49 protein-coding genes, 1 tRNA gene and 6 pseudogenes (1 of these 56 cut by a window edge) are annotated in these 57,163 nt (G+C 65.3%); 30 read left to right on the top strand and 26 right to left on the bottom strand.

Annotated elements, in window-relative coordinates; genetic code table 11:
* Positions 1-123 precede the first annotated feature (123 nt).
* Both ALC15_RS31100 and ALC15_RS31105 read right to left on the bottom strand, forming a co-directional pair.
* Positions 124-1,197 carry a tartrate dehydrogenase gene (locus ALC15_RS31100; RefSeq protein WP_050630592.1) on the bottom strand — a complete coding sequence of 358 codons (1,074 nt, stop codon included), beginning with the start codon at positions 1,195-1,197 and terminating at the stop codon, positions 124-126.
* An 18-nt stretch (positions 1,198-1,215) separates the two neighbouring features.
* Positions 1,216-2,529, bottom strand: coding sequence for an MFS transporter (locus ALC15_RS31105; RefSeq protein ID WP_050630593.1), 1,314 nt, complete (start codon positions 2,527-2,529; stop codon positions 1,216-1,218).
* A gap of 166 nt (positions 2,530-2,695) precedes the next feature.
* Between ALC15_RS31105 and ALC15_RS31110 the strand changes: the two genes are divergently transcribed.
* The gene (locus ALC15_RS31110) at positions 2,696-3,613 is read left to right on the top strand and encodes a LysR family transcriptional regulator (protein WP_050630594.1); all 918 of its coding nucleotides are present in this window, start codon (positions 2,696-2,698) and stop codon (positions 3,611-3,613) included.
* Positions 3,614-3,629: 16 nt separating this feature from the next.
* Positions 3,630-3,869 (top strand): hypothetical protein, encoded by a 240-nt coding sequence (locus ALC15_RS31115; protein ID WP_128089633.1) that lies wholly within the window; start codon positions 3,630-3,632, stop codon positions 3,867-3,869.
* Between the two features lie 16 nt (positions 3,870-3,885).
* On the opposite strand, the gene ALC15_RS31120 is transcribed toward ALC15_RS31115, so the two are convergent.
* On the bottom strand, positions 3,886-5,283 hold the full coding sequence (locus tag ALC15_RS31120) for an MFS transporter (RefSeq protein WP_050630596.1): 1,398 nt from the start codon (positions 5,281-5,283) through the stop codon (positions 3,886-3,888).
* A gap of 232 nt (positions 5,284-5,515) precedes the next feature.
* Here ALC15_RS31120 and ALC15_RS43600 point away from each other — a divergent pair, with 232 nt between their 5' ends.
* From ALC15_RS43600 to ALC15_RS31165, 10 genes and pseudogenes are all read left to right on the top strand, one after another.
* Entirely contained in the window at positions 5,516-5,824 is a 309-nt protein-coding gene (locus ALC15_RS43600; protein ID WP_128089634.1) for a hypothetical protein, read from the top strand.
* 316 nt (positions 5,825-6,140) lie between these two features.
* A complete protein-coding gene (locus ALC15_RS31125; RefSeq protein ID WP_050630597.1) occupies positions 6,141-6,335 on the top strand; it encodes a hypothetical protein in 195 nt (64 codons plus the stop codon).
* 5 nt (positions 6,336-6,340) lie between these two features.
* A complete protein-coding gene (locus tag ALC15_RS31130; RefSeq protein WP_050630598.1) occupies positions 6,341-7,096 on the top strand; it encodes a metal ABC transporter ATP-binding protein in 756 nt (251 codons plus the stop codon).
* A gap of 5 nt (positions 7,097-7,101) precedes the next feature.
* A complete protein-coding gene (locus tag ALC15_RS31135; RefSeq protein ID WP_050630599.1) occupies positions 7,102-7,971 on the top strand; it encodes a metal ABC transporter permease in 870 nt (289 codons plus the stop codon).
* 2 nt (positions 7,972-7,973) lie between these two features.
* A complete protein-coding gene (locus ALC15_RS31140; protein WP_050630662.1) occupies positions 7,974-8,846 on the top strand; it encodes a metal ABC transporter substrate-binding protein in 873 nt (290 codons plus the stop codon).
* A gap of 54 nt (positions 8,847-8,900) precedes the next feature.
* Positions 8,901-9,960, top strand: a pseudogene (locus ALC15_RS31145) (CobW family GTP-binding protein).
* Positions 9,960-10,979, top strand: a complete 1,020-nt coding sequence (locus ALC15_RS31150; RefSeq protein WP_050630600.1) for a WD40 repeat domain-containing protein — start codon at positions 9,960-9,962, stop codon at positions 10,977-10,979. The pseudogene ALC15_RS31145 and the gene ALC15_RS31150 overlap by 1 nt, the downstream one beginning before the upstream one ends.
* Positions 10,980-11,030: 51 nt before the next feature.
* Complete coding sequence (locus ALC15_RS31155) at positions 11,031-11,747, top strand: MgtC/SapB family protein (protein WP_050630601.1); 717 nt, start codon at positions 11,031-11,033, stop codon at positions 11,745-11,747.
* Between the two features lie 82 nt (positions 11,748-11,829).
* Positions 11,830-12,162 (top strand): hypothetical protein, encoded by a 333-nt coding sequence (locus tag ALC15_RS31160; RefSeq protein ID WP_050630602.1) that lies wholly within the window; start codon positions 11,830-11,832, stop codon positions 12,160-12,162.
* 118 nt (positions 12,163-12,280) lie between these two features.
* Positions 12,281-13,021 (top strand): acetoacetate decarboxylase, encoded by a 741-nt coding sequence (locus tag ALC15_RS31165; RefSeq protein ID WP_050630603.1) that lies wholly within the window; start codon positions 12,281-12,283, stop codon positions 13,019-13,021.
* Positions 13,022-13,064: 43 nt separating this feature from the next.
* On the opposite strand, the gene ALC15_RS31170 is transcribed toward ALC15_RS31165, so the two are convergent.
* The 8 genes from ALC15_RS31170 to ALC15_RS31195 all read right to left on the bottom strand — a co-directional run bounded on the left by ALC15_RS31170 (position 13,065) and on the right by ALC15_RS31195 (position 19,751).
* On the bottom strand, positions 13,065-14,252 hold the full coding sequence (locus tag ALC15_RS31170; protein WP_200914708.1) for a lyase family protein: 1,188 nt from the start codon (positions 14,250-14,252) through the stop codon (positions 13,065-13,067).
* Positions 14,135-14,671 carry a hypothetical protein gene (locus ALC15_RS45200; RefSeq protein WP_200914709.1) on the bottom strand — a complete coding sequence of 179 codons (537 nt, stop codon included), beginning with the start codon at positions 14,669-14,671 and terminating at the stop codon, positions 14,135-14,137. The genes ALC15_RS31170 and ALC15_RS45200 overlap by 118 nt, the downstream gene beginning before the upstream one ends.
* A 102-nt stretch (positions 14,672-14,773) precedes the next feature.
* Complete coding sequence (locus ALC15_RS31175; RefSeq protein ID WP_094194225.1) at positions 14,774-16,216, bottom strand: homospermidine synthase; 1,443 nt, start codon at positions 16,214-16,216, stop codon at positions 14,774-14,776.
* A 40-nt stretch (positions 16,217-16,256) separates the two neighbouring features.
* Complete coding sequence (locus ALC15_RS31180; RefSeq protein WP_050630605.1) at positions 16,257-16,646, bottom strand: RidA family protein; 390 nt, start codon at positions 16,644-16,646, stop codon at positions 16,257-16,259.
* 105 nt (positions 16,647-16,751) lie between these two features.
* Positions 16,752-16,919: a hypothetical protein gene (locus tag ALC15_RS44950; RefSeq protein WP_167350183.1), complete on the bottom strand. Its 168-nt coding sequence runs from the start codon at positions 16,917-16,919 to the stop codon at positions 16,752-16,754.
* Positions 16,920-16,929: 10 nt separating this feature from the next.
* Positions 16,930-17,547, bottom strand: coding sequence for a GNAT family N-acetyltransferase (locus ALC15_RS31185; protein WP_050630606.1), 618 nt, complete (start codon positions 17,545-17,547; stop codon positions 16,930-16,932).
* 128 nt (positions 17,548-17,675) lie between these two features.
* On the bottom strand, positions 17,676-18,818 hold the full coding sequence (locus ALC15_RS31190; RefSeq protein WP_050630607.1) for a type III PLP-dependent enzyme: 1,143 nt from the start codon (positions 18,816-18,818) through the stop codon (positions 17,676-17,678).
* Between the two features lie 672 nt (positions 18,819-19,490).
* Complete coding sequence (locus ALC15_RS31195; RefSeq protein WP_430649209.1) at positions 19,491-19,751, bottom strand: hypothetical protein; 261 nt, start codon at positions 19,749-19,751, stop codon at positions 19,491-19,493.
* 130 nt (positions 19,752-19,881) lie between these two features.
* Between ALC15_RS31195 and ALC15_RS31200 the strand changes: the two genes are divergently transcribed.
* From ALC15_RS31200 to ALC15_RS31210, 3 genes are read left to right on the top strand one after another with little or no spacing between them, the layout of a single operon-like run.
* Positions 19,882-21,957, top strand: coding sequence for a M3 family metallopeptidase (locus tag ALC15_RS31200; protein ID WP_050630608.1), 2,076 nt, complete (start codon positions 19,882-19,884; stop codon positions 21,955-21,957).
* Positions 21,958-21,983: 26 nt separating this feature from the next.
* Positions 21,984-22,610, top strand: a complete 627-nt coding sequence (locus ALC15_RS31205; RefSeq protein WP_050630664.1) for a DUF1007 family protein — start codon at positions 21,984-21,986, stop codon at positions 22,608-22,610.
* Positions 22,607-23,728 (top strand): nickel/cobalt transporter, encoded by a 1,122-nt coding sequence (locus ALC15_RS31210; RefSeq protein WP_200914710.1) that lies wholly within the window; start codon positions 22,607-22,609, stop codon positions 23,726-23,728. Before ALC15_RS31205 ends, ALC15_RS31210 begins: the two co-directional genes overlap by 4 nt.
* 80 nt (positions 23,729-23,808) lie before the next feature.
* Here ALC15_RS31210 and ALC15_RS31215 read toward each other — a convergent pair whose 3' ends face one another.
* The gene (locus ALC15_RS31215; RefSeq protein WP_050630610.1) at positions 23,809-24,207 is read right to left on the bottom strand and encodes an MAPEG family protein; all 399 of its coding nucleotides are present in this window, start codon (positions 24,205-24,207) and stop codon (positions 23,809-23,811) included.
* Between the two features lie 116 nt (positions 24,208-24,323).
* Between ALC15_RS31215 and hemH the strand changes: the two genes are divergently transcribed.
* The 3 genes and pseudogenes from hemH (at position 24,324) to ALC15_RS31230 (ending at position 27,156) form a co-directional block, all read left to right on the top strand.
* Positions 24,324-25,361 carry a ferrochelatase gene (gene hemH / locus ALC15_RS31220; protein WP_050630611.1) on the top strand — a complete coding sequence of 346 codons (1,038 nt, stop codon included), beginning with the start codon at positions 24,324-24,326 and terminating at the stop codon, positions 25,359-25,361.
* Positions 25,362-25,531: 170 nt separating this feature from the next.
* Positions 25,532-26,535, top strand: a pseudogene (locus tag ALC15_RS31225) (SPFH domain-containing protein).
* Between the two features lie 174 nt (positions 26,536-26,709).
* Entirely contained in the window at positions 26,710-27,156 is a 447-nt protein-coding gene (locus ALC15_RS31230) for an NfeD family protein (RefSeq protein ID WP_050630612.1), read from the top strand.
* Here the strand turns inward: ALC15_RS31230 and ALC15_RS31235 are convergent.
* On the bottom strand, positions 27,153-27,488 hold the full coding sequence (locus ALC15_RS31235; protein ID WP_050630613.1) for a winged helix-turn-helix transcriptional regulator: 336 nt from the start codon (positions 27,486-27,488) through the stop codon (positions 27,153-27,155). The two genes, ALC15_RS31230 and ALC15_RS31235, sit on opposite strands and share 4 nt — an antisense overlap.
* Before the next feature lie 87 nt (positions 27,489-27,575).
* On the opposite strand from ALC15_RS31235, the gene ALC15_RS31240 reads away from it, so the two are divergent.
* Entirely contained in the window at positions 27,576-28,115 is a 540-nt protein-coding gene (locus tag ALC15_RS31240; protein WP_050630614.1) for a carboxymuconolactone decarboxylase family protein, read from the top strand.
* Between the two features lie 119 nt (positions 28,116-28,234).
* On the opposite strand, the gene ALC15_RS31245 is transcribed toward ALC15_RS31240, so the two are convergent.
* Complete coding sequence (locus ALC15_RS31245) at positions 28,235-29,245, bottom strand: KpsF/GutQ family sugar-phosphate isomerase (protein WP_050630615.1); 1,011 nt, start codon at positions 29,243-29,245, stop codon at positions 28,235-28,237.
* Positions 29,246-29,506: 261 nt separating this feature from the next.
* Between ALC15_RS31245 and ALC15_RS31250 the strand changes: the two genes are divergently transcribed.
* Complete coding sequence (locus tag ALC15_RS31250; protein ID WP_094194227.1) at positions 29,507-31,183, top strand: outer membrane beta-barrel protein; 1,677 nt, start codon at positions 29,507-29,509, stop codon at positions 31,181-31,183.
* A 175-nt stretch (positions 31,184-31,358) separates the two neighbouring features.
* On the opposite strand, the gene ALC15_RS31255 is transcribed toward ALC15_RS31250, so the two are convergent.
* Both ALC15_RS31255 and gltB read right to left on the bottom strand, forming a co-directional pair.
* On the bottom strand, positions 31,359-32,816 hold the full coding sequence (locus ALC15_RS31255; RefSeq protein WP_050630617.1) for a glutamate synthase subunit beta: 1,458 nt from the start codon (positions 32,814-32,816) through the stop codon (positions 31,359-31,361).
* A gap of 134 nt (positions 32,817-32,950) precedes the next feature.
* Positions 32,951-37,686, bottom strand: a pseudogene (gene gltB / locus ALC15_RS31260) (glutamate synthase large subunit).
* A 488-nt stretch (positions 37,687-38,174) separates the two neighbouring features.
* Between gltB and ALC15_RS31265 the strand changes: the two are divergent.
* Positions 38,175-38,969, top strand: a complete 795-nt coding sequence (locus ALC15_RS31265; protein WP_050630618.1) for a hypothetical protein — start codon at positions 38,175-38,177, stop codon at positions 38,967-38,969.
* Between the two features lie 83 nt (positions 38,970-39,052).
* Here the strand turns inward: ALC15_RS31265 and ALC15_RS31270 are convergent, their stop codons facing one another.
* Positions 39,053-39,526 (bottom strand): Hsp20 family protein, encoded by a 474-nt coding sequence (locus tag ALC15_RS31270; RefSeq protein ID WP_050630619.1) that lies wholly within the window; start codon positions 39,524-39,526, stop codon positions 39,053-39,055.
* Positions 39,527-39,745: 219 nt separating this feature from the next.
* Here ALC15_RS31270 and ALC15_RS31275 point away from each other — a divergent pair, with 219 nt between their 5' ends.
* Positions 39,746-40,693: an alpha/beta hydrolase gene (locus tag ALC15_RS31275; RefSeq protein WP_050630620.1), complete on the top strand. Its 948-nt coding sequence runs from the start codon at positions 39,746-39,748 to the stop codon at positions 40,691-40,693.
* A gap of 27 nt (positions 40,694-40,720) precedes the next feature.
* Here ALC15_RS31275 and ALC15_RS31280 read toward each other — a convergent pair whose 3' ends face one another.
* Positions 40,721-41,380 carry a hypothetical protein gene (locus tag ALC15_RS31280; protein ID WP_050630621.1) on the bottom strand — a complete coding sequence of 220 codons (660 nt, stop codon included), beginning with the start codon at positions 41,378-41,380 and terminating at the stop codon, positions 40,721-40,723.
* A gap of 60 nt (positions 41,381-41,440) precedes the next feature.
* A pseudogene (locus ALC15_RS31285) lies at positions 41,441-43,239 on the bottom strand (adenylate/guanylate cyclase domain-containing protein).
* Positions 43,240-43,476: 237 nt separating this feature from the next.
* Here ALC15_RS31285 and ALC15_RS31290 point away from each other — a divergent pair.
* Positions 43,477-44,110: pseudogene (locus ALC15_RS31290) on the top strand (LysE family translocator).
* A gap of 68 nt (positions 44,111-44,178) precedes the next feature.
* Here the strand turns inward: ALC15_RS31290 and ALC15_RS31295 are convergent.
* Entirely contained in the window at positions 44,179-44,931 is a 753-nt protein-coding gene (locus tag ALC15_RS31295; RefSeq protein ID WP_050630622.1) for a sulfite exporter TauE/SafE family protein, read from the bottom strand.
* A 91-nt stretch (positions 44,932-45,022) separates the two neighbouring features.
* Here ALC15_RS31295 and ALC15_RS31300 point away from each other — a divergent pair, with 91 nt between their 5' ends.
* Together ALC15_RS31300 and ALC15_RS31305 are read left to right on the top strand one after the other, a co-directional pair.
* Positions 45,023-45,916, top strand: a complete 894-nt coding sequence (locus ALC15_RS31300; protein WP_050630623.1) for a LysR family transcriptional regulator — start codon at positions 45,023-45,025, stop codon at positions 45,914-45,916.
* 19 nt (positions 45,917-45,935) lie between these two features.
* A complete protein-coding gene (locus ALC15_RS31305; protein ID WP_050630624.1) occupies positions 45,936-46,583 on the top strand; it encodes a glutathione S-transferase family protein in 648 nt (215 codons plus the stop codon).
* Positions 46,584-46,585: 2 nt separating this feature from the next.
* On the opposite strand, the gene ALC15_RS31310 is transcribed toward ALC15_RS31305, so the two are convergent.
* The 3 genes from ALC15_RS31310 to ALC15_RS31320 all read right to left on the bottom strand — a co-directional run bounded on the left by ALC15_RS31310 (position 46,586) and on the right by ALC15_RS31320 (position 49,879).
* Entirely contained in the window at positions 46,586-47,554 is a 969-nt protein-coding gene (locus ALC15_RS31310; RefSeq protein ID WP_050630665.1) for a Bug family tripartite tricarboxylate transporter substrate binding protein, read from the bottom strand.
* Positions 47,555-47,641: 87 nt separating this feature from the next.
* Positions 47,642-48,421 (bottom strand): histidinol-phosphatase, encoded by a 780-nt coding sequence (gene hisN / locus ALC15_RS31315; RefSeq protein ID WP_050630625.1) that lies wholly within the window; start codon positions 48,419-48,421, stop codon positions 47,642-47,644.
* 570 nt (positions 48,422-48,991) lie between these two features.
* Complete coding sequence (locus tag ALC15_RS31320) at positions 48,992-49,879, bottom strand: N-formylglutamate amidohydrolase (protein ID WP_050630666.1); 888 nt, start codon at positions 49,877-49,879, stop codon at positions 48,992-48,994.
* A gap of 305 nt (positions 49,880-50,184) precedes the next feature.
* On the opposite strand from ALC15_RS31320, the gene cpdR reads away from it, so the two are divergent.
* Together cpdR and ALC15_RS31330 are read left to right on the top strand one after the other, a co-directional pair.
* On the top strand, positions 50,185-50,544 hold the full coding sequence (gene cpdR / locus ALC15_RS31325; protein ID WP_016843340.1) for a cell cycle two-component system response regulator CpdR: 360 nt from the start codon (positions 50,185-50,187) through the stop codon (positions 50,542-50,544).
* A 79-nt stretch (positions 50,545-50,623) separates the two neighbouring features.
* Positions 50,624-50,698: transfer RNA gene (locus tag ALC15_RS31330), tRNA-Val, on the top strand.
* 374 nt (positions 50,699-51,072) lie between these two features.
* On the opposite strand, the gene ALC15_RS31335 is transcribed toward ALC15_RS31330, so the two are convergent.
* Complete coding sequence (locus ALC15_RS31335; RefSeq protein WP_050630626.1) at positions 51,073-52,350, bottom strand: hypothetical protein; 1,278 nt, start codon at positions 52,348-52,350, stop codon at positions 51,073-51,075.
* A complete protein-coding gene (locus ALC15_RS31340) occupies positions 52,347-53,921 on the bottom strand; it encodes a putative bifunctional diguanylate cyclase/phosphodiesterase (protein ID WP_094194222.1) in 1,575 nt (524 codons plus the stop codon). Before ALC15_RS31340 ends, ALC15_RS31335 begins: the two co-directional genes overlap by 4 nt.
* Before the next feature lie 1,023 nt (positions 53,922-54,944).
* Here ALC15_RS31340 and ALC15_RS31345 point away from each other — a divergent pair.
* Positions 54,945-55,997: a helix-turn-helix domain-containing protein gene (locus tag ALC15_RS31345; protein WP_050630628.1), complete on the top strand. Its 1,053-nt coding sequence runs from the start codon at positions 54,945-54,947 to the stop codon at positions 55,995-55,997.
* A 462-nt stretch (positions 55,998-56,459) separates the two neighbouring features.
* On the opposite strand, the gene ALC15_RS47995 is transcribed toward ALC15_RS31345, so the two are convergent.
* Positions 56,460-56,870: a hypothetical protein gene (locus tag ALC15_RS47995; protein ID WP_050630629.1), complete on the bottom strand. Its 411-nt coding sequence runs from the start codon at positions 56,868-56,870 to the stop codon at positions 56,460-56,462.
* Here ALC15_RS47995 and ALC15_RS48000 point away from each other — a divergent pair.
* Together ALC15_RS48000 and ALC15_RS31355 are read left to right on the top strand one after the other, a co-directional pair.
* Positions 56,785-57,066: pseudogene (locus ALC15_RS48000) on the top strand (hypothetical protein); the annotation flags it as partial. The gene ALC15_RS47995 and the pseudogene ALC15_RS48000 sit on opposite strands and share 86 nt — an antisense overlap.
* Positions 57,067-57,156: 90 nt before the next feature.
* Positions 57,157-57,163, top strand: the 5' portion of a protein-coding gene (locus ALC15_RS31355) for a beta strand repeat-containing protein (protein WP_430649210.1). Its footprint extends 3,629 nt past the window's final position; the window shows 7 of its 3,636 coding nt (coding positions 1-7); it begins with the start codon at positions 57,157-57,159; the stop codon falls past the right edge of the window.

Here is a 57,163-nt window from a genome sequence, read left to right on the forward strand (position 1 = left end):
GGTGGGGTGCTCTCTCCGCGAGTCACGCCGTGGAGAGCGCCCCACCCGCCGCGCTCTGACGAGCGCGTCGGCCTCCCCCGCAAGCGGGAGAGGCGGAGTTCGCGGTTAGTTAGGCGCGACCCCTCACACGTTCGACCCATGGATCGCGTCGATCACCGCATCCGTCACTTCCTTGGTCGTCGCCTTGCCGCCGACGTCGGGCGTCAGCACGCCGGCCGCGCAGACCTTCTCGACTGCGGTCATCAGGCGCGCCGCGGCGTCCTTCTCGCCGAGATGCTCCAGCATCTGCGCGCCGGTCCAGAAGGTCGCGACCGGATTGGCGATGCCCTTGCCGGTGATGTCGAAGGCCGAGCCGTGGATCGGCTCGAACATCGAGGGGAAGCGGCGCTGCGGGTCGATGTTGCCGGTCGGTGCCACGCCGAGGCTGCCGGCGAGGGCGCCGGCGAGATCCGACAGGATATCGGCGTGCAGATTGGTCGCGACGATGGTGTCGAGGCTCTTCGGATGGAGTGTCATCCGCACCGTCATGGCATCGACCAGCATCTTGTCCCAGGTGACGTCGGGGAAGTCCTGCGCCACTTCGGCCGCGATTTCGTCCCACATCACCATGCCGTGGCGCTGCGCGTTCGACTTGGTCACCACGGTGAGGAATTTGCGCGGCCGCGACTGCGCGAGCTGGAATGCATAGCGCATGATCCGCGTCACGCCGACCCGGGTGAAGACCGCGACTTCGGTGCCGACCTCTTCCGGCAGGCCCTTGTGGGCGCGGCCGCCCATCCCGGCATATTCGCCCTCCGAGTTCTCGCGCACGATCACCCAGTCGAGATCGCCGACGCCGACATTGCGCAGCGGCGAGGCGACGCCAGGCAGGATCTTGGTCGGCCGCACATTGGCGTACTGGTCAAAGCCCTGGCAGATCGGCAGGCGAAGGCCCCACAGCGTGATGTGGTCGGGCACGTCGGGCGCGCCGACCGCGCCGAAATAGATTGCGTCAAATTTCCTGAGCTCGGCGAGGCCATCGGCCGGCATCATCACGCCGTGCTTCTTGTAATAGTCCGAACCCCAGTCGAAGGTCTTGACGTTGAAGCTGATGTCGCCGGAGCGCTTGGCCAGCGCCTCCAGCACGCGGACGCCCGCCGAGATCACTTCGGGGCCGATGCCGTCGGCTGGAATGGCGGCGATGGAATGGGTACGCATGGGTTGTCTCCGGATGGGTTAGCGGGTTCGCAGGGGATCGGGTTGCGGTTCGGCCGCGGCCGGCGCGCCTTGCGCGCGCGACAGCAGCAAGGTGAGCACGGCAGAGAGCACCAGCAGGCCGGCGACGAAATAGAGGCCGCCGTCAAAGCTGCCGGTGCGTTCCTTGATCCAGCCGATCATCGCCGGGCCAACGAAGCCGCCGAGATTGCCGATCGAATTGATGGTGGCGATGCCGGCCGCGGCGGCCGAGCCCGACAGGAACATGGTCGGCATGCTCCACAGCGGCGGCTTCGAGGAGGAAATGCCGATATTGACCAGCGTAAGCGCGGCTATCACGGCAACGAGCCCGGTCCACAATCCGGCAAGCGCCAATCCCGCCGCGGCCATCAGGCAGGCCAGCACCACGTGCCAGGTGCGCTCGCCGGTGCGGTCGGAATGCCGCGCCCACAGCACCATCGCGACCACGGCGATGGTTGCCGGCACCGCGTTGAGGAAGCCGACCTGGATCGACGACAGGCCGAACGCCTTGATGATCTGCGGCGCCCACACACCGAGCGTGTAGAGCCCGGCCGAAGTGCCGAAATAGACCAGCGCCAGCGCCAGCACGCGCGGATCGGCAAGCCCGCGCCAGATGCTGTGGCTCGCGGTCGCGGCCTTGCCGTCAGTCTCGGCCTTCATGGTCTTGACCAGCCAGGCGCGCTCGTCGTCGGCCAGCCATTTCGCCTGCTCCGGCCGGTCGGTGAGGAAGCCCAGCACCACGAAGCCGAGCAGCACGGCGGGCACGGCCTCAAGCACGAACAGCCATTGCCAGCCCTTGAAGCCGAGCATTCCGTCCATCTCCAGTAGCGCGCCGGAGACAGGCGAGCCGAGCACGGTCGAGAGCGGCGCCGCAGCCATGAACAGCGCGGTGACGGCCGCGCGCTGCCGCGCCGGGAACCAGTAGGAGAGGTAGAGGATGATCCCGGGGAAGAAGCCGGCTTCGGCGGCGCCGAGCAGGAAGCGCAGCACGTAGAAGCTGGTCGCGCCCTGCACCAGCGCCATCGCCGCCGACACGATACCCCAGGTGATCATCACCCGCGCGATCCAGATCCGCGCGCCGACCTTGTGCAGGATAATGTTGGAGGGCACCTCGAACAGGAAGTAGCCCCAGAAGAAGATACCGGCGCCGAAGCCATAGACCGTCGGCGACAGCCCGATGTCCTTGTTCATGGTCAGCGAAGCGAAGCCGATATTGACGCGGTCGATGAAGGCCACGAAGTACAGCAGCATGATGAACGGCACGATGCGCAGTGAGATCTTGCGCAACACGCGCGTGCCAAGCTGGCTTTCCATGGGCTTCCCCGGAGTTCGTCTTGTTGTTGGGACGGCGCGTGTCGCCGCACCACCGGGAAGCCTAGAAGGCCGCGCCCTTCCGGTTCAATCCGTGTGGGTTTATACAAAAAAATGATATAATCGCCGCAGCCGTCAAGCGGCGGATGAGAACGCACAGGAACACCTCTTGGAACTGCACCAGCTTCGCTGCTTCGTGGCGGCTGCCGAGGAACTGCATTTCGGCCGCGCCGCGCAACGTCTGCAGATGATGCCGTCGGCGCTGGGCCGTCACATCAAGCTGCTGGAAGAGGATCTCGGGGTGCGGTTGTTCGCACGGACCACGCGTGCGGTGTCGCTGACCGAGGACGGTGCAACGTTGCTGCGCGAGGCACGCGCACTGCTCGGCCGCGCCGAGGCGATCGAGGATGGCTTTCGCCGCCGGCTGCGCAAGCCGCAGGCGCGGCGCTTCCGGATCGGCGCGATCGACAGCGCCGCGGCCGGCCTGCTGCCGCCGCTGCTGCGCGACGTCCGTGCCATCCATCCCGACGTTGCCGTGCAACTGCTCGAGGAGAAGACGATCCGGCTGCTGCCGAAGCTATTGTCCGGTGCGCTCGATCTCGCGTTCGTGCGCCCGCCGGAGCGGCCCGACCGCCGCATCGAGTTTTTTCCTCTGCTGCAGGAGACCGCCGTGGTGGCGCTATCGCACACGCATGCGCTGGCGCGGCGCAAGCAAATCGTGTTGCCCGATATCGCCGATCAGCCCCTGATCGTGCCGGAGCGCCGCTCGCGGCCGCACAGCCACGATCTCACGACAAAGCTGTTCGACGAGGCCGGGCTGACGCCGCGCATCCAGGAGATCGCCGACGAGAAGCAGACCATCGTCAACATGGTCGCGGCAAGGCTCGGGGTCGCCATCGTGCCGCGCTGGACCGCGCGGATGGCGATCCCGGGCGTGCGTTTCGTTCCCCTGAGACTCAAGCGCGGAAGCGCCGCCGGCCGCCTGCCGCTCGCCGCCGCCTGGCTGAAAGGCTCCCGCGATCCGGTCCGCGACCAGGTGATCGCGGTGCTGGATGCAAGGTTGAAGAGTTACGCGCGAGACGCCTGAAGTGGAACCGAACCTGGTGACGTCTCGCCTGCACAAAGACTCGCAGGGCCTGCTCGGATACCTGCGAACGGACGAGACCGCCATGGATGCCTGGACGAAATCCCTGCTTGGCGCGACGGTGGTCGCGATCGTCGGCTATTTCGCCATCGTCTATGGCGGCTGTGCGCTGGATCCAGGATGCCATCTGCGCACCTGCTACGGGCATCGCGCTTGCGGTGTGATCTATGACAAGACCAATGCCGCGTCGGCGCATTGACGCGGCGGTTGGTCCCCTAACGCTCCCGGCGTTCTGACGCCCCGGTTTCCGGTGCAGGATAGAGGGCAGCCGCTGCGATCGCGCCGGCGACCGCGCCAATGGCCGCGAGGACGAATGGAGCCGCAAACGCCGATGCCACCTCCGTTGTCACGAGCATCGCCCCCAGCGCGGCGATGCTGATGGCAAAACCGGCCTGGCGGACGATCATTGTCATCGCGGAGGTCATGCCGGCCTGCGCCGGCGGCGCGAGCGCCAGCGCGACGCTCCCCAGTTGCGGGTTCGCCAGCGCCGCCCCAACGCCGATCGTCAGCATGCCGGCGACCGTTGCGATGCCGCGCATCGCTGTTTCGGCGGACAACGCCGCGATCACCAGCAACACATCTCCGGAAGCGATGATGCCGAAGGCGGCCATGAAGAAACGCCGCCAGCCCCATTGGGTGACGAAGCGGCCACCCAGCAGCGGGACCAGCAGCATCGGCAATGTCGCCGCGAGCAAGGCCATGCCGGCCACTTCCATGCTGACATGCAGGCCCGTGCTCAGGAACAGCGGCAGATAGACCAACACCGCCCAGTAGCCGAACTGAATCGAAGTCAAGGACGCGCCGACCCCGATCATCGGCGCGGCCGCGAACACGCGCGGGTCGAGCACCGGATTGCGGCTGCGCCACTGCTGCCGGACGAATGCGAATGCTGCCGCTGCGCTCGCGATCAGGCCGGCCGCCCTGACGGTCGGCGGCGCGTCGTGCCTCAACAGCGCGTCGATCGCGAGACCCAGCGACAGTGTCAGCAGCGCGATACCCCAGGGATCGAGCGGGCGTCCGCCGGGCTCGCGCGTCTCCGTGACGACCCGAGGCACAGCGAAGGCCAGCGTCAGGCAAAAAGGGATGTTGGCATAGAAGATCCAGCGCCAGCCGAACCAGGCGGCAAGCAATCCACCCAGCGTAGGGCCCAGAGCCATGGCAACGCCCGAGATCGTCCCAATGGTGGCGAAGGCTTGCGCCCGCCGATGCTGGTGCGGGAATGCGCCGGCGACCAGCGCGAGCGCGCCTGTACCCAGGAAGGCGGCACCCACGCCTTGCAGCGCACGTGCCGTGAGCAGCAACGGACCGCTCGTCGCCGCGCCGCAGCCGATCGAGGCCAGCAGAAACACGATGTTGCCGCCAAGCATCGCGCGGCGGCGGCCGAAGCGATCCGCAAGCGCGCCTGATGCCAGCAGCGCGCCGGTGAAGGCAAGGCTGTAGGCGTCGATGACCCAGGCGGAGCCGGCGACGGCAAATCCGAGATCGCCGGCAATGCCCGGCATGGCGACCACGACCGCGGTCACATCGAACAGGATCAGGAATGCGCCAAGGCCGAGAACGAAGGTGGTCAGGTTCGATCGCTCGCGGGCGACCTCGGTCGAGCGATCGTGCATGTCACGCTGCCTCCCAATCCCTGCCCGGGGTTGCACCCGCACGAGGTCTGCGTACGCCCGTCCTGCTGCCAGCATGGTGTCAGCAGGGCCGGCTGCCTGAACCTGTTTGCGATCGGGGCGCACCAACTTGCAAAGCGAGTGTCATATTGGCCTGCTAGTTGCGCCTTGCCCTTGCGCATCCTGCGCCGGAAGTCGCCCGACGCTTCGCAGGCATTTTTTGACCGGAGGGATCATGCTCCGCATCGTCACGTGTCTGACGCTTTTGATTTCCCTTCATGCGGCCGCGGCCCAAGACAGGGCGCCGGGCGCCCCACCGCAACCCTATCTTGGCGGCTCCACAACGCCGCCGACTGATTTGCCGTCCGGGATCGGCAGTTATTGCATCTACGATAACCTCATCTACTCGATTGGCTCGCCCATCTGCGTCGGCAAGACGAGCTACGTCTGTGCTCCTGCGACAAACGAAGCGGAGCTCAATCAGCGGGCGTATTGGTCAGCAAGACCAGCTGACCCAAAACTGACCGCGCCGGTGTGCCAGTAGCACGCGAAGCTGCATCCTCATCCTCACGTGTCATCGCCCGGCTCGGCCGGCGATCCAGTACGCGGCGGCCGAAAGCCAGGACCCATTACCCGCATTGTTGCTCGGCGGCTGGGGCCGCTGTCCCGCTCATCACCGACGGCGGTGGTTATGGGTCCTGGCTTTCGCCAGGACGACGTTGGAGAGCTGTATATGGCCCACCGGCGGTTCCTCCGGGTGGATCCGGTGCCGGCGCAGCTCAAATCTCCCCGGTTTTGCGGATCGGCCATGAGTTCCCTGTCGGTAGACTCGCGTTATGTTATAATATAACAGTCTGTCCATGGCGCATACGCACACCCACGACCACCACCATCACGGCCACGCCCATCCCCATGGGCACAGCCATGGCCCGGCCGCGCATCCGGCCCAGACCGCGCACTGGTCGATCCTGCGGATGCCCGTGCCGGCCCGGCTGCTCGCCGCCCTCGCGGTCTCTGCCGGCCTGTGGGCCGTGGTCTGGCTGGCGATGAGGTGAAACCCGTGGCTGCTCTTGTCACCTTCCGCGACGTCACCCTCGGCTATGACCGCCACCCGGCGGTGCACCATCTCAACGGCACCGTCGAGGCGGGCGCGCTGCTGGCCGTGATCGGACCGAACGGCGCCGGCAAGTCGACGCTGCTGCGCGGCATTGCCGGCGTGCTCAAGCCGCTGTCGGGGGTGATCGATCTCGACGGGCTCGAGCACCGCGACATTGCCTATCTGCCGCAATCCGCCGACATCGACCGGACGTTTCCGATCTCGGTGTTCGATTTTGTCGGCACCGGGCTGTGGCGCTCGACCGGCTTCTTGGGCGGTATCGGCAAGGCCGCGCGCGGCAAGATTTTGGCGGCGCTCGCCGCGGTCGGCCTCAACGGCTTCGAGAACCGGCCGATCGGCACGCTGTCCGGCGGCCAGATGCAGCGCATGCTGTTCGCGCGCGTGCTGCTGCAGGACGCCCGCCTGATCGTGCTCGACGAACCGTTCAACGCCATCGATGCCAAGACCACCGCCGATCTGCTTGATCTGGTGAAGCGCTGGAACGGCGAGGGCCGCACCGTGCTGGCGGCGCTGCACGACCTCGACATGGTGCGCAACAACTTCCCGGAAACGCTGCTCCTGGCGCGCGGCCCGGTGGAATGGGGCCCGACCGCGCAGACGTTGACGGCTGACAATCTGACGGTCGCGATGCGGATGTGCGAGGCCTTCGACGACAGTGCCGCGGCCTGCGCCGCCGACCCGCGCTCGAGGGCTGCCTGACGCCGATGCTGACAGACGCGCTGATCACGCCCTTTACCGAATTCGAGTTCATGCGCCGCGCGCTGGCGGCCGTGATCGCGCTGTCGCTCGGCGGCGCACCGATCGGCGTATTCCTGATGCTGCGGCGGATGAGCCTGGTCGGCGACGCCATGGCGCATGCGATCCTGCCGGGCGCCGCGATCGGCTTCCTGATCTCAGGGCTCAATCTGTTCGCGATGACGACCGGCGGCCTGATCGCGGGCTTCACCGTCGCGCTGCTCGCGGGCCTCGTCGCCCGCACCACCGAGCTGAAGGAAGACGCCTCGCTCGCGACCTTCTATCTGGTCTCGCTCGCGCTCGGCGTCACCATCGTCTCGATCAAGGGCACCAATATCGACCTGCTGCACGTGCTGTTCGGTAATATTCTGGCGATGGACGACCAGACGCTGCTGGTGATCGCGTTCAATGCCACGCTCACGCTGCTGGTGCTCGCGGTGATCTATCGGCCGCTGGTGATCGAATGCGTCGATCCGGTGTTCCTGCGCACCGTGAGCCGGGCCGGCGCGCCGGCGCATCTCGCCTTCCTCGCGCTGGTCGTGGTCAACCTCGTCAACGGTTTCCACGCGCTCGGCACGCTGCTCGGCGTCGGGCTGATGATCCTGCCCGCGGGCATCGCGCGGTTCTGGTCGCGCGACATCACCACCATGATCTGCATCGCCGTCGCGAGCGCGATGCTGTCGGGCTATGCCGGCCTGGTGCTGTCCTATCAGACCCGGATTCCCTCCGGTCCCGCGATCATCCTGATTGCCGCGGGGCTCTATATCGTGTCGCTGCTGTTCGGCAATGTCAGCGGCCTGGTGCGGCAGCTGTTTCCTGGTCGCCATCTCGAGGCATGATGATGCGCCGTCTGTTTGGGCTGATTTGTCTGGCGCTGGTGCTGGCGAGCGGCACGGCGCGCGCCGCCGACCGCATCAATGTGGTGGCGAGCTTCTCGATCCTCGCCGACATGGTGCGCAATGTCGGCGGCAATGACGTCGACGTGGCAGCGTTGGTCGGGCCCGATGGCGACGCACATGTCTATGCGCCGACGCCGGCAGACGCCAAGAAAGTCGCCGACGCCAAGCTTCTCGTGATCAACGGCCTTGGCTTCGAGGGCTGGCTGCCGCGGCTGCTGCAGGCGTCCGGCAGCAAGGCGCCGGTCGCGGTGGCGACCAAGGGGATCATGCCACGGAAAATGGGCGGCCATGACGATCCGCATGCCTGGCAATCCGTCGCCAATGCCAAGATCTACGTGGTCAATATTCGGGACGGGCTGATCGCCGTGGCCCCGGACCGGGCGGCCACCTTCAAGGCCAACGCCGACGCCTATCTGGCCAGGCTGGAGGCGCTCGACCGCGACGTGCACGAGGCGGTGGCGAAAATACCGGAGGCGCGGCGCAAGGTGATCTCGACCCACGGCGCATTCGGCTATTTCGCCGACGCCTACGGGATCACGTTCTTCTCGCCGCTCTCGGTCTCCACGGATTCCGAGCCCAGCGCGCGCGACATCGCCGCCATCATCGCCCAGATCAAGGTTGCGAAAATTCCGGCAGTTTTTCTTGAAAATATCAGCGATCCGCGCCTGATCGAGCGGATCGCGGCCGAGACCGGCGCCCGGGTCGGCGGCACCCTGTATTCGGACAGTTTGACGGGCGAAAAGGGCCAGGCACCCACTTACATTGATATGGTCAGGCACAATATAAAGGCCCTGACCAGCGCGCTCGCCGAGTAGGGGCAGGGGCCTCCCTGCCGGGGTTGAGCGCGAACCCAAGTTCCCGGAGTTGTTATGGCTGAAGCTTCGCAAAAAATTCCTGTGACCGTGCTGACGGGCTATCTCGGCGCCGGCAAGACCACGCTGTTGAACCGCATCCTGTCGGAAAACCACGGCAAGAAATACGCCGTCATCGTCAACGAGTTCGGCGAGATCGGCATCGACAATGACCTCATCATCGGCGCGATGAGGAAGTGTTCGAGATGAACAATGGCTGCGTCTGCTGCACGGTGCGCGGCGACCTCGTCCGCATCATGGACGGCCTGATGAAGCGCAAGGGCAAGTTCGACGCCATCATCGTCGAGACCACCGGCCTTGCCGATCCGGCGCCGGTCGCACAGACCTTCTTCGTCGACGAGGACGTGCAGAAGACGCCCGGCTCGATGCAGTGGTGACCGTCGCCGACGCCAAGTGGCTGAGCGACCGCCTCAAGGATGCGCCGGAAGCCAAGAACCAGATCGCGTTCGCCGACGTGATCGTGCTGAACAAGACTGATCTGGTCTCGAAGCCCGAGCTCGCCGAGGTCGAGGCCCGCATCCGCGGCATCAATCCGTACGCAAAACTGCACCGCACCGAGCGTTGCCAGGTCGGGCTGACCGACGTGCTGGAGCGCGGCGCGTTCGACCTCGACCGCATCCTGGAGATCGAGCCCGATTTCCTCGAGGCCGGCGACGATCACGACCATGATCACGATCATCATCACCACGACCACGATCATCACCATCATCACCATGATCACGACCATGGCCATGGCGGGCTGAAGCACTATCACGACGAGGACATGCAATCGCTGTCGCTGCGCTCGGAGAAGCCGCTCGATCCGACCAAGTTCATGCCCTGGCTGCAGAACCTCGTCGCCACCGAGGGCCAGAAGATCCTGCGCTCGAAGGGCATCCTCGCCTTCACCGGCGATGACGACCGCTATGTGTTCCAGGGCGTCCACATGATGCTGGAGGGCGACCACCAGCGCAAATGGAAGGACGGCGAGAAGCGCGAGAGCCGCGTCGTGTTCATCGGTCGCGAACTGCCGGAGCAGGCGATCCGCGACGGCTTCGAGCAGTGCATCACCACGTGATGAAAGAGTTCGATCCGGGCGAGGCCCCTTCTTCCATCGTTTCGATCACCGACCGCGTCAAGCCGCTTCCGCTCGGCGCGGCGGTTGGCTCCGTGCATTTCCTCGGCGACCGCGCGTTCTTCGTCGGCGCCGAGGAGAGTGTCGCGATCGCGACCGCCGACGGCGAGATCACGCGGACCGAGACGCATTTCGGCGCCATCCTGTGCGCGGCCTCCGACGGCAAGCGGCTCGTCACCGGTGGTGACGACGGCAAGCTGATCGCGATCGATGCCAAGGGCGAGACCTCGACGGTCGCAACCGACGCCAAGCGGCGCTGGATCGACAATGTCGCGCTGCATGGCGACGGCACCGTGGCGTGGTCGGCGGGCAAGACCGCCTTCGTGCGCAATCCCAAGGGCGAGGAGAAGACCTTCGAGGTGCCGTCGACCGTCGGCGGGCTGGCGTTCGCGCCGAAGGGGCTGCGGCTCGCGATCGCGCATTACAACGGCGTGACCTTGTGGTTTCCCAACATGGCCGCCAATCCGGAATTCCTGGAATGGGCCGGCTCGCATCTCGCGGTCACCTTCAGCCCGGACAACAAGTTTCTCGTCACGGCGATGCACGAGGCCGCGATGCACGGCTGGCGGCTCGCCGACAACCGGCACATGCGGATGAGCGGCTATCCCGGCCGGGTGCGCTCGATGTCGTGGAGCGTCGGCGGCAAGGGTCTTGCGACCTCGGGCGCCGATACCGTGATCGTCTGGCCGTTCACCAGCAAGGACGGGCCGATGGGCAAGGAGCCGGCGATGCTGGCGCCGATGCCGGCGCGGGTCGCCGTGGTCGCCTGCCATCCGAAGAACGACATCATGGCGGTCGGCTATGCCGACGGCACCGTGCTGATGGTCCGGCTCGAGGACGGCGCCGAGATCCTGGTGCGGCGGAATACCGGCGCGGCGGTGTCGGCGCTGGGCTGGAATGCCAAGGGCACGCTGCTCGCCTTCGGCACGGAAGATGGTGACGCGGGCATCCTGGAAATGTAAGAGATCGCTGCATCCGAGGCGTATTCGAGCGAACTGGGTACCGGCAGCGTCATGCGATTTCTCACGACATTCCAGCTCGCCGACTTCCTCGACACGCTGGTCAGCCTGACGTCAGCCTTCGTGCTCGGCACCCTGATCGGCGCCGAGCGGCAGTACCGGCAGCGCACCGCGGGGCTGCGCACCAACGTGCTGGTCGCGGTCGGCGCGGCCGCCTTCGTCGACCTCGCGATGCATCTGGCGGGCGCCGACGGTGCGGTGCGGGTGATCGCCTATGTGGTGTCGGGGATCGGCTTCCTCGGCGCCGGCGTCATCATGAAGCAGGGCATGGACGTACGCGGCCTCAACACCGCGGCGACGCTGTGGGCCTCGGCCGCGGTCGGCTCCTGCGCCGGCGCGGACCTCGTGGCGCAGGCCGCGGCGTTGACCGTGTTCGTGATCGCCGGCAACACGCTGCTGCGTCCGCTGGTCAACGCCATCAACCGTATTCCGCTCAACGAGAAGGCGCTGGAGGCGACCTACTACTTCAAGGTCGTGGTCACCGCGGAGGTGCTGCCTGATGTGCGCGACGCCGTCGTGGAGAAGCTCGAGGCCGCGAACTATCCGGTCGCCGATGTCAACGTGGTCGAGGCCGGCGACGACTTCCTCGAGATCGTGGCGGAGCTGGTCTCGACCGCGGTCGAACCCAACGAGCTGAACGCGGTGGTGGTCGAAATGCAGCATCAGCCCGGCGTGCGCCACGCGACCTGGGAAATCAGCACCACGGATTGAGGCGGTTCCCCGCAGGCGGCGCCCAGGAACCATGCGGTGGCCGGATCGTTGACCTCGCTGACACGACGCGGGGTGAACGAGAGTGGCTGCGGATCGAAGCAAGTTGCGGGCGGACGTGGTGATCGCCTCCACGCTGGTGGCGGCAGGCGTCGCGATCGCGGCGCTGTCGCTGCACGCAATCAACGCATCGTCGCCGCAAGAGCTGGCGCAGGCGACCCAGCCGCTGCAGGCGCCGCCGACGCCGGAGCCGCAGAAGACCGCGCCGCCGGCCGAGTCAAAACCCGGCGGCGAACGGCCCACCACGCCGGCGCCGGAGCCGGCGCGTCCCGATGCCGAGGCGCAGAAGGCCGGCGCCAAGCCGGTGCTGCCGCCGGCGCCCGCCGAGAAGACCGCACCACCGATCGAGAAGAAATAGGCTCTCCGGTCAGCGCATGTGACGCGCATTTGACTGACGCTGCCGATTATACGGTCTCGCCTCCGTCATCCCCGCCCGCCATAATCCGTCGTCTTGCCAACGACAGATGGGGCTATCCATGAAGATCGAAGACGTCCGGCGCACCGCCTATTCGATGCCGCTCACCAACCCGTCGTTTCCGCCGGGGCCGTACCGGTTCTTCGACCGCGAATATTTCATCATCACTTACAAGACCGACCCGGAAGCGCTCGCGGCCGTGGTGCCGGAGCCGCTCGAGGTTGCCGAGCCCGTGGTGAAGTATGAATTCATCCGCATGCCGGACTCGACCGGCTTCGGCGACTACACCGAGACCGGGCAGGTGATCCCGGTCCGCTGCAAGGGCGAATTGGGCGCCTACACCCACGCGATGTATCTCGACGACGAGGGCCCGATCGCCGGCGGCCGCGAGCTGTGGGGATTTCCGAAGAAACTGGCAAAGCCGAAGATTGAGGTCGAGAGCGACGTCCTGGTCGGCTCGCTGCATTACGGCTCGGTGCTGTGCGCCTCCGCCACCATGGGCTACAAGCATCGCAAGGTCGACCACGACACCGTGCTGAAATCGATGACGGCGCCGAACTTTATTCTCAAGATCATCCCGCATGTCGACGGCAGCCCGCGGATCTGCGAGCTGGTGCGGTTTCATCTCGAGGACATCACCTTGAAGGAGGCATGGACCGGCCCCGCCGCGCTCGGCCTGTTTCCTCACGCGCTGTGCGACGTCGCCCGTCTGCCGGTGCGCGAGGTGGTCTCGGCGCTGCACTACAAGGCCGATCTGACGCTCGGCCTCGGTTCGGTGGCGTTCGACTACATGGCGAGATGACGAGGTGACGGGGTGCGCCATGGCGCACCCCAATGTGTTGCGGTTAGTGCGCGTTGTCCTTTGGCAACAGCGCCGCGAAACTCTGATCGAGCGCGGCGTCGGCTTTCGCAAGCTTGTCGCGCTGCGCGGCAAGCCAGGCCTTGTCGGCATCGAGGCGCTGCTGCGCTTGCTTGAACATGCGCGCGGTCTCGGCCGGCTGCGGTCCGCCCACGCCCTTGGTGTGCGTCACGATCCATTCCGGCGACATCACCTCCCTGAATTCAGCCTCGCTCATCGGGAACGGCTGCGCGGGCATGTTGAACTTGGCGAGCGTCTTGGCGAACAGGTCGGTCACTTCGCTGAACGGAATGGTCTTGGGCGTGAGGTCCAGTGGCCGTGCGTAGCTGACCATCTGCGAGGCGAAGCCGTGTCCGACGCGGAACGGAATCTTGTGCGCTTCGAGCAGTAGCTCGGCGAGGTTCATCGTCGAGGTCCAGTCGCTCTCCAGCTCCTCCTTGGCGCGCGCCTTGTTGACCACGATCGCATCGAACACCCGGTCGGTGGCGGTGACCATCTTGATGGCACGCGGGAACAGGCCGATATCCTCGGACTCGGCCTTGGAGTCGACCATGCCCGACATGACGTTGTGCGCGCGGATCGACACCGCACCCGACAATCCCACCACGTCCGAAGCGGCGATCCTCGCCTGCATGATCAGGCCTGGATTGCGCTTCTGCGGCATCGAGCTGCTGGTGTAGGTCGAGCCCTCCTGCAGCAATAACCACGGTCGCACCTCGGCGTATTGCGTATGCAGGTCCTGCATCATCACGCCGATACGAATAGCGGCTGAATTGGCGATCGCGGTGGCCTCGAGCTGGTTGTCGAAAGGGATCACCTGGTTGGCATCCATCGAATTCTCGACGATGCCGTCGAAGCCCAGCAACTGGGCGAGCCGCGCGCGATTCAGCGGCCAGATCGAATCGGACATCACGCCGACGCCCATCGGGCTGAGGTTGAGCCGGCGATAGGCCTCGCTGACGCGCTGCTGGTCGCGCTCGAACGATTCCTCATAGGCCAACAGGTAGTGACCGTAGGTGATCGGCACCGCCTGCACGCCGTTGGTATAGCCAGGCATCAGCGCATCGAGATTGTCGGCCGCCCTGGCGAGCAGCTTGCCACGCAAGCCGAGCAAAGCATCGGCAAAATCGAGCGTCTGGTTGCGCAGCTTGGCGGCGCGGAAGGTCGCATACATATCCTGGCGGCTGCGTCCGGCATGGATGACGGAGCTTGCTCGCCGACCTTGTCGGTCATGATCTTCTCAATCTGGAGCACGTCGCTCGGGCGTTTGCCGTCCGGCTGCTGGGCCTGCTTGATCGTATAGTCCACGCCCTTGGCGATCAGCTGGCCGACGTCCTTCGGGAAGATGTTCTCTTCCACCAGCATGACGGTGGAAGCCTTGTTGATCTTGTTGAGCCAGTAGAACTGGTCCTCGGCGGCGTCCGCCTTGCTGGTCGAGGGCAGCGCGCCGCTCGGCGCATTGGCGCCGATCTTGGCGGCGTTTTCGTTGCATTCCTGCGTGGTCTTGCAGGGCAACTGCCCGGTGTCCGCGGCCAGAGCGCTGGACGCGATCAGGAGGCCAGCGGCTCCCGCGATGCAGGCAAGTTTTTTCATGCGATCCTCCCAGATTGCTTGCGGCCGGCCGGTTCGCTAGCACCGCGGCCGGCCGAAGGCCATACGCCGAAAGGCAATCGTGGGAGGCGAAAGGTGCGCTTGTCAGCGCACCAGGATGTTCTTGAACTGCCAGGGATCGCTGGTGTCGATGTCTTCCGGGAACAGGCCCGGACGATCCGTCAGCGGGGTCCAGTCGGTGTAGAAACCCTTCACCGGGCCGAGATACGGCAGCTGGATTTCCAATAGACGATCGAAATCCATCTCGTCGGCCTCGACGATGCCTTCGTTCGGATTTTCCAGCGCCCACACCATGCCGCCGAGCACGGCGGAGGTGACCTGCAGGCCGGTCGCGTTCTGATAGGGCGCGAGCTCGCGGGTCTCCTCGATGGAGAGCTGCGAGCCGTACCAGTAGGCGTTGTTGTCATGGCCGAACAGCAGCACGCCGAGCTCGTCGATGCCGTCGACGATCTCGTTTTCATCGAGGATGTGGTGCTTCTCCTGCATCTTCGCGGCGCGGCCGAACATCTCATGCAGCGACAGCACGGCATCATCGCATGGATGATAGGCATAGTGGCAGGTCGGCCGGTAGACCGCCTTGCCCGATGCGTCCCGCACCGTGAAGTAGTCGGATATCGAGATCGACTCGTTGTGGGTGACGAGGAAACCGTACTGCGCGCCGCGGGTCGGGCACCAGGTGCGCACCCGCGTGTTGGCGCCGGGCTGCATCAGGTAGATCGCGGCGCCGCAGCCGGCTTCGTGGGTATGGGCATTCTCGGGCATCCATTTTTCATGGGTACCCCAGCCGAGCTCGGACGGCTGCACGCCTTCCGACAGGAAGCCTTCCACCGACCAGGTGTTGACGAAGACATCGGGCTCTTTCGGCGACTTGGCGCGCTGGGTGTCGCGCTCGGCGATGTGGATGCCCTTGATGCCGGCCTGCCGCATCAGGTCCGCCCACTCGGCCTTGGTCTTCGGCCTCGGCGCGTTGAGCTTCAGATCGGCGGCGACATTGAGCAGCGCCTGCTTGACGAAGAACGAGACCATGCCGGGATTGGCGCCGCAGCAGGAGACGGCCGTGGTCGAGCCCGCCGGGCGCGCCTTCTTGGCGGCCAGCGTCACTTCGCGAAGCGCGTAGTTGGAGCGCGCTTCCGGCCCCTTCGACGCATCGAAATAGAAGCCGAGCCAAGGCTCGTTGACGGTGTCGATATAGAGCGCGCCGAGCTCGTTGCAGAGCTCCATGATGTCGGTCGAGCCGGTATCGACCGAGAGATTGACGCAAAAGCCCTGGCCGCCGCCTTCGGTGAGCAGCGGGGTCAGCAGCTCGCGATAATTGTCCTTGGTGACGGCCTTCTGGATGAACTTGACGTTGTGCTTCTCGCAATGGGCCTTGCGGCCCTCGTCCTTCGGATCGATCACGGTGATGCGCGACTTGTCGTAGTCGAGATGCCGCTCGATCATCGGCAGCGTGCCTTTGCCGATGGAGCCGAAGCCGACCATGACGATCGGGCCGGTGATCTTCGCGTAGATCTGCGAGGAGGAACTCATCATTTTCTCCAGGAGAGCGCCTAGCGGCGGGTAGAGTGGATCAGGGGTTACGTCGCTTTGCGGTGACTTCGATTTCGACCTTCATCTCGGGCCGGTAGAGCCCTGCGACGATCAGCAGCGTTGCGGCCGGGCGGATGTCGCCGAGAACCTCGCCGCAGACCGCGAAATGGGCATCCACATCACGGGCGTCGGTGAGGTAGTAGGTCGCGCGGACGATGTCGGCCATCGTGAAGCCACCCTCCTTGAGGGCGGCCTCGATGGTCTTGAAGCAGTTCCGTGACTGGCTCGTGACATCTGCCGGCATGGTCATCGTGGTGTAGTCGTAGCCGGTGGTTCCGGCGACGAAGGCGAAATCGCCGTCGATCACGGCACGGCTGTAGCCGGCGGTCTTCTCGAAGGGCGAGCCGGTGGAAATCAGGCGGCGGGGCATGCTGGACCTCGACGGAAAAAGGCGTTTCGCGGGGTTTACGGGGATTTTCGCCGCCCGCGCAACCCCTCGAATTCCGACCTTGGATTCTGGCCTGACGGCCGGCGGCTAACGGGACTGTTGCGTGGCGTCCGGCGGTGACGGCGGCGAGCCGGCCCAGCGTCGGATCAGGATGTCCCTGACGATCATGACCGAGATCAGGACCAGCATGACCGTGGTGACGAGGCCGCGCCAACGCGGGCGCGCGCCGTCGATTGCGGGAAGGTTCTCTGCCATGGCGCCCGCCTTACGCCGCGTGCGGCACGGCGAGCGGTGCCTTCCGGGTCCGGGACCTGGTCCGGGTTGCCTTGCTTTCGGGCAGCGCGGCGCCGGTCGGCGCGATCATGCCCCAGGCGCCGTCCAGCGCCCCCTCGACCAACTCGAGGCCGAGGAGCCGCTCGCGCGCGAAGGCGCCCGGCAGCGACAGTTCGCCGGTCTTGGCGGCCGTGAAGCCGAAACGGGCATAATAGGGCGCGTCGCCAAGCAGAATCACCGCGCCATGGCCGCGGGTCTTGGCGACAGCCAGCGCGCGCCGCACGAGCGCGGCGCCGACGCTGAGGCCGCGGCAGTCGTCGTCGACTGCCAGCGGCCCCAGCATCAGCGCGCTGCGGCCCCCCGCCCTGACGTGCCACAGCCGCACGGTTCCAACCAACCGGCCGTCCTGGCGCACGGCCGCAAGGCTCAGGCCTTGGGCGGGCGCGCGTCCGTCACGCAGGCGCTGGCAGGTGCGCGTATGGCGGTCCTCGCCAAAGCAGGCATCCAGCAACGCTTCGCGCGCGACGACGTCCGAGGCACGCTCCGCACGGATCGCGAACGGGGCGGCTTTTCGGATGAAGGCAACGGGGTCGTTCCGTTTTGCAGTCATGGCACGTCAGTCCCCGCTTGCAACGGCATGGCGTACGCCGCGGCAAGCGTCGTTCAGAAAAATCAAATATGATCGGGAAGGAGCCGGCTGGGCCGGCTCCCGGTTCATCGCCTCGATCGGGAGGCGGCTTAGATGTGGTAGGTCTTCAGCGGCGGAATGCCGTTGAACGCCACCGACGAGTAGGTCGACGTATAGGCGCCGGTGCCTTCGATCAGCAGCTTGTCGCCGATCTCGAGCGTCACCGGGAGCGGATACGGCAGCTTCTCGTACAGCACGTCGGCGCTATCGCAGGTCGGGCCCGCGAGCACGCACGGCGTCATGTCCGCCCCGTCATGCGGGGTGCGGATGGCGTAGCGGATCGACTCGTCCATCGTCTCGGCGAGACCGCCGAACTTGCCGATGTCGAGATAGACCCAGCGCACCTCGTCCTCGTCGCTCTTCTTCGAGATCAGCACGACCTCGGTCTCGATCACGCCCGCATTGCCGACCATGCCGCGGCCCGGCTCGATGATCGTCTCCGGGATCTGGTTGCCGAAATGCTTGCGCAGCGCGCGGAAGATCGACCGGCCATATTGCAGGACCGGCGGAACGTCCTTGAGATATTTGGTCGGGAAGCCGCCGCCCATGTTGACCATGGTGAGGTTGATCCCGCGCTCGGCGCAGTCACGGAACACGGTCGACGCCATCGCCAGCGCGCGGTCCCACGCCTTCACCTTGCGCTGCTGCGAGCCGACATGGAACGAGATGCCGCACGGCTCGAGCCCGAGGCGCTTGGCGAGGTCGAGCACCTCGACCGCCATCTCCGGGTCGCAGCCGAACTTGCGCGACAGCGGCCACTCGGCGCCGGCGCAGTCATAGAGGATGCGGCAGAACACCTTCGCGCCGGGAGCGGCGCGGGCGACCTTCTCGACCTCGGCGGCGCAATCGACCGCGAACAGGCGAATGCCGAGCGCGAAGGCGCGCGCGATGTCGCGCTCCTTCTTGATCGTGTTGCCATAGGAAATGCGGTCCGGCGTCGCACCGGCGGCCAGCGCCATCTCGATCTCCGCGACGGTCGCGGTGTCGAAGCAGGAGCCGAGCGAGGCGAGCAGGGACAGCACTTCGGGCGCCGGATTGGCCTTGACCGCGTAGAACACGCGGCTGTCCGGCAGCGCCTTCGCAAACGTCTGGTAGTTGTCGCGCACGACTTCGAGGTCGACGACGAGGCACGGCTCGGTGTCGAGTCCATCCTGACGGCGGTTGCGCAGGAATTCCTGGATACGTTCAGTCATGGCACTCTCCAACGGTCCCAGCGACGGGATCCGCATCAACGTGACGTCGGATGAGAGCGCTCCGGCCACATCGCGCGATGGAGGCGCAACGAAGCCACGAGACTCAAACCAGACTGTGCTGCCGTGGATTGGTTGGGAGAGTTTCCCGCCCGCTCACCTGGCAATGAAGGACAAGCCTTTTCAGTAGCCCGCGCCGGCGTTGGACCGCCGGTAGAGACCAAAAAAGCCCGATCCGTCGTTGCTTTAAGTCGCGTCCCCCGTGGAGAGCGGGGTGCGCCGGTTCGCCTCCGGCTGCCAGTCACGGTTGCAAAGAGTGGCGAGACCTTCAACAAGGCATCTCTGGAGAGAGATGCTGGCCGCCTCGTGTCCTCTCGGACGTAAGCGACCCTCGGTTCTTCCACCCCTTGGCGGCTGTCCGGCCTCTTGTCCGGATACCTACCGACTGACACACGACCACAGGCACGTGCGAAATTGGGCAAGGCAGGAAATAAGTCTTTTGACTTCGCGGCGCAAGAATTTTTTTGCGATAGCGACAAATTTCCCTAACGCGTGCTTGCGATCTCGCGCGCAGCACGCGTTGGACGCGCTGAAGATGAATGGCTGTTAAGAATGTCTAACGAAGCGTGTGCGTTTTAGCCCTGTGCCGCAGCGCTTTCTTGAATCGCGTCAAGTTCACGCGCGACGCGTGAACGGCTCGACGCGCTGCGCGGCGCGGATGAAGGCGATCATGATCAGGACGCCGAGGCCGAACAGCACGGCCTGCAGGATGTGCGCGCCGGTGTCGTTGAGCCCGAACAGGATCGCCAGCGCCCAGCCGCCGGCGAACGCCGCGCCGAACACTTCGGCGCCGATCAGGATCGCCGCCGAGATGACGGTGATGACGCTCGGCCAGGCAATGCTGCGGTTGCCGGAGGTGGAGGGCTGCATGGTCATGGAATAGGTCCTGTTCAGGGGGCGCAATCTCTCCGAAAAGGGCCCATCTATCAAGCGCAAAAGGCCCAAAAATGCCGTATCGCGTGATATAGATTGGGCCGTATTTTCAAGGCGAAAAACGGGACATTCGATGTCAGAAACCAGCGCAGAGGCTATTGCCAACCCCCTCCTGAAGGCGTGGCAGACGCCGCTCGAGACACCGCCCTTCGCCGAGATCAAGCCGGAGCATTTCCTGCCCGCCTTCGAGCAGGCCTTCGCCGACCATTCGGCGGAAGTGGCTGCGATCACCCATGATCCGGCGCTGCCCGACTTCGACAACACCATCACGGCGCTGGAGCGCTCCGGCAAGCTGCTGTCGAAGATCTCGGCCGTGTTCTACGACCTGGTCTCGGCCCACTCCAATCCGGCGATCCTGGAGATCGACAAGGAGGTGTCGCCGAGGATGGCGCGGCACTGGAATCCGATCATGATGAACGCTGTGCTGTTTGGCCGCATCGCCATGCTGCACGAGAAGCGCGCCTCGCTCGGCCTGACCGGCGAGCAGATGCGGCTCTTGGAGCGCACCTATACCCGCTTCCACCGCTCCGGCGCCGGGCTCGACGAGGCCGCCAAGGCGCGCATGGCCGAGATCAACGAGCGGCTCGCCCATCTCGGCACCTCGTTCAGCCACCACCTCCTCGGTGACGAGCAGGAGTGGTTCATGGAGCTCGGCGAGGGCGACCGCGCCGGCCTCTCCGACACATTTGTGGCGGCCGCCAAGGCTGCGGCGGAAGAGCGCGGCATGGCCGGCAAGGCGATCGTGACGCTGTCGCGCTCCTCGGTCGAGCCGTTCCTGCAGAGCTCGCAGCGGCGCGACCTCCGCGAGAAGGTCTACAAGGCCTTCACCGCCCGCGGCGACAATGGCAACGCCAACGACAACAACGCGACCATCGTGGAGATCCTCAGGCTCCGCGAGGAGACCGCGAAGATCCTGGGTTTCCCGACCTACGCCGCCTACCGCCTCGAGGATTCCATGGCCAAGACGCCGGAGGCGGTGCGCGGCCTGCTGGAGCGGGTCTGGAAGCCGGCACGGGCGCGCGCTCTCGCCGACCGCGACGCGCTGCAGGCGCTGATCACTGAAGAAGGCGGCAATTTCACTCTGGCGGCCTGGGACTGGCGCTACTACGCCGAGAAGCTCCGGCAGGCCAAAGCCAATTTCGACGATTCCGCGATCAAGCCGTATCTGGTGCTCGACCATATGATCGAGGCCGCCTTCGACTGCGCCACCCGCCTGTTCGGCGTCACCTTCGCGGAGCGCAAGGACATCCCGGCCTGGCACCCGGACGTCCGGGTCTGGGAGGTCAAGGGCCGCGACGGCCAGCACAAGGCGCTGTTCTACGGCGACTACTTTGCGCGGCCTTCGAAGCGCTCCGGCGCCTGGATGACCTCGCTGCGCGACCAGCAGAAGCTCGACGGCGATGTCGCGCCGCTGGTCATCAATGTCTGTAACTTCGCCAAGGGCGCCGACGGCGCGCCGTCGCTGCTGTCGCCCGACGACGCGCGGACCCTGTTCCACGAGTTCGGCCACGGCCTGCACGGCATGCTGTCGAATGTGACGTATCCGTCACTGTCGGGCACATCCGTGTTCACCGACTTCGTCGAGCTGCCCTCGCAGCTCTACGAGCACTGGCAGGAGCGGCCCGAGGTGCTGCAGCGCTTCGCCCGCCACTACCAGACCGGGGAGGCGCTGCCGGACGATTTGCTCAAGCGCTTCCTCGCCGCGCGCAAGTTCAACCAGGGCTTTGCCACCGTCGAGTTCGTCTCCTCGGCGCTGGTCGACCTCGAATTCCATACCCAGCCGGCGGCGGCGAGCTGGGACGTCCGCGCCTTCGAACAGAAGGAGCTGGAGAAGATCGGCATGCCCGCCGAGATCTCGCTGCGGCACCGGCCGACCCAGTTCGGCCATATCTTCTCCGGCGATCACTATGCCTCCGGCTATTACAGCTACATGTGGTCGGAGGTGATGGACGCCGACGCGTTCGGCGCCTTCGAGGAGGCCGGCGACATCTTCGATCCCGCCACCGCCAAGCGGCTGCATGACGACATCTACTCGTCGGGCGGCTCGCGCGATCCGGAGGAGGCCTATGTGGCCTTCCGCGGCCGCGAACCCGAGCCGGACGCCCTGCTGCGCCGGCGCGGCCTGCTCGAGACGCCAGAGGCGGCCTGAAGGTGAGGCTGTCCCTCAGCCGGCCGATCGCCTGGCTCGTGCTCGTGGTGTCCGCCGTGCTCGGCACGGCGGAGGCCTCGGCCCATCCGCATGTCTGGATCGTCGCCAGGAGCGAAGTGATCTACGCGCCTGACGGCACCATCACCGGCGTCCGCCACGCCTGGACCTTCGACGACATGTTCTCGACCTACGCGCTGCAGGGCATCGAGACCAAGGTGAAGGGCGCCTACAGCCGGGAGGAGCTGGCGCCGCTGGCGCAGACCAATGTCGAGTCGCTGAAGGAATACGCCTACTTCACCTTCGCCAAGGGCGACGGCAAGAAGCAGAAGTTCACCGAACCGGTCGACTACTTCCTCGAATACAAGGATTCGGCGCTGACGCTGCACTTCACCCTGCCGGTCAAGACGCCGTTCAAGGCCAGCAAGCTCTCGCTCGAAGTGTTCGACCCGACCTATTTCATCGACTTCCAGTTCGCCGACAAGGAGCCGGTCAAGCTGGTCGGCGCCGCGGCCGACTGCAAGATGCAGTTCGAGCGGCCGAACAGTGACGGCACTGCGGCCGCGCAGAAGCTCGGCGAGCAGAACTTCCTCGACGGCGGCAACGCCAATTTCGGCATGATGTTCGCCAACAAGATCACGGTGGATTGCCCATGACGCCGATCGCCTCCCGCCTGATGCGGGGCTTCGCCGTATCGGCCGCGGTGCTGGCGGCAGTCGTGGTGCTCGACGGCGCGGTCCATGCGCTGCTGGCGCAAAATCCGTTCGGCGCGCCGCGCGCGGCGGAGCCGCAGGGCGGCATCGTCGGCTGGCTGTTGGCAAAGCAGTCGGAATTCTACCGCGAGATGTCGCAGACCATCCGCGCCGCGAAGTCCGACGGCTCGGCGGTCTGGACGCTGCTTGCGATCTCGTTTGCCTACGGGATTTTCCACGCCGCAGGTCCCGGCCACGGCAAGGCGGTGATCTCGTCCTACATGGTCGCCAACCGCGAGACCGCGCGGCGCGGCATCGTGCTGTCGTTCGCCTCGGCGCTGATGCAGTCGCTGGTCGCCGTTCTGATCGTCGGCGTCTGCGCCTGGCTGCTCAATGCGACGGCGAAGACGATGTGCGGGGCGGAGAAGGCGATCGAGATCGCCAGCTACGCGTTGATCGCAGCGTTCGGCGCCCGGCTGGTCTGGGTCAAGGGCGGTGGCTTTCTCCGCGCGCTCCGGCTGCCGCGTCCGGCGCTGGCGATGGCCGGCGCGCAGCCGCACGGTCACGACCATGATCACGCCCACCACGACCATGGCCATGATCACCATCGCCACGCGCACGACGATCACGACCATCATCACGATCACCATCATGACCACGATCACGATCATGACGCTGGGCACGTCCATGACGAGCATTGCGGCCATTCACATGGACCGACGCCGGCTGAGCTTGCCGGTCCCGGCGGTTGGCGGCGCGGCCTCAGTGCCATCCTCACGGTCGGGATCCGGCCGTGCTCGGGTGCCATTCTGGTGCTGGTGTTCGCGCTGGCCCAGGGCCTGTTCTGGGCCGGTGTTGCCGCGACCTTCGTGATGGGGCTCGGCACCGCGATCACGGTGGCGGCGATCGCGCTGGTTGCGGTGTCGGCGCGCGGCATGGCCGAGCGCCAGAGCGGCGCGCGCGACGGCGGCGGCATGGTGATCATGCGCGGCCTGGAATTCGCCGCTGCGGCTCTCGTGCTGCTGTTCGGGCTCGGGCTGCTGTTCGGCTATGTCGCGGCCGAACGCGCGACGTGTCTGTGAGGTCACCTCGCCTGCTTGTGGGGAGAGGGAGCTTGACCAGCGTATTCACCTCACGTGAGAACGGAGGGGTGAGAGGCAACTCACCGCGTCAGATATCCCCTGATTGCCGGCAACAGGAAGATCGCGATATTGATCGCAAAGCCGATGCTCCAGAGGATCGAGCGCAGGGTCGGGCGGTTGCCGATATAGGTGAAGACGTAGGCGATCCGCACGATCAGGAACAGCACCGCGAGCTCGTCGATCAGCCGCAACGGGCCGACGCGGAATTCGGCGAGCAAGACGGCGAAGGCGAAGAACGGGAAGGCTTCGATGCCGTTCTGGTGGGCGCCGAGCGCCCGCGAGCGGATCGGGTCGTCGTAGAAACCGGGATCGCGAGGTTTCGAATTGTCGAAGCCGCGGATGCCGGTCCATTTCACCGATACGATCGTCAGCAGTGAGAGCAGCAGCGTCCCGAAGACGCACCATTCGGCGATCGTCATGGTTCCTCCCGTATTCCGGCCGGGAACGTAGCCAACCCGCACTCGGCTTGACAAGGTTGGAGCAACGCGCGAAGCCCAAAGCCCCCAAGCGAAGGACTTTTGAGCGCAAGGCCATCATGAGCACGGTGATCCCGTTCGAGAGCGCGAAGCCCGCCGCGGCGCCGAAGCCGGAGCGCGTCGGCGTGCTGCTGGTCAATCTCGGCACGCCGGATACGGCCGATGCCGCGGGCGTGCGGGTCTATCTCAGAGAATTCCTGTCCGATCCGCGGGTGATCGAGGACCAGGGCCTGGTCTGGAAGCTGATCCTCAACGGCATCATCCTGCGGGTCCGCCCGGCCCGCAAGGCGCGCGACTATCTGAAGATCTGGAACACCGAGAAGAACGAGTCGCCGCTGAAGACCATCACGCGCTCGCAGGCCGACAAGCTGGCGGAGGCGATCGCCGATCACGACCACGTCGTGGTCGACTGGGCGATGCGCTACGGCAATCCGTCGATCAAGGAGCGCATCGAGGCGCTGGCGACGCAAGGCTGCGGCCGGCTGCTGGTGGTGCCGCTCTATCCGCAATACTCCGCGGCGACGTCGGCAACCGTCTGCGACGAGGCATTTCGCGTGCTGGCCGGCATGCGCGCGCAGCCGATCCTGCGGGTGACGCCGCCCTACTACGACGACCCCGATTACATCGAGGCGCTCGCGGTCTCGATTAACCAACATCTCGCGACGCTGCCGTTCCAGCCGGAGGTCATCCTCGCCTCGTTCCACGGCATGCCGAAAGAGTATGTCGACAAGGGCGATCCCTATCAGGCGCAGTGCATCGCCACCACCAACGCGCTGCGCAAGCGGCTCGGGCTCGATGCCTCACGATTGCTTCTCACCTTCCAGTCGCGCTTCGGCAATGCCGAGTGGCTGCAGCCCTATACCGACAAGACGGTCGAGAAACTCGCCAAGGACGGCGTGAAGCGAATGGCCGTGGTCACGCCGGGCTTTTCTGCAGATTGCCTCGAGACGCTGGAGGAGATCGCGCAGGAGAACGCCGAGATCTTCCGGCACAATGGCGGCGAGCAGTTCGCGGCCATTCCCTGCCTCAACGACAGCGACGGCGGCATGGACGTGATCCGCCAACTCGTGCTGCGCGAGCTTCAGGGCTGGATCTAACGCGCTGAAGCCCTTTGTTAACGATCCGTGACAACGGACACAGCGGTTCGCTGGGTCTTCGTGCATCTGGCAGTCCGACAACCGCTTCCTATGTGCTAGGGAGAACAACAGCCGGCTGAACCGGCGAAGCGGTCCTGCCGACCAATGCACGACCGTGCCTGGAGGACTTCATGACTGGCTTCGATATTTTCGCGATCGCGTTTGTTCTTCTCGTCATCGTCACGCTGTTCGCCGGGATCAAGACCGTTCCGCAGGGCTATGACTGGACCATCGAGCGGTTCGGCAAATACACCCGCACGCTGTCGCCCGGCCTCAATCTGATTGTGCCCTATTTCGATCGCATCGGGCGCAAGATCAACATGATGGAGCAGGTGATCAACATCCCCGAGCAGGAGGTGATCACCAAGGACAACGCCACCGTGACGGTCGATGGCGTCGCGTTCTACCAGGTGTTCGACGCGGCGAAGGCGAGCTACGAGGTCGCCAACCTCAACCAGGCGATCACGGTCCTGACCATGACCAACATCCGCTCGGTGATGGGCTCGATGGATCTCGACCAGGTGCTGTCGCATCGCGACGAGATCAACGAGCGGCTGCTGCGCGTGGTGGATGCTGCGGTGTCGCCGTGGGGCGTCAAGGTCAACCGCATCGAGATCAAGGACATCGTGCCGCCGGCCGACCTCGTCGAGGCGATGGGCCGGCAGATGAAGGCCGAGCGCGTCAAGCGCGCCGACATATTGCAGGCGGAAGGCCAGCGGCAGTCGGAGATCCTGCGCGCCGAGGGCGCCAAGCAGGGCCAGATCCTGCAGGCCGAGGGCCGCCGCGAGGCCGCCTTCCGCGACGCCGAGGCGCGCGAGCGGCTTGCCGAAGCCGAGGCCAAGGCGACCCAGATGGTGTCGGAGTCGATCGCCAAGGGCGACGTCGCGGCGCTGAACTATTTCATCGCCGACAAATACATCAAGGCGTTCGGCCAGCTTGCGGAGTCGCCGAACCAGAAGGTCCTGATGCTGCCGATCGAGACGTCGAGTGTGCTGGGCTCGCTGGCCGGCATCGGCGAGATCGCCCGCGCCACCTTCGGCGAGAGCGCTGCATCCGCCACCGCCGCAGCGCGCGCGGCGGCTCGGTGCCGTCGGCTGGTCCGACGCCACCACCGCCGGTGCCGCCGCAGCGGTAGAGATCCAAAGATGATTGGCTCCGCATACGCTTTACACCTCTCCCCTTGTGGGAGAGGTCGGATCGCGTCAGCGATCCGAGTGAGGGGTCTCTCTCCGCGGAGAAACCGTCACCCCTCATCCCAACCTCCCTCCCACAAGGGGAGCGGGGCTTTTGATTGTTGAGAGGTCACGTCATGGCCGAGATGTTTTCGACACTGGGTACCTGGAACTGGCTGATCTTCGGCTTCATCCTGATGGCGCTGGAACTCGCGGCGCCCGGGGTGTTCCTGTTCTGGCTCGGGCTCGCGGCGCTGCTGGTGGGCCTGTTGTCGTTCGTGTTCACGCCGTCCTGGCAGATGCAGCTCCTGATGTTCGCGGTGTTCGCCGCGCTGGCGGTGCCGGCATGGCGGCATTTTGCCAGGGGCGCGACCGAGGCCAGCAAGAGCAACCCGTTCCTCAACCGCCGCAATGAAGCCCTGGTCGGCCGCGAATTCACGCTGGAGAAGCCGATCATCGACGGATCGGGCACGGTGCGGATCGACGACACGGTCTGGCGCGTCGCCGGCCCCGATGCGCCGGCCGGCAGCCGCGTGAAGGTGGTGCGCGCCGACGGCGCCAGCCTGACGGTGGCCGCAGTCTAGCTGCCAGCCTGCCTGCTCCAGCGCTCGGCGAAACGGTTGAGCGGTGTGAAGGTCGCAAACAACTCGCGGCCGAGCGCAGTGAGGCCGTAACCATCATCCGTCAGCTCGACGAAGCCGGCCTCGCGCAGCTCGGTCAACCGCGTCTGCAGGATCGTCGGCGAGACTTCGTCGCAGGCGGCGCGCAGCGCACGCGAGGTCAGTGCGCCCTCGCGCAGCTCCCAGACGATGCGCAAGGTCCAGCGCCGCCCCAACAGATCGAGCAGCGCCATGATCGGGCGGCCGCTCCGCGAGCCGCGGACGCCGGGTCTTGCAGTCGCAGCCTGCTTCGGCATGTCGCGAATCCCTCTCGAATCTCTCTTGCGCATCGCTACAAATATTGTAGCGTGTCGCTACATTAAATGTAGCAACTGGACCAACCCATGTCACGCATCGCGCCGCTCGATCCGCCCTATGCGGCGGACGTTCAACAGCATTTCGACCGCATCATGCGCGGCAAGCCGCCGTTGGTGCTGTTCCGCATGATGGCCGGCCACCCGCGCGCCTGGGAGAAGTTTCGCGGCGGCAGCCTGCTCGACCGCGGGCCGCTCTCCTTGCGGGACCGCGAGATCGTCATCGACCGCACCTGCGCGCTCAACGCTTGCGAATATGAATGGGGCGTCCATGTCACGGCGTTCGGCGCCGCCGCCGGGCTGTCGGAAGAGCAAGTCCACGCCACCGTGCATGGGGCGACCGATGCCGGCTGCTGGTCGCCGGTCGAGCAGGCGATGATCGCGGCGGTCGACGCGCTGCACGCGCGGGCGACGCTCAATGACGCGGAATTCGCGGCACTTTCGGCGCATTATGATGAGGACCAGGTGCTGGAGATCATCCTGCTGTGCGGCTTCTACCGCACCGTCTCCTACCTCGCCAACGCGCTGGCCCTGCCGCTGGAAGCGACGGCAGCGCGGTTTCCGAAGTGAGCGTCATTCCGGGGCGACGCGAAGCGGCGAGCCCGGAATCCATGACCACCATCGTGAGTATGGATTCCGGGCTCGCGCCAAGAGACGCGCCCCGGAACGACGAATTGAAAGAGTTCTGATTACGCCACGCCGGCGCGCAGCAGATCGTGCAGATGGATGATGCCGACCGGTTTCTTGGCATCGGTCACGATCAGCGTCGTGATCTTCGAGGCATTGAGCAGCTCCAGCGCTTCGCCGGCGAGCGTATCGCGGCCGATCGTCTTCGGGGTCCTGGTCATGACCTCGTCGACCGACAGCGTCAGCAGGTCGGGGCGCGTCAGCTGCCGGCGCAGATCGCCGTCGGTGACGATGCCGGCGAGATGGCCGTGGCTGTCGACGATGCCGACGCAGCCGAAGCCCTTCGACGTCATCTCGACCAGCGCGTCCGACATCTTGGTGCCGAGCGGCTTCAGCGGCAGCGCGTCGCCGCTGTGCATGAGGTCGCGGGCATATTTCAACAGTGCGCCGAGCTTGCCGCCCGGATGCAGCACGCTGAAATCGGTCGAAGTGAAGCCGCGGCCTTCGAGCAGCGCGATCGCCAAGGCGTCGCCGAGCGCCAGCATCATCAGCGAGGACGTGGTCGGCGCCAGATTGTGCGGGCAGGCCTCGCGGGCCTTCGGCAGCGTCAGCTGCACGTCGGCGGCCTTGCTCAGCGTCGAATCCTTGTCGGCGGTCATCGCAATCAGCGGGATGCCGAAGCGCGCCGCATAGGCAATCAGGTTGCGCATCTCCGGCTGCTCGCCGGACCATGACAGCGCGAGGATCACGTCCTCGACAGTGATCATGCCGAGGTCGCCATGGCTGGCTTCGGCCGCATGCACGAAGAACGCCGGCGTGCCGGTCGAAGCGAAGGTCGCCGCGATCTTGCGGCCGATATGGCCCGACTTGCCGAGCCCGGTCACGATCAGCCGTCCCTTGGCCTTGCAGATCAGCTCGGCTGCTGCCGTGAACGGCGCGCCGAGGTCGGACTTGAGTGCCGCGGAGATTGCCGCGACGCCGCTCGCCTCGGCATCGAGGGTGCGGAGCGCCGACTGAACGGCGCCGTCATCGGGGCCGGATGATTTGGTCATCAGCGGTTTCGGTTTGGCCATTACGGATTCCAGGGGAGGGGTTTTGCACCCGGGCGTCTCCCTTAGCACGTTCGATTCCGCGATGCGACGCGCGGCGGCGGATCCTCAACGGCTCATTAACCATAATTGTTTTAACTCCATTAACGACGTTTTTCGCCGCCCGGCGAGATGCGTACGTCAAGTACATGAATTCGTTGGAGTATTTCCATCGTGTGGCGGCGGCCAGTAAGCGGCCCAAATCGGCGCGGACGCCCCGTTCGCGTGGTTTTGCCGTGTCTTTTGCTGACCGTTCTTGCGGTAACTGCGACGACCGGGCTCGCCAACGCCCAGACCGTGACGCCGGATCTGTTCAGCCCGAACCGGCAGAGCCAGGTTATCACCCCGGATTCTCCGCTGCGCCGGACCACCGCAGACGCCATGGATCCGCTCAACGGCCTGAAGCTGCCGGACGCCGATCCCAGCCGGCGCGCATCGTCGTCGGCGACAACGCGGGAGCGCGTCGGACAGATCCCGACCTACGGTCTTCCGGCTGCCAACGGCGCTTCGACATCAGGCTATGACTCGCTCAATCGAAAACGGCTGAAGCCGAAATATTATCCGGGCCAGGCCAAGCCGAAGCCGCCGCCGGGACCCGGCTCGCCGGTGCCGACGCCACCGCCGCTGACTGCGGCCGGGCAGTTGCGGCTGTCGATCCCGCCGTCGGAGACCGCCAGCAAGCCGCCGGTGCCGCCAGCGATGGCCGGCACCGTCGTCGGCCAGCCGGCGCGCAGGCGGCTCAAGCTCGACGACGATCCGTTCGGCGCGGTCGGCGACTACGCCGGCTCGTTCATGGTCAAGACCGCGGTCGAGGTGATGGCCGGCTACGATACCAATCCGGGCCGCTTGTATCAGCCGCAGGGCAAGGCGTTCTACATGGTCGCACCGGAATTCGTCGCGATGTCGGACTGGGAGCGCCACGCCGTCGTCGCCGATCTGCGCGGCTCGTTCACCGGCTACGGCTCGCAGCTCACGCCGATTGACGGCACGCCGCTGTCGGCGCCGCTCGACGTCGATCGTCCGAGCTTCACCGGCCATGTCGACGGCCGTCTCGATGTCTCGAGGGACACGCATCTTACGGCGCAGGCCCGCCTGCTGGTCTCGACCGACAATCCCGGCAGCCCGAACGTGCAGGCCGGCCTTGCCAAGTATCCGCTCTACTCTACGGTCGGCGGCACCTTCGGCATCGACCAGCATTTCAACCGCATGCAGGTCTCGCTCGGCGCCACCGTCGACCGCACCGACTACCAATGGTCGAAGCTGACCGACGGCACTTCGTCGTCGAACGACGACCGCAACTTCACCCAATATGGCGGCATCGGCCGCGTCAGCTACGAGCTCAATCCCGCGGTGAAGCCCTTCGTCGAGGTGCAGGGCGACAGCCGCGTCCACGATCTCTTCCTCGACCGCGCCGGCTATGCGCGCGATTCATCGGGCGGCTATGCCAAGGCCGGCACCTCGTTCGAGTTCACGCGACTGCTGTTCGGCGAGGTCTCGATCGGCTACGCGATGCGCGACTACGCCGACACAAGGCTCAACCGGCTCGAGGGCCTGCTCACGACGGCCTCGCTGACCTGGACCGCGACGCCGCTGACCACGGCCAAATTCTATTCCGACACCCAGCTCGGCGAGACCACGCTGCCGGGCACCTCGGGCGTGCTGTCCCGCACCTACACCGTCGAAGTCGACCACGACTTCCGCCGCTGGCTGACGGGCATCGGCAAGTTCACCTACGGCACGCTCGAGTACAAGGGCGACAACCGCAACGACACCACCTACTCGGTGTCGGCCGATTTGATCTACAAGATGACCCGCAGCCTCTGGATCAAGGGCACCCTGCGCCGCGACTGGCTGGATTCGAACCTCGCCGGACAGAGCTCGGCGTCGACGGTCGTCATGCTGGGCGTGCGGGTGCAGAACTAGCGGTGAGGATGCGCAAGTCGCGCCACGCGTGAAGCGTCATGCACCGCGCAGGCGGGGTATCCAGTACGCCGCGGCCTATCGGCTCAATAACGTCTTTGGAATACTGGATCGCCCGCTTTCGCGGGCGATGACGACTGAGTTTGTGAGATGCAGTTCGGCGTGACTGCCGGGGTACCTACCCCGGCAGATCCGTTTTCCCCATCAGGAAGCTGTCGATCGAACGCGCGCACTGGCGGCCTTCGCGGATCGCCCAGACCACGAGCGACTGGCCGCGGCGCATGTCGCCGGCTGAGAAGATCTTGGCGCGCGAGGTCTGGTAGTCCTGCAGGGAGGCGCGGACGTTGCCGCGCTGGTCGAGCTCGACACCGAGCGTCTTGAGCAGGCCCTCGTGCACCGGATGGACGAAGCCCATCGCCAGCAGCACCAGCTCGGCGTCGAGCGTGAACTCAGTGCCGGGCAGCGGCTTGAACTTGTCGTCGACCTTGACGCAATGGAGCTTTGTAACCTTGCCGTCCTTGCCTTCGAACTTGGTCGTCAGCACGGCGAATTCGCGCACCGCGCCTTCGGCCTGGCTCGACGAGGTCCGCATCTTCAGCGGCCAGTTCGGCCAGGTCACGCCCTTGTTCTCGTGCTCGGGCGGCGCCGGCATGATCTCGAGCTGGGTCACCGACTTGGCGCCCTGACGGAACGAGGTGCCGATGCAGTCCGATCCGGTGTCGCCGCCGCCGATCACGACGACATGCTTGCCGCCGGCGAGGATGTCGGCTGTGCCGTTCAGCGGTTCGCCGGAGACGCGGCGGTTCTGCTGCGGCAGGAAGTCCATCGCGAAGTGGATGCCGGAAAGGTCGCGGCCCGGGATCGGCAGATCGCGCGGGGCTTCCGCACCGCCGGTCAGCGCCACGGCGTCATACTGCTTGGCGAGCTCCTGCGGGTCGATTGCACCCGGGGTGCTTCCACCGACGGCCTTGCCGTAGTGGAAGGTGACGCCCTCAGCCTCCATCTGCGCCACGCGGCGGTCGATGATGCCCTTCTCCATCTTGAAGTCGGGAATGCCATAGCGCAGCAGGCCGCCGGCCTTGGCGAACTTCTCGTAGAGATGCACCTCGTGGCCGGCGCGCGCGAGCTGTTGAGCTGCGGCGAGGCCCGCGGGGCCCGAGCCGATCACGGCGACCTTCTTGCCGGTCTTCTCTGCGGCGATCTCTGGCTTCAGCCAGCCATTGTCCCAGGCGCGGTCGACGATCGCGCATTCGATGGTCTTGATGGTGACCGGGTTGTCGTCGATGTTCAGCGTGCAGGACGCCTCACACGGCGCCGGGCAGATCCGGCCGGTGAATTCGGGGAAGTTATTGGTCGAGTGCAGGTTGCGCGAGGCCTCTTCCCAGTTGCCCTGATAGACGAGGTCGTTGAAATCGGGGATCTGGTTGTTGACCGGGCAGCCCGGCGTGCCCGGCGCCGTCGAGCCGGTGCCGTGGCAATAGGGGATGCCGCAATTCATGCAGCGTGCGGCTTGGTCGCGCGTGTCCTTCTCGCTCAGCGGAATGACGAACTCGCTGAAGTTCTTGAGTCGATCGGCGACCGGCTCGTACTTGCGGTCATGCCGCTCGATCTCGAGAAAACCTGTGATCTTACCCATTGAAACCCGATGCCCCTGCATCTCAGTTGTCCGTCGTTCCGGGCTGCGCTGAGGGGCGCAGACCCGAAGTCCCGAAGTGGCTTTGCGAGATTCCGGGTCGCGCCTGGCGCACCCCGGAATGACGCGCGGTAATACTACGCGCCGATCGCGATTTTCGGCTCGGCGTCGGCGTTGGCCTTCATTTCCTTCAGCGCGCGGCGGTACTCCACCGGCATCACCTTGCGGAATTTCGGCAGCCAGGCCTTCCAGTTGGCGAGGATTTCCGCCGCCTTCTTCGAGCCGGTCAGCTTGCCGTGACGCGTGATCAGGACATGCAGCCGCTCCACGTCGGAGTCGAGCAGGTTCTGGAACACGTCGACCCGGCCATGCGCCTCGAGATCGCCGGAGTGATGGTAGGTGTCGGCGTTGATCATCTCCTCCGACAGCACCGGCTCGAGCTCGACCATCGAGAGGTTGCAGAGCTTGTCGAAGTCACCGCTCTCGTCCAGCACATAGGCGATGCCGCCCGACATGCCGGCCGCGAAGTTGCGCCCGGTCTTGCCGAGCACCACCACGATGCCGCCGGTCATGTATTCGCAGCAATGGTCGCCGGCGCCTTCGACGACCGCGACCGCGCCGGAGTTGCGCACCGCGAAGCGCTCGCCGGCGATGCCGCGGAAGTAGCACTCGCCCGCGATCGCGCCGTACATCACGGTGTTGCCGACGATGATCGATTCTTCCGGCACGATGCCGGAGATCTTCGGCGGCTTGACGATGATGCAGCCGCCCGAGAGGCCCTTGCCGACATAGTCGTTGCCTTCACCCTCGAGCTCGAAGGTGACGCCCTTGGCGAGCCAGGCGCCGAACGCCTGTCCGGCGGTGCCCTTCAGGCCGACATGGATGGTGTCGAGCGGCAGGCCGGCATGGCCGTAGATCTTGGCCACCGCGCCCGACAGCATCGCGCCGGCGGAACGGTCGGTGTTGTTGATCTCTTCCTCGATCTTGACCGGCGCACCGCGGTCGAGCGCGGCCTGCGCCTGCTCGATCAGCCGGCGATCGAGCACGGCTTCCAAATGATGGTTCTGGCTCTCCGAGTGATAGATCGTCTGGCCCTTCTCCTCCTTCTGCCGCACGAACAGCTTGGAGAAGTCGAGACCCTTGGCCTTCCAGTGCGAGACCAGCGCGGTCTGGTCCAGCATCTGGACCTGGCCGACCATCTCGTCGAACGTCTTGTAGCCGAGTTGCGCCATGATCTCGCGGACTTCCTCGGCGACGAAGAAGAAGTAGTTGATGACGTGCTCGGGCTGGCCGGTGAAGCGCTTGCGCAGCACCGGGTCCTGGGTCGCCACGCCGACCGGGCAGGTGTTGAGGTGGCACTTGCGCATCATGATGCAGCCTGCCGCGATCAGGGGCGCGGTGGCGAAGCCGAATTCGTCGGCGCCGAGCAGCGCGCCGATCACGACGTCACGGCCGGTGCGGAAGCCGCCGTCGACCTGCACCGCGATGCGGCTGCGCAGCTGCTGGCGCACCAGCGTCTGGTGGGTTTCGGCAAGGCCGATCTCCCAGGGCGAGCCGGCATGCTTGATCGAGGTCAGCGGCGAGGCACCAGTGCCGCCCTCGAAGCCCGCGATGGTGACATGGTCGGCGCGCGCTTGGCGACGCCGGCGGCAACCGTGCCGACGCCGACCTCGGACACCAGCTTGACCGAGACCTGGCCGTCCGGATTGACGTTCTTGAGGTCGTAGATCAGCTGGGCGAGGTCTTCGATCGAGTAGATGTCGTGATGCGGCGGCGGCGAGATCAGGCCGACGCCCGGCGTCGAATGCCGGACGCGCGCGATCGTCGCGTCGACCTTGTGGCCGGGCAGCTGGCCGCCTTCGCCGGGCTTGGCACCCTGCGCCATCTTGATCTGCATCATGTCGGAGTTGACGAGGTATTCCGTCGTCACGCCGAACCGGCCCGAGGCGACCTGCTTGATCGCTGAGCGCATGCTGTCGCCGTTCGGCATCGGCTTGAAGCGGTCGGACTCCTCGCCGCCTTCGCCGGTGTTCGACTTGCCGCCGATCCGGTTCATCGCGATCGCGAGCGTGGTGTGCGCCTCGCGCGAGATCGAGCCGAACGACATCGCGCCGGTCGAGAACCGCTTGACGATGTCCTTGGCCGGCTCGACGTCCTCGAGCTTGACCGGCTTGCGCTTGTCGTCCTCGGCACTCTTGATCCGGAACAGGCCGCGCAGCGTCAGAAGACGCTCGGACTGCTCGTTGAGGATCTTGGCGAACGCCCGGTAACGTTCCAGCGAGTTGCCACGCACGGCATGCTGCAATGTCGAGACCGATTCCGCGGTCCAGGCATGGTCCTCGCCGCGGGTGCGGTAGGCATATTCGCCGCCGACATCGAGCGCTGTCTTGTAGATCTGGCCCTCACCGAACGCGTCGGTGTGGCGCCGCACGGTCTCTTCGGCGATTTCTCCGAGGCCGACGCCCTCGATCCTGGTGTGGGTGCCGGCGAAATACTTGGCGACGAAGTCCGCCTTCAGGCCGACCGCGTCGAAGATCTGCGCGCCGCAATAGGACTGGTAGGTCGAGATGCCCATCTTGGACATCACCTTGAGCAGGCCCTTGCCGATCGACTTGATGTAGCGCTTGACGATCTCGTAGTCGTCGAGCGCGCCGGGCAGCCGGTCCTTCATCGCGAGGATGGTTTCGAACGCGAGATAGGGGTTGATCGCCTCGGCGCCGTAGCCGGCGAGGCAGGCGAAATGATGCACCTCGCGCGGCTCACCGGATTCCACGACCAGGCCGACCGAGGTACGCAGGCCGGTGCGGATCAGATGATGATGCACGGCGGCGCAGGCCAACAGCGACGGGATCGGGATCCGGTCGGTGCCGGTCATGCGGTCCGACAGGATGATGATGTTGATGCCCTCGCGCACCGCGCCCTCGGCGCGCGCGCAGAGCTCGTCGAGCACCTGCTCCATGCCCGCCGCGCCGAAGCCGGCGTGGAAGGTGGTGTCGAGCGTGCGCGACTTGAAGTGGGTCTCGGCGACGTCGGAGATCGAGCGGATCTTTTCCAGGTCGGTGTCGGTCAGGATCGGTTGCCGCACTTCGAGGCGCTGGGTCGAGGCGACGCCCTGCAGATCGAACAGGTTCGGCCGCGGCCCGATGATCGAGACGAGGCTCATGACGATTTCCTCGCGGATCGGATCGATCGGCGGGTTGGTCACCTGCGCGAAGTTCTGCTTGAAGTAGGTGAACAGCTGCTTCGGCTTGTCCGACAGCGCCGAGATCGGCGTGTCGTTGCCCATCGAGCCGGCAGCTTCCTCGCCGGTCGACGCCATCGGCGTCATCAGGATGTTGATGTCTTCCTGGCTGTAGCCGAACGCCTGCTGGCGATCGAGCAGCGGCAGGTTGGAGCGCACGCCCTTGGCCGGCGCATCCGGCAGCTCCTCGAGCTGGATCTGGGTGCGATGCAGCCAGTCGGCGTAGGGGTGGCTCTTGGCGAGGTCGGCCTTGATCTCGTCATCGGGAATCAGGCGGCCCTGCTCGAGGTCGACGAGCAGCATCTTGCCGGGCTGCAGCCGCCACTTGGTGACGATCTGGTCCTCCGGAATCTTCAAGACGCCCATTTCGGACGCCATCACGATGCGGTCGTCCTTGGTGACGAGGTAGCGCGCCGGGCGCAGGCCGTTGCGGTCGAGCGTGGCGCCGATCTTGCGGCCGTCGGTGAAGGCGATCGCCGCCGGGCCGTCCCACGGCTCCATCAGCGCGGCATGATATTCGTAGAAGGCGCGGCGCTGCTCATCCATCAGCGGATTGCCGGCCCACGCTTCCGGAATCATCATCATCACGGCGTGGGGCAGCGAGTAACCGCCCTGCACCAGGAATTCGAGCGCGTTGTCGAAGCAGGCGGTGTCGCTCTGGCCCTCATAGGAGATCGGCCACAGCCGGCTGATGTCCTTGCCGTAGAGCTCCGAATGCACCGAGGCCTGCCGCGCCGCCATCCAGTTGACGTTGCCGCGCAGCGTGTTGATCTCGCCGTTATGGGCGATCATCCGGTAGGGATGCGCCAGCGACCAGGTCGGGAAGGTGTTGGTCGAGAAGCGCTGATGCACCAGCGCCAGCGCGCTGTCGAAATCGGCTTCGTGCAGGTCGGGATAGTACTTGCCGAGCTGGTCGGCGAGGAACATGCCCTTGTAGATCACGGTGCGGCACGAGAACGAGCACGGATAGTAGCCCGCCATGCCGCGGTCGCGGCGCTGGTAGATCGCCTGCGAGATCGACTTGCGCAGGATGTAGAGCCGGCGCTCGAAATCGTCCTCGTTCTTGGCCGCACCATTGCGGCCGATGAAGACCTGCATGTGGTAGGGCTCGGTCGGCTTCACGGTGACGCCGAGCGAGGAATTGTCTGACGGCACGTCGCGCCAGCCGAGCAGCTTGAAGCCCTCGTTCTTGATCTCGTCGGCGATGATGCTCTTGATCACGTTCCGCCACGCGGCGTCGCGCGGCATGAACAGCGCGCCGATGGCGTATTCGCCGGGCTGCGGCAGCTTGAAGCCGAGCTCGGAGGTCTTGCGCGCGAAGAAGGTGTGGGGAATCTGCACCAGGATGCCGGCGCCGTCACCGGCGCGCGGGTCGGCGCCGACGGCGCCGCGATGCTCGAGGTTGCACAGGATGCTCAGCGCGTCGGAGACGATCTGATGCGACTTCTGGCCCTTGATGTTGGCGATGAAGCCGACGCCGCAGGAGTCCTTCTCCAGGCTCGGATCAAACAGGCCTTCGGCTTCAGGACGCCATGTGTGCAGCTCACGCGCGGGTTCGGCGGCTTTCGAGTCCGCGGTCGCCGACAGCGTACCTGCCACGATGATTTCGCGCTCGAATTCCGACCCGCTCATGTGTCCTCTCCCTTTCGTAAGGGGCCTCACCGTATTTGGCGCACCTTGGACGTTGCGGCACCCACCGGGCCACCGCTCGTCCGCCGCGAGCCGCATTTTCCTAAATTCAGACGACGGGCGTTTCAACGTCCCCTGCGGGACGGCCCTGCCTGCAGCATTCTCGGAGCCCGGGGCGCCGAGGCCCTCCTTACAGAGGTTCTCGTTGCAATCCCCATGCCGGGATGGCCTCGAAATTGAGACAGTCTTGCTGTCCTAACCTCGACCTTGCCAAATTTTTGTCTATCACACAAGCGCGAGGAAGTCCTTGCCCGCATGCTCGGAACGAACGGCTCGGCGGGCCCGCCGCGCCCCCGATTCGAAGCAAACACGCCGTGATCTGGCCCAAGGAGCGACCAAGGACCGCCGGATTTCAAACTGAAATTTTGCCCCGGGCAAGCCAGCAAGAGAGCGGGAACGCTCCCAGGGCGGGGCAGACAGGAGTTACGGCGATGAAGTTGTTCACAGGTTCGGTTGCAGCCGCCGCCCTCGCGCTCAGCGCAGCCTCGGCCGAGGCGCAGCTGGTGACATCAGTCCGGATCGGCAGCCCGGCTTTCGTCAGGGTCTCCGACATGGACGGGCCCTACGCCGCGATGCCCGAGGTTCCGCCGCCGCCGCGGTTTGGCCGGGTCCCGAGCCTGTTGCCGCCGGTCGAGGTCTACACCGTGCTGCGCGAGAACGGCTATTTGCCGCTCGGGGCCCCGCAGCAGCGCGGCTTCGTCTACACGATCTCGGTGATCGACCAGGGCGGCGATGACGGCCGCCTGGTGATCGACGCCCGCGACGGGCACATCATCCGCTTCACCCCGGCCTACCGGCTCGGCGACAATTACGAGGAGGAGATGAGCGCGACCTACGGCCCGGTCGGCCCGGTGCCGCGGGCGATCCAGGCGAGGGTGCCACGGCCGCCGCTCCCGATCCCGCATGTCGCAAGCCGCGTGCCGAAGCGCAGCCCGCTCAACGCCAAAGCCCAGGCTCCCGCTGCTGCTCCGGCGACCCAGCCTCCCGCGGCCCAGGCCGCAGTGCCGCCGGCCGCCACGCCGCAGCCTGCGCCTGTCCAGGCCGCCGCACCCGCGCCGGCCGAGCAGGCCGCGGCTGCGCCGAAACCGGCCGAGATCCAGGCCGCCGCGGCGCCGAAGCCGGTCCAGCAAGCAGAGGTCCCGACCGTCGGTCAGACCGCGCCGGCGCCGCCCGCGCCCGCGATCCTGCCGACCCAGGAGATGCCGAAGGTACAGGGGTTGGAATAGCGGCAGCCGGCAACAAAAAAACGCCCCGGTTTCCCGGGGCGTCTTCGCGTTCAGCCAATATCTGCTGACGCGGGGGGCATTCCTTAGGCTGCGACCTTCGCCGAGCCGTCGACGACCTGCGGGGCCTTCTCGCCGCCGCCGATCGGAATGTTGCGGGGCTTCTTGGCTTCGGGAATCTCGCGAACGAGATCGACGTGGAGCAGCCCGTTCTCGAGCGAGGCGTTCTTCACCTGCACGAAGTCGGCAAGCTGGAAGACGCGCTCGAAGGCACGCGAGGCGATGCCGCGATAGAGCACTTCCGAGCCGTTGCCGGCGTTCTCGTTGGCGGATTTCTCGCCCTTGATCGTCAGCGTGTTCTCCTTCGCGACGATCGAAAGCTCGGCCTGCGAGAAGCCGGAGACCGCGACGCTGATCCGGTAAGCATTCTCGCCGGTGCGCTCGATGTTGTAGGGGGGATAGCCGGGGCTGCCGTCGGAGGTCACCTGATCGAGCAGGTTGAAGAGGCGGTCGAAGCCGACGGTGGAACGATAGAACGGAGTGAGGTCGTAGCTACGCATAGAATAGTCCTCCAGTGAGCGACTGTTTCAGTTACCCGCCCGCCATCGGGCCGGGCTTAGATGTGTGCAGCCTGATGTTTCGGGTCCGAAACACTGGTAGCGGCCTGCACTAGGGTGATATGGGAGGGGTCACGTCGCGTTCAAGAGGCGGAAACCGCGTCGCTTTTCTGGCGCTGGCGTCCTTGATTTCCACCCTGTCTCACCACGTCGGTTTCCCGCATGACGCTCGTCTCGATTCCCGCCAACCCGGTTCCGGACGACGTGGTCAGCGGCACTATCAAAACATCAGACGGAGCCGAGCTGCGCTTTGCGCGCTGGGCGCCGCCGCCCGGCCGCAAGGGCACGGTCTGCGTGTTTGGCGGGCGCGGCGAGATGATCGAGAAATATTTCGAGACCGTGCGCGACCTGCGCGACCGCGGCTTTGCGGTGGCGATGATCGACTGGCGCGGGCAGGGCCATTCGTCGCGGCGGTTGCGCGATCCACGCAAGGGCTATGTGCGCAACTTCGCCGACTACGAGACCGACGTCGAAGCCTTCGTCCAGCAGGTGGTGCTGCCGGATTGCCCGCCGCCCTATTTCGCGCTGGCGCATTCGATGGGCGGCGCGGTGATGCTGCGCATCGCGCATGCCGGCAAGCGCTGGTTCGACCGCATGGTGCTGTCGGCGCCGATGATCGACCTGCCGGGCCGTCGCGTTTCCTTCTTCCCGAGCGCGCTGCTTCGCATCATGCGCCTCACCGGACAGGGCAGCAATTACATCCCGGGCGGCAGCAGCGAACTGGTCGGCCTCGCGCCCTTCATCGGCAATCCCGTAACCAGCGATCCGGTGCGCCACGCCCGCAACGCGGCGATCCTGGAAGAAGACCCGACGCTCGGCATCGCCGCACCGACGATCGCATGGGCCGACACTGCGTTCACCGCGATGCGCACCTTCCGCGGCATGTCGTATCCCTCCGAAATCCGCCAGCCGATCCTGATGCTGGCGGCGAGCAATGATGAGGTGGTGTCGACGGCAGCGATCGAGGAGTTCGCCTATCATCTGCGCGCCGGCTCGCACCTCGTGATCGCGGGCTCCAAGCACGAGATCCTGCAGGAGCAGGATCGTTACCGCGCGCAGTTCTGGGCGGCGTTCGACGCCTTCGTGCCTGGAACGCCGCTGTTCAAGTGAGCGGTCAATCGGTGTGGAGCTCGCGGCTCAGCCGTTGAGCAGCGCGACGATGCGGTCCGGAAAGCGTTTCTCGACGAACAGGGTCCTGACCTCGGCGACGCTGAGATAGCGGTCCTTGCCTTCGCCCTTGCCCATGATGTCGAGCAGCACCGGCCATTCGCCGAGCATCAGCAGCGGATAGTAGCAGTGCAGGATGGCGTAGGATGGCGGATGCTCGTCCTTGGCGCGCTGGAAGTTCGCGGCCATGAAGGTCTTGATCTCGGCGGCCGACAGCCCGCGTTCGACGCTGCCGTCAGGGGCCTTGTAGTCCGATCCGAAGGTGGCGAGCCGCGCGATCTCGTCCTCATGCACGACGGCATGCTGATCGAGGATGCGGGAGCCGGCGCCGTGCTTGTCGAGCGGGCCGTTGCGCAATTGGTCGAGGATCGCGCCCTGCAACAGGCTGCGCACCTGGCTGAACGGTCCGACGCCGTTGGCCATCTGCGCGACCATGAATATCTTGGCGCCGGCGCTGAGCGCCGGAAGGCCGGTCTTGCCGGTGGCGCGGTCGATGGTCTCGGTCAGCTCTCGCAGTGGCACGATGTGGCCGCCGACATAATTGCCGGCGACCAGCGCGCGCAGGAACGGGCAGGGATTGTCAGGAGAGATCTGCGGGGCAGGCGCCGCGCTTGCAGCCGTATCGGACATCAAACCACATCCTGAAAAGCATCAGCCTAAAAAGCATCCATTACCGGTGGATGAATTCGCTCAGGAATCGACGGCGAACTTCGATGCGGATGCAACCAGAGCGATTTTGCCGAACGGGAGGCCGGCTTTCAAGAGGCCGTCGCGATAATGCGCGATGTCGGCCGGATTCTTCCAGTGGAAATTGCGCAAGTGACGTTCGACCGTCAGCTTGGGATGGTTGGCGAGCAGCGCCTCGGCCGCCTGCGCGGCCTCCTCAGTGCGGCCGAGCTGGGCGAGCGCCGCGGCGCGCACCGCAAGGCCCTGCAGATGGTTCGGGTTGAGGTAGAGCGTTTCGCGCGACCACGACAGCGATGCGTCATACTGTCCGAGCAGGTAATGGCTGAACGCGTTCAAGGCGCCCCATTGATAGCGCGGGTCGCTGTTGCCGCGCTGGACCGCCGTCGAGAACAGTTCGACCGCCTGGCGATGGTCGCCGATCACCATGTGGCAGATACCGAGCACGCCGCGCGCGCCCATGTCGTAGGGGTTGAGCTCGATCGCCCGCTTGATCGCGTCCATCGCCGCTTCGTAGTGACCCTGCATCGCATGCAGATAGGCCAGCAGCGAAAATGCGAATGAGGAGCGCGGGTCGAGCCGGACGCTGCTCTCGGCCAGGCTGACCGACGACGCCCACATTTCGCGCGTGCTCGGAATCCAGCCGAACTGGATGCTCTGGATCTGGATCAGCGCGAGATAAGCGCGCGCGATCGACAGCGCGGGATCGAGCTCGATCGCCTCCTTGAACAGCGCGATCGCGGTCTCGCAGTCGGACTGGGTCTGCTGATAGTAGTGCGACAGGCCCTTCAGGAAGCGATCCCACGCGGTCAGCTCGGAATTCGGCGAGCGTGCCGGCGCCGATGCCTCGGCGCGGTAGATCTCCTGCGCGACCGCGGCGGAGAGATTGGCGGTGATCTCGTCCTGCATCGCGAACAGGTCGCCCATGTCGCGGTCGTAGCGGCCGGTCCACAGTTGCTCGCCCTTCTCGGGTGCGATCAGCTCGGCGGTGACGCGGATCTTGTTGCCGGCGCGCCGCACCGAACCCTGGATCAGATAGGTGGCGTCAATCTCGCGCGCGATCAGGCGGGTCGAGACGTTCTTGCCCTTGTAGGCGAAGGTCGAGTTGCGGCTCAGCACGCGATAGAAGGATTGCAGCGACAGCGCGTGGATCAGGTCCTCGGTCAGGCCGTCCGAAAAATATTCGTCGGCACTGCCGCTCAGATTGTCGAACGGCAGCACGCCGACGATCGCGGTGCGGTATTGCCCCGGCAGATGCGGCCCATCCTCCGGAGCCTGCTCCTGCGCGTCGGTCCCGGCCGGCGCCCAGGTCCAGACATTGACCGGTTCGGCGATGTTCTTGAAGCGATGCGGGCCGGCATCGACCAGGCTGACGGCAAGCCGCCGTCCCGCCTCGGTGCGGCCTTGTCCGACACTGCGATGCCGCCGGGCGTAGCGACCGTCTCGAGACGGACCGCGATGTTGACGTCGTCGCCGAACACCTCGTCCTCGTCGGCCATGACGTCGCCCATATGGACGCCCATCCGGAAATGCATGGCACGGTCGGCCGGCAGATGTTCGTTGCGCTCGGCCATCAGGGTCTGCATCGCGACGGCGGCCTCGATCGCGCCGATGATGCTCGGGAATTCCAGCAGGAAGCCATCGCCGGTGTTTTTGACGATTCGGCCGCCATGGTTGAGGATAATCGGGTAGATCGCACTGCGGTGTGCCTTGAACGAGGCATGCGTCCCCGCCTCGTCGACACCCATCATGCGGGAATAGCCGGCGATGTCAGCGCAAAGAATGGCAGCGAGCCGTCTTTCCATGTCTCCTGTGCCCTGGAATGGCCACTTAGCGAGGTGACCGAATCCGATACTTACAAGACAGGCCGGGTCCGGCGGAAGCTCGGTTTGTGGGCACCTATAATGCATAGTAGCAGGAATTGGCATGCGACCAACGGATCGTACAGTCCGTTTCTCTACTGAATTCGTGTGTCGCTGGGATGGCGCAGCTTGGCTGACCGTCCTTTCCGGTTCGTTACTTACATGGGTTAATCTCGCCGCATGCTGGGAATTCACGAACTTTGGCTGTTTGTCCTGTCCGGGCTGCTGCTCAACGTCACGCCGGGGCCGGATACCGCTTATATCATTGGGCGCACAATTCAGCTCGGGTGGCGCGGCGGCGCCGCTGCGGCAATCGGTATCAGCAGCGGCTGCCTGGTCCATGTGCTGGGCGCGGCGATCGGGCTGTCGGCGCTGCTGATGGCGTCGTCGACGGCGTTCCTGGCCGTCAAGCTGATCGGCGCCGCCTATCTGGTGCTCACCGGCCTGCAGATGCTGTTGTCGCGCGCCAAGCCGATCGCCGAGATCGCGGGGCAGGCCGGCGAGACCTCGATCTCGCGCGTGTTCTGGCAAGCGCCCTGACCAACATCCTCAACCCGAAGGTGGCGCTGTTCTTCCTCGCCTTCCTGCCGCAATTCGTAGCGGCGGACTCGGCCCACAAGACGCTCGCCTTCCTGGTGCTCGGGCTGATCTTCATCACCGGCGGCACGCTGTGGTGCTTTGGCCTTGCGGCCTTTGCGGCGAAGGCCGCCGGCCGCATCCGGCAATCGGCGGGCGTGATCGCCTGGATCAACCGCTCGCTCGGCGCGCTCTTCATCTATCTCGCGTCCGCGTCGCCATGCTGGAGTCGCGCTAGCGTCGCCAGAGCGTTTTCGAGCGAAGTGGCTTACCGGTTCGCGTGAAGAAAACGTGTCGAACAAGAATCTAGCCGTGGATCTTGAGCAGCGCGCTGCCGGCGAGATAGATGCCGAGCAGGATCATCGAGATCAGGAACCAGCGGCGGAACACATCCGGCTGCATCCGTGTGCGGACCGCCTGGCCGACGAACATGCCGATGAACGACGCCACCATCGCCACCGCACCGGGCAGCGCGGTCGCCACGGTCAGCAGGCCCGAGGCCGTCAGGTTGAAGGCGAGCGCCAGGGTCGCGGTGGTGAAGAAGACACCGAGCGCCTGCACCAGCTCGTCCTTGTCCATGCCGATCGCCTGCATGAACGGCATCGAAGGGATGACCTGGACGCCGGTTGCGGCCGAGATCAGCCCGGTGATGACGCCGACGATGCCGCCGACCCATTTCTCATGGCGCCGCGCGACCTTGAAGTTGAAACGGCTCAAGCCGACGATCGCGTAGATCACCAGCAGGACACCAAGCACGACGGTGCCGTACGCTGCGTACGGCCCGGTCAACAGTCCGGCATTGATCCAGATTCCGGCCACAGTGCCGAGCATCAGCGGCCATAACCGCTTGAGGATATCGCGCAGATAGGGGCCGACGAAGGTCTGCCAGATATTGGTGACGATCGCCGGCACGATCACGATCGCGATCGCCTGGCCCGGCGCCATCGTGGTTGCCAACAGCCCCATCGCGACCGTCGGCAGGCCGAGGCCGAGCGTGCCCTTGACGAAGCCGGCGAGCAGGAAGGCGAAAGCGATGAAGATCAGGAGATGGTCGACCATGGCGGGACATTGACCGATAGACGCGATCGGCACAATCTGGAGGTTACGGAGTTAGCCTTCGGGCAGTCCGAAGGGCGAGGGCGGGAAAATCATGCGGTTCGACCTGATCGACTTGCAATTGTTCATTGCGGTTGCCGACGCGCGAAGCATCACGCAGGGCGCGGTGCGCGCAAACCTCGCGCTAGCGTCCGCCAGCGAGCGGATCAAAGGCCTCGAGGAGGCGCTCGGCGTCGCACTGCTCAAGCGCGGCCGCCGTGGCGTCGAGCTGACGGCGGCGGGTGAAAGCCTGCTCGGCCATGCCCGCATCGTGATTCACAATGTCGAGGCGCTGCAAAGCGATCTCGCCGCCTATGCCAGCGGGGTGCGCGCCAACGTGCTGCTGCTCGCCAACACCTCGGGCCTGTCGGAGCATCTGCCGCGCGCGCTCGCGGCCTTCCTGCACGAACATCCCGATATCAGCGTCGATGTCGAGGAGCGCGAGAGCACCGATATCGCGACCGCGATCGCTAGCGGCGCCGCCGATCTCGGTTTCGCCGCCGAGCACGCGCTGCCCGACAGCGTCGAGCGCTTCCTGTTCAGCGAGGACCGCCTGATGCTGGTGGCGTCGCGGCGCAGCGATCTCGGCAACCGCCGCCAGATCGATTTTCAGGAGGTGGTCGGGCGCGATTTCGTCGGCCTCACGGCGACGTCGGCGTTGCAGGTCCATATTTCCCGCCACGCGGCAAAGCTCGGTGCGCGGCTGCGCTTCCGCGCCCGCCTGCGCGGCTTCGACGCCATCTGCCAGATGGTTGCAGCCGATGTCGGCATTGCCGTTGTCCCGGAAACCGCGGCCCGGCGCTGCGCCGCGGCGATGCCGATCACGACGATAAGGATCCGCGACGGCTGGGCCAACCGCCGGCTCACGATCTGCGCCCGCAGCTTCAAGGCGCTGCCGCGCGCCGCCAAGCAGCTCGTGGAATATTTGCGGGCCGAAGCGCAACGCTGACGGAAGCAAGGAAAGCACCATGCTCAAGGTCTGGGGACGGCGCAGCTCGTTCAACGTGCAGAAGGTGATGTGGCTGATCGGCGAGCTCGATCTGGCGCATGAGCACATCGATGCCGGCGGTGCCTTCGGCGGGCTCGATGCGCCGGCCTTCCTGGCGATGAACCCGCATGGCCGCGTGCCTGTCATCAGGGATGACGAGGCAACCGTCTGGGAATCCCACGCCATCCTGCGCTACCTCGCCGCGCGCCATGGCAACGGCCGCTTCTGGTCCGACGATCCCGTCGTCCGGGCGCGGGTCGACGGTTGGATGGACTGGTCGCAGACCGCCCTGCAGCCGGATTTTCTCGACGGCGTGTTCTGGGGTTTCTTCCGCACGCCTGAAGCGCAGCGTAATTGGCCGGCGATTAAGACGGCGCTCGCCCGCTGCGAGCAGCATTTCGCCAAGCTGGAGCGCCTCCTTGAAGGCAATCCGTTCCTGCTCGGCGAGAACCTGTCGCTCGCCGACATCACCGTCGGAACCTCGCTCTATCGCTATTTCGAGCTCGAGATCACGCGCCCGCCGCTGCCGGCGGTCGAGCGCTGGTATCGGACGCTGCAACAGCGCCCGCCGTTTCGTAAGCACGTCATGATTCCGTTCGAGGAGATGCGCGGCCGGCTCGACTATTAGCCCTACTTCGTCGTCACCACGCCTGCATCCGCGATCACCTTCGCCCATCGCTTGATGTCGTTGGCGATGAAGTCGCGGAAATGCTCCGGCGTGTCGCCGGCCAATGTCAGGCCTTGCTCGGCGAGCTTTGCCTTGACCGCCGGATCAGCCATCGCATCTGTGGCGAGCTTGTTCAGACTTGCGACGATCGCCGGCGGCGTTCCGGCGGGTGCGACCATGCCGTACCAGTTCTCGATGATCAGGTCGGGCATGCCGGCTTCCGTCGTGGTCGGCACGTCAGGCGCGGTCGGGGCGCGCTCGCGGCCGCCGAGCGCGATCGGCCGCAGCGTGCCCGCCTTGATCTGCGGCAGGATCACGGGGAGGTCGAGGAAGGTCATCTGCACCTGCTGGCCCAGCAGATCGTTCACCGCCGGGGCGGCGCCGCGATACGGCACGTGCACGATGTCGATCTTCGCGGTCAGCTTGAACAATTCGCAGGCCAGATGCGGCAGGCTGCCGGGGCCGGAGGAGGCGAAGTTGAGCTTGCCCGGCTGCGCCCTGGCGAGCGCGACCAGTTCGCTCATGTTGTTCGCCGGCACGTTGGTGGCGACCACCAGCATCTCCGGCACGGTCGCGACCAGCGTCACCGGCGCGAGATCCTTCAGCGTGTCGTAGGCGACCTTCTCCATGCTCGGGCTGATCGTCAGCGCGCCGGCGCTCGCGATCGCAACCGTGTAGCCGTCGGGCGCGGCCTTCGCGACCGCGTCGGTGCCGAGCACGCCGCCCTGGCCGGCGCGGTTGTCGACGATGATCGGCTGCTTCACCTGTTCCGACATCTTCTGCCCGATCACGCGCGCGATGATGTCGTTCGGCCCGCCCGGCGGGAACGGCACGATCAGCCGGATCGGCTTGGTCGGGAACTCCTGGGCCGAAGCCGCAACGGGCGCGAGAAGCAGGAACAATGCCGCCAGCAGCCTGCCGCAAATCGTCATGTGCGCCGATCCCTGACTTTTCTCGTTGCGGTCAGGATGGGCGTAGATCAATCGCCGGGCAACTCAAGAAATCAGGCGAAGAGAGGCTCAGGCGTTGAGCAGCTTCATCGCGGCTTCATGCACGCGCGGATCGCCGGCTGCGATGATGCGGCCGCCGCCTTGCGCCGGTTTGCCGTCCCAGGTGGTGACGACGCCGCCGGCGCCGGTGACGATCGGGATCAGACCGGCAATGTCGTAGGACTTCAGCTCGGTCTCGATCACGAGGTCGAGGTGGCCGGCCGCGAGCATGCAATAGGAGTAGCAGTCGCCGCCGTAGCGCGACAGGCGCGCCGCTTGCTCGACCCGGCCGAACCGGGCGCGGTCATCCGGATTCATCAGGAGCGGGCTGGTGGTGAAGGTGGTCGCCTCTTTCAGCGAGGCGCAGCGCCGCACCGAGAGCCGCCGCTCGCCCGACGGCCCGGAATAAGTCGCCGAGCCGTTGTCGCCGGAGAAGCGCTCGCCGATATAGGGCTGGTGCATCATGCCGAATACCGGCGTACCTTTGTGCAGCAGCGCGATCAGCGTGCCCCAGATCGGAAAGCCGGCGATGAAAGACTTGGTGCCGTCGATCGGGTCGAGCACCCAGACATAGTCGGCGTCCTCGCGCTCATTGCCGAACTCCTCGCCGACGATGCCATGCTGGGGGAAGTTCGCCTTGATCAGCCGCCGCATCACCGCCTCGGCGGCCCGGTCGGCTTCGGTGACCGGATCGAAATCGTTCGAGCTCTTGTTGTCGACCGAGAGCGAGGTGCGGAAGAAGGGCAGGATGGTTTCGCCGGATGCGGTCGCGAGGCGGCCGATGAAGGCGGTAAAGTCGATGACCGTCACGGCTTGTCCCCGAAATGCGCAACCGACGTGGAAGAGGTCGGATGCGCTCTTGCCTAGCTCAATCCAATGCGGCGCGCACGATTAACGGAGTGTTATCCCAGCCTGATGGCTGATTCCGGACTTTCGATTTGGCTTCGGATTCGAAAGCCTCCCTGGCTCCGGACCGGATCACGAACTCGCGAGTTCTGGTATACAAGCTATGCGCAAACCGCCATCCGATCGGGATTTGTCCTGTAAGCCGCTGATATTGAATAATAAAAATTGCGACTTCGGACCTGTGACAATTTCGACAGCCTACTAACAAATACGCAGGAAATGTTTCGAAAGTTCTTGCGTTTTGTGCAGCGCGGTCGCATATTGTTGCGGTGCGGTAGCGCCTCGCGCTATCGCTGCCCTCCTTGGGCGTTTCCTCCCTAGACTTGGGCCGCTTGTTCATTCAAGCGGCCCTTTTTTCTTGGCTCGACGCTTCCTGGCATGAATGCGGAATCCAATTTCGAATCCCGTCACGCCGCCAACTGAATTCCAGGTTCACGACTTCGTCGCTCACCGCAGCTCAATTCGAGGACGCCGCTATTCTGCTGCCGCTTGGAACGGGCCGAGATCTCCGAACGGGATCCTTGCGAGCGCATCGGCGAGTGTCGCGAAGTCGGCGGCCACCTGGGCGAAGCGCGGTCCGCGTTCGCGGTGTCGCTCATCCATATAGACCGCGCGGTTGAGCTCGATCTGCACGGTGTGCAGGCCGCTCGCCGGGTTGCCGTAATGCTCGGTGATGAAGCCGCCGGCATAGGGCTTGTTGCGGCCGATCGAATAGCCGAGCGAGCTCATGATCTCCTCGACCAGATCGGGCAGCAGCGGCGCGCAGCTCGTGCCGTAGCGGTCGCCGATCACGACATCGGGCCGGCGCGGCTCGTCGCGCGACACGCCGATCGACGGCATCGAATGGCAGTCGACCACGATCACGGTGCCGAACGCCTGGTGCGCCTTGTTGATCAGCCGGCGCAGCGCGCGGTGATAGGGCTTGTAGAGCACCTCGATCCGCCGCAGCGCGTCGTCGACGTCGAGCCGCTCGCGGTAGATCTCCTGCCCGTCGCCGACCACGCGCGGGATGGTGCCGAGGCCGCCGGCCACCCGCATCGAGCGCGTGTTGGCAAAGCTGGGCAGCCGCCCGGTGAACATCCGCGGGTCGAGCTCATAGGGCTCGCGGTTCACATCGACATAGGAACGCGGGAAATTGACCCGGACGATCGGAAAGCCGCGATCGTTCACGCCGGCGATCAACTCGTCCATGAAGCTGTCTTCGGAGCGGCGCAGCGCCGCCACATCTATACGCGACGCCTCGAGGAATTCGGCCGGGTAGACCGAACCCGAATGCGGGGAATTGAAGATGATCGGCGCGCGCCAGGCCTGCGGCTCAACGATCTCGAACGGGGGCGACAACTCGCCAGCAAATTCGGTCATTCCCTTGGCGCCGTCCCTTGCGTCCGCCTCGCCCCGCAAGAACTGATTCTGCCGGAAAAGCGGAGATTTATGGGCAGTCATTGTCGGTAATCGCGATCATTCTGCCAAGTGAAAAGAGTGTGGTGCGCCTTGGAACGCGTCTTAAAAGCGGGAAATGCCGCAGATGGTTGATTCGACGCGTGGTTCGGTCCACAAATCGGTGGTGCGCATTTGCCACTGGCTTGACGCAAATTTCACCCGAAATTTACCGTCTGTCGGGCTTACTGTTCGGACTGCTCCTCAAGCCGGATTCGACGATTCCTGCCATGCCGAAAATACTTCTCGCCGAAGACGACACCGATATGCGCCGCTTTCTGGTCAAGGCGCTCGAAAATGCGGGTTTCAAGGTCTCGCCGCACGATAACGGCATGTCGGCCTACCAGCGGCTGCGCGAGGAGCCGTTCGAAATGCTGCTGACCGACATCGTGATGCCCGAGATGGACGGCATCGAGCTGGCGCGCCGTGCCTCGGAACTCGATCCCGATATCAAGATCATGTTCATCACCGGCTTCGCCGCAGTGGCCCTCAATTCCGATTCGGAGGCGCCGAAAAACGCCAAGGTGCTGGCCAAGCCCGTGCACCTCAGGGAATTGGTCAGCGAAGTGAACAAGTTGCTGGCGGCCTGATTCGCCAAAAAACCTTCACTTTGCATCCTTGCCTGCCCCGCCGCGGTCCGTTATAGGGACCCGATCCAAACATGGCTTTGGGTGCGTAGCTCAGCGGGAGAGCACTACCTTGACATGGTAGGGGTCACAGGTTCGATCCCTGTCGCACCCACCATCCTTCGCTCGCGAAGCGAGAGAAGGATGCAACGCCGAAGCCCAACGGGCGTAGGCGGGCCTTTGGCCGCGAGCTACAGCTCGGCAAGCCACGCTTTGCAATAGCGAGGCGACCGGTTTCCGGTTCAACCTGCCAAACACCTTGTTCGCTGTCATCACCCGCGAAAGCGGGTGGTCCAGTATTCCAGAGACGCTGATGCTTGAGCCGAGAAGCCGCGGCGTACTGGATCGCCCCGTCGAGCCGGGCGATGACAGCTGTGGTGGGGCACGATTCCTTCCACACGTCGTCCCTGCGAAAGCAGGGACCGATACTCCGCGGCCGGTGTTGTGAACGGGACTTGTCGTCCAGCATCGCGCAACAATAGGCATCGGTGGTTATGGGTCCCGGCCTGCGCCGGGACGACACCGCGCTTGTTGAGCGACCGGTGAATCACAGGTTTGCATTCTCGCGGCGTCTGGCTGCGGGGCTTGTGCCGTCGGGCGCAGTGATCGCGAATGCATCGGCTTGCTTGATGAAACCTTCAGCCCGTTCGCCGTCCGGTGACGTCCCGTAGAATTACGCCCCGGGCTACTACGCGTCGAATTTCGGCTTTTGTGCTGATACGTCGTGGCATCGCGATCGATCCATCGACGCCTGCCGTTCCATCGGAAATCACCGTGCGCACCGCGCTGAGCCTGCTTTCGATCTGGGTGCTGATCAACATGCTGTTCTTCGTGGTGATGACGCCTGCAGACGATTCTCGTCGGCCCGAACCGGGCGCGCGTGACTGATCTCGCGTCCACCAAGCGACGATCATCGCCAACCGAAGGCGGCCGCTCAGTGCGGCACGCCGCCGCCGCTCCACGGTGAGGCCGCGCCGGCGCTGCCGCGGCGCCGACCAGCGGACGCCGATTCCAGTCCATCACGGAGTCGCTGTGCAGCTGCTCGACGACCCACAGGAAATACACCGAGGCGGGAATGCCGATCAGGTCGAAGACGAGCATCGAGCCGCTGCCGTGGGTCGTGGCATCGATGAGGTGGATCAGGGCGCAGCTGAAGAACACGCCGGTCAGCGCCGCTCCGGACAGCGACCACACGCCGGTCGCAAGATAGCGGCGCACCTGATGATCACCCAGATACCAGCCGACCAGGCCGTAGGTCACGGTCACGAACACGTTGGCAAAGAACGTGGCTGACGCAACGTCGATCCAGCTGCCTGGCGTCGACACGCGCGCGGCAAGCTCGGCCGACGTGCAAAGGAACGGGACGTATGCACCGGGCTGGGCCATCGCCCAGGCCGAGAGCCAGCCCGCGGTGATCGCGAACCCGCCGACCAGCAGCATCGCGCGATGCGGCGAGAGGGCGATCAATCGCTCGCCCTGGCCGCCCAATATCGTTTCGAATCGCAGGAACACGAATGTCAGTCCCGCCGGCAGCCCGAGCAGGGTGACGGCAAGCATCGACCAGGACACGCTCTCGCCCTGCAGCACCTGGAAGCCATGCACCAGGTGATGCGGGCCGCAGCTCGCAGCCATCATCGAAAATCCGATGCCGAAGCGGGACCAGCCGCGGTAACGATGCAGGCTGACGGTTTCCCAGGCCGACAACAGTCCGAGGCCTGCGTAGGCCAGTCCGATCGCCAGATTGCTGAGACCAATGACGAGGTACATCATCGCGAGACCGTCGCCTTGGTGCCCATCGGCGCCCCGATGTGATCCAGAAACTCGTCGATGAAATAGTGATGGCCGCGCCGCACCGGTCCTTCGACGGGCTGCGCAGCGTGCAGCGCGCGTCCCGAACTTGGATGCCAGAGCGCCTTGGTCAGCATCGGCGCAATCAGTTCGGCTGCAACCGGCCGCGAGAAGAAATAACCCTGAGCGACGTCGCAGCCCATGCGCAGCAGCATCGCGGCCTGCTCGCTCCTCTCCACGCCCTCGGCGATGGTGTGCTTGCCCATCGCGTAGGCCAGGCTCAGGATCGATGACACGATCGCGGTATCGCCGGGCTCGCTGCTGAGACCGTCGATGAAGCTGCGGTCGATCTTCAAGACTTCGGCCGGCATGTCGCGCAGGCGCGACAGCGACGAATGATCGGTCCCGAAATCGTCGATCGCGACAAACACGCCGAGCTGCCGGATCTGATCGAGCACCTGCACGACCTCCTCCGGCGCGCTCATCATGACGCTTTCGGTGATCTCGAGGCACAGGGCGGTCGGATCGACGTTGGTCGTGGCGAGAATCTGGCGCAGCTCCTCGATGAAGGTCGGCTCCGCGATCTCGCGCGGCGACACATTGACGGTCATGGCCAGCCGGCAGCCCGGTATCTGCCTCGTCCACTCGGCGAGCTGGCGACAGGATTCCTGCAGCACCTGCCGTCCGATCTTGACGATGAGCCCGCATTCCTCGGCGACGGGAATGAAGTCGGCGGGCGAGATGATGCCGCGCTCGGGATGTCGCCAGCGCACCAGCGCCTCGACGCCCACGACGCATCCATCCTTGAGGCGGACCTGCGGTTGATACTCGACAAACAGCTGTGATTCCCGGAGCGCCGCCCGCAGATCGGATTCGATCTGGACGCGCTTCTCGGCGCGCGCATGCAGTTCGTCGTTGAACTCCGCCAATCGCGCCCGGCCGCGGACCTTTGCCGCATAGAGGGCGGTATCCGCCTCGCGCAGCAATTGCTCGGCGCACTTCGTGCCGGGCTTGCAGTGCGCGAGCCCCACACTTGCCGAGACGACGACCTCCTTGCCGGAGAGCAGGATCGGCTCGGCCAGCGCGGCGAGGATCCGCCTGCCCAGTGTCGCTCCAGAAGAATCCGAGGCACGCGGATGCAGGACGACCATCTCGTCGCCGCCGAACCGGCTCGCGGTGTCGTCCGGTCCGAGGCATGCAACGATGCGCCGGGCCATCTCGATCAGCACCTTGTCGCCGCTGCTGTGGCCGAGTGAATCGTTGACGAGCTTGAAGTTGTCGAGATCGACGAACAGCACCGCGACCCGCGCGCCGTCATCGGCCTCGCGCGCCAGTTCACGATCCAGCCGTTCCAGCAGCAGGCTGCGTGTCGGAAGCCCGGTCAGCTGGTCATGCGCCGCCGTGTGCATCAGGCGTGCAATGACGCCACGCAGGCGCTCGACCTCCGAACTTGTCCCGGCCGACGCAACGGCGGGATCATTCTCGACGCCAGAATGCAGTTCCCTGATCGTGGCCCCGAGCCGCATTGAAACATTGGGCCGCGGTCCAACCATCTACTCGTCCCCACTACTATCATCAAAATATTCGGCGACGGTAGGCAGTTTGGAGTTTGCAAAAGGTTGCGTGAAGGCCGTCCGCGACTTTTGCGCGATAACGATTTGCAAGATGGTTACAAATCTACGATGGCGGCGCAGTCCATTTATCGAGACTTTCGTCGACGGTAGAACTACCGAGTTCCGGCGCATGGCCCGGCTCCCCGCCAGCAACCAACGTCTGGGAGCGGACATCTTCCTCAGATGTCCGGAGCGCATTTCCGATCGGCGGCATCGCTCGCCTCCTGCCGATGAGCCTGATGCCCGTGGCCTGGCTCGCGCCGCCGCTCATGTTCTCCCGTGAATCTGGTGGGCCGTGACTTTCGTCATCTCGACCGCCATCCGAGAGTTCCGCAACATGCGCGCGCGTGTGCGGTCCGCGCCGTGCGTGCTCCGTCTGCACGGATTGCGTTCGTGTCGCTCGCGGTGAATTGCCGCATGATTAGGCACGCGTCCTGCGTCGCCAACGAAATGCTGCGTCGGAGATTCTGCGATATGTCATCTACCGTGCTTAGATCGCGCAGCACTTGCGGCAGTCGTTTCGTCCCGGCGTGGAGATCGAGAGAATTTTCTGAAGACTCTGCGAGCATGCGTTGCCGGATCGCATCGTACGAATGCAATTCTCGCTTTCTTCACGGTGCCGCGTTGCCGCCGCTCTGGTTCTCGCGCAGATTGTTGTCTAGATCAGTTAAACCAGCTCGGTGACGGAGCTTCCGAGTCGGATTCGGCTGTGACGCGACTACGCAATGATGCGACAATGATGAATGCCATGTGTGAGCACGACTGCCGCAGGAACCATCGGCGCTATCAGGAGCGGCCGGCATAAGCGGGTGATGTCCGCATCCAGACAATGCTGCTTCCTCGTCCGCCAGAAATTCATCCGCCAGAAATTCGCCAGCCCGACGGTGGCCGGCGACGCAACCTTGGGAATGCCCCCTCGTTGAGACGACGTTCGTCGTTTGCGACAGCGGGGGACGAAAGTACATGCAACCAGACGACAACGCACCGGTGAGCGCAGCGAAGCTCCTGGAACAAGTTCCCTTGCCGCGCGAACCCCGAGACATCAGGGACATAGCCCCGGCGCCGCCGCGGCTTTTCACGACACGACCCTATCCGCCGTCGGAGCAGTTCGAAGTCTGGAAGACGCGCATGGCCTCGCTGATCGACGTTGCGCCACCGGAAAGCCACCGCCCCGAGCACGGGTTCGAGGTGGAGTACCTGACCTGCAACATGGCCGATGTCGTCTTCACATCCGGGCGCTTTGCCGCGCAGACATTCGCGCGCGCGGCCGCGCCGTTGCAGGGCGCGCCGATCGATATCTGGTGGCTGTTCCGCGTGCGCGCCGGCGAAGCCCGCTTCGAAACCGTCGATCGGAGGATTCACGCGGGCCCAGGCGCGATGTTTCTGATCTCGCTCGACGACGATTTCCGCGGCAGCATCACCAACTATGATGGCCTGGTGCTGGCGTTGCCGCGCAGGTCATTCACGGGCGTGGCGGATCAGCTCAACGACGCCTGCAACATTCTGCTCTCTGGCAATCTGGTCGAGCTGTTGACCGATTATCTCGACAGGCTGGAGACGCGCCTGATCCTGATGTCCCCGGAGGAGTTGCGGCAGGCGGGACGGGCGACTGCGCAGATGATTGCCGCGTGCATTCAGCTGTCCTCGGACCGGTTGGAGCAGGCGCGCGGCGCGATCGAGTCGGTGCTGTTCGAGCGTGCGCGTCTTTATATAGAGACGCATCTCGGCGACTTCGATCTGACGCCGGATCGCATTGCGCAGCAATTGCGGATATCGCGCTCTGCCCTCTACCGTGCATTCGAGAGCGTTGGCGGCGTCGCCGGTTACATCCTGCGCAAGCGGCTGCGCGCGGCGCATGCCGAACTCGTCGCGTCCACCGACCGGCAAGTGCAGGAGATCGCCTATCGCCACGGCTTCAAGCTGGCATCGGATTTCACGCGCGCGTTTCGCCGTGAGTTCGGTGTCAGCCCGCGCGAGATGCGCGAACGCGCGCGTCGACGATCAACTGCCGGTTGAAAACCTGAGAAATCACCACACGGTGCATCGGATAAATCATTCAACTTGTGAGACGATCTGCCCGCTATTTGGACGGCCTGCTGAGTGACGTTGTCAAATATGTGTCTATCATTTTCCGTTATGACGACTCGGGGCAAATTGGTGGGGCAGTCGAGCGAGCGCTGGGTGGCAAGATGCGCTCGCTGAGTTCGACACATCGTTCGCCAGGACCGGAAGACGAGCGCGGATCGCGCGCTCATGATGTCTCCATATGCGTGTCCGATGGGACCGCATTCGGTCTGCTGTGGCACAGCACCCCCGACGTCTGGACCAGATGTCATAAAGGGGAAGCACCATGGCTGTCGCACAGACTCCAACCGCGTTGCTGAAGCGTCAAGGCCGCACCGGCTTCGTGCGGAGCTGGGTTGCGTCTGGTGACGCGGACAGCCGCTCGCTGCGGCGCCGGTTGCTCACCGTACTGCGTCAGGCGCATCGGATGCTTGGCGTGAAGCGCGACCGGCTCGGGCTCGGGTCGCTGGGTATCGGCGGGTTCAGTTCGACGATGGCCGCAACGCTCGGTGGATTCGCGATCATGATCGCCGCGACGTCGGCAGCGAGCGCTGGCACCGTGAACCTTGGCGGTGCGACCACCGGCGGCAGCGGTTCGCAAGTCGGAATCGGAACTGGCGCCCAGGCGGTCGCGGGGGCCAGCGGCGGCTCCCCGATCGCCATCGGCGTCAACTCTAACGCAAGTGGGAACGGGCCGGCCGGCAACACCTTCGAAGCGATCGCGATCGGCAATGCCGCGGTGGCAACGGGGCCGTGGGCAACCTCTGTCGGCACCACGGCTTCTGCAACGGCAACCGGAGCCAGTGCCTTTGGCACATCGGCCACAGCGACGGCCAATCAGTCTACCGCTATCGGCAACGGAGCTGCCGCCTCGGGTATCGGGGCCGTATCCATGGGGTATCTCGCAAACGCAAGTGCCGTCAATGCAATCGCCTTGGGTCAGGGAGCGGTCGCGAACCAACAAAATACTCTGGCTTTGGGCGAGTCAGCGAGTGCTAGAGGTGTGAACAGCACAGCGATCGGCGGTGGGGCGCTCTCCACCGGTGTTCAAGCAATCTCTTTGGGCATCAATGCGAACGGCGGCGGTGACAACGCAACCGCGATCGGAACCGTGGCCC

The organism is Bradyrhizobium viridifuturi (genome assembly GCF_001238275.1).
GTDB lineage: Bacteria > Pseudomonadota > Alphaproteobacteria > Rhizobiales > Xanthobacteraceae > Bradyrhizobium > Bradyrhizobium viridifuturi.

Bases quoted from the DNA above. Each gene is read 5' to 3' on its own strand.
- ALC15_RS44950 (WP_167350183.1), bottom strand. From the start codon at position 16,919: ATGGCAGAGAACCTTCCCGCAATCGACGGCGCGCGCCCGCGTTGGCGC.
- ALC15_RS31165 (WP_050630603.1), top strand. From the start codon at position 12,281: ATGAAGATCGAAGACGTCCGGCGCACCGCCTATTCGATGCCGCTCACC.
- ALC15_RS31295 (WP_050630622.1), bottom strand. From the start codon at position 44,931: ATGGTCGACCATCTCCTGATCTTCATCGCTTTCGCCTTCCTGCTCGCC.
- ALC15_RS31310 (WP_050630665.1), bottom strand. From the start codon at position 47,554: ATGACGATTTGCGGCAGGCTGCTGGCGGCATTGTTCCTGCTTCTCGCG.
- ALC15_RS31335 (WP_050630626.1), bottom strand. From the start codon at position 52,350: ATGATGTACCTCGTCATTGGTCTCAGCAATCTGGCGATCGGACTGGCC.
- ALC15_RS31180 (WP_050630605.1), bottom strand. From the start codon at position 16,646: ATGCCCCGCCGCCTGATTTCCACCGGCTCGCCCTTCGAGAAGACCGCC.
- ALC15_RS31255 (WP_050630617.1), bottom strand. From the start codon at position 32,816: ATGGGTAAGATCACAGGTTTTCTCGAGATCGAGCGGCATGACCGCAAG.
- ALC15_RS31140 (WP_050630662.1), top strand. From the start codon at position 7,974: ATGCGCCGTCTGTTTGGGCTGATTTGTCTGGCGCTGGTGCTGGCGAGC.
- cpdR (WP_016843340.1), top strand. From the start codon at position 50,185: ATGCCGAAAATACTTCTCGCCGAAGACGACACCGATATGCGCCGCTTT.
- ALC15_RS31150 (WP_050630600.1), top strand. From the start codon at position 9,960: ATGAAAGAGTTCGATCCGGGCGAGGCCCCTTCTTCCATCGTTTCGATC.
- ALC15_RS31240 (WP_050630614.1), top strand. From the start codon at position 27,576: ATGTCACGCATCGCGCCGCTCGATCCGCCCTATGCGGCGGACGTTCAA.
- ALC15_RS31280 (WP_050630621.1), bottom strand. From the start codon at position 41,380: ATGTCCGATACGGCTGCAAGCGCGGCGCCTGCCCCGCAGATCTCTCCT.
- ALC15_RS31305 (WP_050630624.1), top strand. From the start codon at position 45,936: ATGCTCAAGGTCTGGGGACGGCGCAGCTCGTTCAACGTGCAGAAGGTG.
- ALC15_RS43600 (WP_128089634.1), top strand. From the start codon at position 5,516: ATGCTCCGCATCGTCACGTGTCTGACGCTTTTGATTTCCCTTCATGCG.
- ALC15_RS31245 (WP_050630615.1), bottom strand. From the start codon at position 29,245: ATGGCCAAACCGAAACCGCTGATGACCAAATCATCCGGCCCCGATGAC.
- ALC15_RS31215 (WP_050630610.1), bottom strand. From the start codon at position 24,207: ATGACGATCGCCGAATGGTGCGTCTTCGGGACGCTGCTGCTCTCACTG.
- ALC15_RS31340 (WP_094194222.1), bottom strand. From the start codon at position 53,921: ATGGTTGGACCGCGGCCCAATGTTTCAATGCGGCTCGGGGCCACGATC.
- ALC15_RS31320 (WP_050630666.1), bottom strand. From the start codon at position 49,879: ATGACCGAATTTGCTGGCGAGTTGTCGCCCCCGTTCGAGATCGTTGAG.
- ALC15_RS31230 (WP_050630612.1), top strand. From the start codon at position 26,710: ATGGCCGAGATGTTTTCGACACTGGGTACCTGGAACTGGCTGATCTTC.
- hemH (WP_050630611.1), top strand. From the start codon at position 24,324: ATGAGCACGGTGATCCCGTTCGAGAGCGCGAAGCCCGCCGCGGCGCCG.
- ALC15_RS31155 (WP_050630601.1), top strand. From the start codon at position 11,031: ATGCGATTTCTCACGACATTCCAGCTCGCCGACTTCCTCGACACGCTG.
- ALC15_RS31270 (WP_050630619.1), bottom strand. From the start codon at position 39,526: ATGCGTAGCTACGACCTCACTCCGTTCTATCGTTCCACCGTCGGCTTC.
- ALC15_RS31275 (WP_050630620.1), top strand. From the start codon at position 39,746: ATGACGCTCGTCTCGATTCCCGCCAACCCGGTTCCGGACGACGTGGTC.
- ALC15_RS31195 (WP_430649209.1), bottom strand. From the start codon at position 19,751: ATGACCATGCAGCCCTCCACCTCCGGCAACCGCAGCATTGCCTGGCCG.
- ALC15_RS31125 (WP_050630597.1), top strand. From the start codon at position 6,141: ATGGCGCATACGCACACCCACGACCACCACCATCACGGCCACGCCCAT.
- ALC15_RS31345 (WP_050630628.1), top strand. From the start codon at position 54,945: ATGCAACCAGACGACAACGCACCGGTGAGCGCAGCGAAGCTCCTGGAA.
- ALC15_RS31190 (WP_050630607.1), bottom strand. From the start codon at position 18,818: ATGACTGAACGTATCCAGGAATTCCTGCGCAACCGCCGTCAGGATGGA.
- ALC15_RS31210 (WP_200914710.1), top strand. From the start codon at position 22,607: ATGACGCCGATCGCCTCCCGCCTGATGCGGGGCTTCGCCGTATCGGCC.
- ALC15_RS31265 (WP_050630618.1), top strand. From the start codon at position 38,175: ATGAAGTTGTTCACAGGTTCGGTTGCAGCCGCCGCCCTCGCGCTCAGC.
- ALC15_RS31185 (WP_050630606.1), bottom strand. From the start codon at position 17,547: ATGACTGCAAAACGGAACGACCCCGTTGCCTTCATCCGAAAAGCCGCC.
- ALC15_RS31100 (WP_050630592.1), bottom strand. From the start codon at position 1,197: ATGCGTACCCATTCCATCGCCGCCATTCCAGCCGACGGCATCGGCCCC.
- ALC15_RS31120 (WP_050630596.1), bottom strand. From the start codon at position 5,283: ATGCACGATCGCTCGACCGAGGTCGCCCGCGAGCGATCGAACCTGACC.
- ALC15_RS31105 (WP_050630593.1), bottom strand. From the start codon at position 2,529: ATGGAAAGCCAGCTTGGCACGCGCGTGTTGCGCAAGATCTCACTGCGC.
- ALC15_RS31235 (WP_050630613.1), bottom strand. From the start codon at position 27,488: ATGCCGAAGCAGGCTGCGACTGCAAGACCCGGCGTCCGCGGCTCGCGG.
- ALC15_RS31300 (WP_050630623.1), top strand. From the start codon at position 45,023: ATGCGGTTCGACCTGATCGACTTGCAATTGTTCATTGCGGTTGCCGAC.
- ALC15_RS31135 (WP_050630599.1), top strand. From the start codon at position 7,102: ATGCTGACAGACGCGCTGATCACGCCCTTTACCGAATTCGAGTTCATG.
- ALC15_RS31200 (WP_050630608.1), top strand. From the start codon at position 19,882: ATGTCAGAAACCAGCGCAGAGGCTATTGCCAACCCCCTCCTGAAGGCG.
- ALC15_RS31175 (WP_094194225.1), bottom strand. From the start codon at position 16,216: ATGAGTTCCTCCTCGCAGATCTACGCGAAGATCACCGGCCCGATCGTC.
- ALC15_RS45200 (WP_200914709.1), bottom strand. From the start codon at position 14,671: ATGAAAAAACTTGCCTGCATCGCGGGAGCCGCTGGCCTCCTGATCGCG.
- ALC15_RS31170 (WP_200914708.1), bottom strand. From the start codon at position 14,252: ATGTATGCGACCTTCCGCGCCGCCAAGCTGCGCAACCAGACGCTCGAT.